We start from the raw sequence: 50,227 nt of genomic DNA, 5'->3' as shown, positions 1-50,227 counted from the left end.
AAGCGGGCACGGCAGTTCGGAGAGGCGTTCACGGCTTGATTGGCTTATGCTGCCATTGAATAAGGAGAATCGACTTCATAACCGTAGGGCTTATGATAGCAATTCGACCGAATCTTGGCCGTACCCCAGCAGTCGCGCAGTCCAACGTCGGAAGCGTCGCCAGGGAAGCCGGCACGCGCGGCACGCTCATGCTGATTCCTGCCTAAGCCAAAACTTACGCGTCGGTTCGTGTTACGAATTGCCGGGCTCCGCGGACGGCACCAATCCGCTTTCCATTCCGTAACGCACCAGGTCCGCGTCTCGCTCGATACTCAGTTTGAGCATTGCCGAGCTTTTTTGCGTACTGATCGTTTTTTTACTGCGACGCAATAGCTCGCCAATTTCCGTAACAGTCATCCCGGAAACAAACAGGCGTACGACCTCCAGTTCACATCGCGTCAATGGGGATCCCGCCGTGTTGCCGCGCCCACCCGGTTTGATCGTGTCCGAGATGGCCGCCATGCGCGGCGACAAATAGCGGCCATTCGCGTAGGCGGCATGTACCGCGATCGTCAGGTTACTGATCGGATCAGCCTTGCTGAAAATACAGCAGTGGCCTCCCTGCATCAGCAGGCGCACAACCGCCGGATTTTCCATCATGCTCAGCACAACCACCCGCACGCTCGGAGAGTGCTGGCGAATGGCAGCGAAAAGCGCCAGTCCGTCGCCATACCGTCCACCGGGCATCACGTAGTCCGAGACGACCACGTCGCAAGGCGAGTTGGTCAGCGCGGCCATCAGTTCGGTCGAATTTATCGCCGTGCCAACCACCGAGATCGTGCTGCTTCTTTCGAGTTCGTATCGCACGCCTTCGAGAATCACTGGATGATCGTCTGCGAGTATTACGCGAATCCTTGATGTGGTCATAATCGACTTCCGTCGCAATGTAATTAGAGGCGTTGGAGGCGCCATAAAACGTGAAGGGATCAAAAAAACAGGTTTCGAGAAGCGCGACGGGCATAAAGGTAAAACATGAGCCCAATCACCCTGTGTTGCTCCGGCATTGACCTTGCTGCAATCGCTAGCGCCAGCGACCAGGTCTGAATCACCCTGTGTCGAGGCTTCAGCGACAGATGTTTCGTGTGCCCGGACCCGATGACCAAAGTGAGCCGCGAAGCACCGAGTCATCGGTCGCACGCAGGTGACGCCGGCCGCGTCGACTACCCTGCCCGGTTCGCTCAGCCATCTGAGCGATGGTTTCCTGCCATCAGCTTCTCTGCGGTACTGCCTTATGACAAATGCCATCAATGAGCACGTATGCAAAACGCGGCCGATCGCAGCGCACATCAAGCCGTGGCGGAATTTCCACGTCGCACTTCTCGTGTCGTGTCCTATTGACAATGAATGGGCTAGACTTTATCCACGCCGCATCGGATCAGTAATAGGCTCAGTCTTATAAATGAGCAATTTCAGAAAATAGGACGGGCGTACGTTCGCGGTCTTGAACAGTCTGCGTGCGGGCGACCGTGTTCCGACGCAGTGACGGCGACTCAATCCAGATGTTTCGTGGTTGAAGCGGGGCGACGGAATCCAGATCCGCGAGAATGCAAGCATCCCGTAAGAGCTTTACATTGTTATTTGCAAGGCTGCATCGCTCCCTGCATTTATTCTGTGGAGGAAGAACTGTCAGACGTCTTCTGCGACGAGGTCACCAGCCCATTTTCCATCGCATACCGAAACAGATCGACTTCTCGTTCAATGCCGAGTTTTTCCATCGCCTTCGATTTCTGCGTGCTGATGGTTTTCTTGCTGCGACTCAATTTCTCGGCAATCTCGTTCACAGTCAGCCCGGATGCAAAAAGACGCACAACTTCGGATTCGCGCTGGCTCAGCACGTCCGATGAGCCCCTGCCCCGACGGTTCCAGTCGATCGACTGGACGATCTGATTGATCGTTGGCGAATAGTATTTGCCGCCGCTATGGACGGCATGAACGGCGGGGATAAGGTGGGCGCCAGCATCGGATTTGCTGACGATGCACGTTACGCCTTGCGTAACGAGCGCACGTATCACCGCCGGGTTGTCCAGCATGGTCAGAACGACGATCTTGATCTCGGGATAGCGACGTTTGATCAGAGAGAACAGCGCGATTCCATCACCGTATTCGCCCGCAGGCATCGCGTAATCGGATACGAGAACGTCGCATTGTGTGCTCGTGAGAAGCGCGATCAGCTCAGTCGAATTCCTCGCTGTACCTACGAGCTGGATTGTCTTCACCTCTGCAAACTCATGCGAGATACCGCTGAGCATGACGGGGTGGTCATCGGCAAGGATGACCCGAATTGCGAACGCATCCATATTGTCAATATCGTCGAGATAGGACCTTTGTATGATAGCCAGCGGCGGGACGTTTGCTCTGCGGGTTTACCTTCACGTTTTGCGATCCCTGGCTTCTTTTAAGCCAAACACCGTCGCAGATCGCCGCAGAGCAGGAAGCTTCCCATTGCAAGGTCGCACGACACGCAACCGCGCGACACGCGATAAAACAGATCGGCGCCCGGGCGGCGACACTCTGCCCGGCCATGTCACACAGCGCTTCGCGGCGCCTCAACCAGCGACCTGCCGCAGCGGCCAGGCAGCGCTTGCTGAATGAACTCCCCCTTGCAAAGTTGGCTTCGGCGATCGTTCGATCACCTACTCTCTTTAACTAACGAGGGGCAGTTCTCGTCCCGTCGACGGGCCGTGTGAAGGCTTGTAACCCGCGCGCGGCAATCGAACTCGCGAAACGCTTGCCGCGCTCATTGCGGCACACGAAGTAGTATTCTCCAGTGCACACGTTCCACCGATCATCTGACTCGAGGAGCCGGGCCCATGGAAAGCACACTCGTCGTGGCGGCATTCGCTTTTGTCGGTAGCCACTTTCTCCTGTCCCATCCGCTGCGGGCCGGTATGGTCCGGGCAATCGGCGAACGGGCCGCCATGGGCGTCTATTCGCTGATCGCGATACTGACGTTCGGCTGGATGGTCATGGCTTACGACCGGACGCCCGTCTCCGAGCCGCTCTGGCCGGCAGGTAACGTGCTGTGGGCGGTTGTGACCGTGGTCATGCTGATCGCATCGATCCTTCTGATGGGTTCGCTGATCCGCAACCCGGCGTTGCCCACCGCGGGCCGCCCCGCTGCTCTTCCCGACGCGGCGCACGGCGTGTACGCGGTGACACGTCACCCGATGATGTGGTCGTTCGCGCTCTGGGGGCTATGCCATATCGCCGTGTTGCCGGTCACCCGAAACATCGTGCTTGCCGGGGCGATCATCATCCTCGCGCTGGTCGGCGCCGCATTACAGGACCGCAAGAAGCGGCGTCTGCAACCCGATCTGTGGCCCGCATGGGAGTCGCAGACGAGCTATCTGCCGTTCGCGGCGATCGCCGCCAGACGCGCGCGGCTGGGCGGCTTCGGCATGCACGCGCTGGTTGGCGGCGTGGTTTTCTGGCTCGTGGCGACATGGGCGCATATCCCGCTCTCCGGTTGGCCCGCGGGGATCTGGCGCTGGCTCTAGCCGGCCGATTCCACGAGATTTGTTCTCGTGGCGCAAGACTCTTTGTCCACGGTGTGTGTTCGAATTCGCGGCTGATGCGCCTACAGTGCGCTGCATCGAGTCCATCGATTCGAACGGCCAGCAGGCCGAATCAATCACACTGTGAGAGAAACCATGAGCACTTCCAGGGTCGTCATCGTCACCGGCGCATCGCAAGGCATCGGCGCTGAACCGTCAAAGCCTTCCGCGCGCAAGATCATCGCGTCGTCGCCACGGCTCGTTCCATCGTACCGGCCGTCGAGGCCGACTATGTCGCCGTGGCCGGCGACCTCGGCGACGCAGCTACCGCCCGCCGCGTCGTCGACGCTGCCATCGAGCACTTTGGACGCGTCGATACGCTCGTCAACAACGCGGGCATTTTCATCGCGAAGCCTTTCACGCAGTACAGCGCCGAAGACTATTCGGCGATTCTCAACGTCAATCTGAACGGCTTCTTTTACATTACCCAGTACGCGATCGAAGCGATGCAGAAGCATGGCAGCGGCCACGTGGTCAGCGTGACCACGACGCTCGCGGAGAAAGCGAACAGCAAGGTGCCGTCGGTGCTCGCGTCGCTGACGAAAGGCGGTCTGAATGCCGCGACGCGTTCGCTCGCCATCGAATATGCGCACGCCGGTATCCGTGCCAACGCGGTGTCGCCCGGCATCATCAAGTCGCCGATGCATCCCGCCGAGTCGCACGCGACGCTCGCCGCAATGCATCCGGTCGGGCGCATGGGCGAGATGAGCGACATCGTGAATGCGATCCTCTATCTCGACTCGGCACCGTTTGTGACTGGCGAAATCCTGCATGTGGACGGCGGGCAGAGCGCAGGCCAGTAAATGGTCTAGCGCCGCCCGCGCTCGACACCACACTTGAGGAGCCCACCATGTCCGTCCAACAGAAACTCGCCGAACTCGGTCTCGAACTGCCCGCTCCGCCGCAACCGCTGGGCAGCTATACCGCTGTCAGTGAAGCCGGCAACCTGCTCTTTATCTCCGGGCAGGTGCCGCTGTCCGCCGGCAAAATAGTCTATACGGGGCGTCTCGGCGAGACCCTGACGCTCGAACAGGGCCGCAAGGCGGCCCAACTCGCCGCGCTCAACGCGCTCGCGCAGATCTCCCGTCATCTCGGCGGCTTCGAGCGCCTGCATCACATCGTTCGCGTCGAGGGGCACGTCAGTTCCGCCGATGGTTTCCACGATCAGCCCGCCGTGGTCGACGGCGCTTCGGATCTGTTCGCCGCCGTGCTCGGTGACAAGGCGGGACATGCGCGCTCGGCGTTCTCGCATAGCCAGGGCCCCGCCAACGCCGCTGTCGTGATTGTCGTCATTGCCGAGATCGTGCCCGCCTGACCGACCCGAGCGACGCACGACGCATGCCCTGCCCGCCGGGCACATCCGCGCGAGCGTCGTTCGTGTCACCAATCCTTGATGGCCACGTCGTAGTCCTCGTCGTAGAACGCGACCAGAAACTCCTCGGGCATCAACCACGAGTCGACGCTCACGCTTTGCGTGCCAACGTCGACCGCGACTTTCGCGTCGGGATCCACCGACTTCATTGCATGCTCGATCGTCGAAACATCGTCTGCGCGGATTTCGGTTTTCATCGAGAACTTCACGTTTCCCCTCTCCAGTCAGCAACGTTGGATACCGAACGGGACGATGCCCGTCCAGCCATGGCGTGTCATCTACCAGCCGCTGACCGTCGCACCGATCGCACCGCCGAATGACGATGCAGATACTAGCGCCGCCTGCCGTTTCGTGCTCTGTCGCCGCAAGCTCTCCCTGAATCGGATCAACCTGCGTTCGCCTTGCGCTGATGCGTCGCCACGCGTTGCGGTTGCGGTTGCGCCGCCATCGCGCGCGAGACCATTTCGTTTTGCTCGATGATCTTGTCGATCTCGGCGTCGGCCTGCGTATCGTATTGTCCGAAAACATCGGTGCTGTAGCGCGTGTTCCGCGCCGCGCCCAGCTGCGAACCGGATTGGTCGCGCGTATCGGCATCGACCGTCATCGACAGGCCGATACGCAGCGGATGCGCGGCCAGCTCGGCCGGATCGAGCGCGATGCGCACCGGCAGACGCTGCACGATCTTGATCCAGTTGCCGGTGGCGTTCTGCGCCGGCAGCGTCGCGAACGCGCTGCCCGTGCCTGCTGAGAAGCCCTCGATACGCCCGTGATACCTGGCGCCTCTGCCGTAGACGTCCGAGCTCAGCGTGACCCGCTGGCCAATCCGCATGTGCTTGAGCTGCACTTCCTTGAAGTTCGCGTCGACCCACACGCCGTCGAGCGGCACGATCGCCATCAGCGGCGTGCCGGGCGCGACGCGCTGGCCAACCTGAACCCGGCGTTGCGCGACATAGCCGGTCACCGGCGCCGGCAAGGTATCGCGCGCATAGGCGAGCCACGCGGTCCGCACTTTCGCGGCGGCGGCCTGCACGTCCGGGTGCTGCTCGACCGTGGTGCGGTCGGTCAGCGCGTGATTGGCTTCGCCCTGCTGGCGCGCGGCGTCGAGCGCGGCCTGCGCGACGCTGACCGCGTCGCGGGCGTGCGCGATGTCTTCGGCGGACACGGCGCCGGTATCGGCGACGGCCTCGCGTCGATGCAGGTCGTCGCGCGCGCGGTTCAGATCGGCTTCGCGCTGCGCGACGTTCGCCGCGTAGAAGTCGTTGTTGACATACAGGCCGCTCACGCGACGCACGGTCTGGCCGAGCTGCGCTTCGGCATCGGCGAGCGCGAGTTTGGCATCGGCCGGATCGAGCGTGACGACGGGGTCGCCTTGCTTCACGATTTGCGTGTCGTCGGTGTTGACGGCGATCACCGTGCCAGTGACCTGCGGCGTCAGTTGCACGAGATTGCCGCTGACGTACGCGTCGTCGGTCTCTTCGTGATAGCGGCCCTCGGTGAAGTAGTAAGCGCCGTAGGCCGCGCTCCCGAGCAGCACCGCGACTCCGAGCAGCGCGATCAGGCGCTTGCGGCGTGCCGGCGGCGTGGCCTTGTTGTCGCCTTCGGGCGTGGCGGGCGCTTGCGCGCCGCTCTTCCGTTCGTCTTCCTGATCCGCCAGTTCGCGGTCGGTCGTGATCGAATCGCTCATTGCAGTTCTCCTGACAGGTTGCCCGACGTGCCGTTCAACGCGCGGCAACCGCGGATTTGACTTGACTGGTGGATACGGCGGCGACATCCGCGTGAGGGTCGGTTTGCGCCGACGTATCGACATAGCCGCCGCCCAACGCCGACGCGAGCTGGATCTGCTGGTCGCGACGGTTCATCTTCAGATTGGCGATCGCCTCGTCGGCGTTCAGCGCGGTGACGTCGGCATTGAGCACGGTCAGCTGATTGGTCAGGCCGGCCTTGTATTGCGTGGTCGCCAGACGATCCGCATCGCTCGCGGCCTGCTGCGCGGCCAGCGCATCGCCGAGCTGCGCGTCGCTCGAGCGGATCTGCGCGATCTGCGTGGCCACGCCGCTCAGCGCGCCGATCAGCGTCTGGTTGTAGGTCGCCACCGCATAGTCGAACTCGGCGTAGCGGCCCTTCAACTGCGCGCGCAGCTCGCCCGCATCGAAGATCGGCAGATGGATCGCCGGGCCCACCGACGCGGTGCGGCTCGCGGCGCTCAGGAAGCGGCCGAAGCCGAACGCGTCGAGGCCGATCGCGGCGCTCAGGTTGATGTCGGGATAGAACTCGGCCTTCGCTTCCTTCACTTCGTGCGTGATCGCGTCGACGCGCCAGCGCGCCGCGACGATGTCGGGCCGCCGGCTCAGCAGATCGGCCGGCAGGTTGTCCGGCAGACGCACATCGTCGCCGACGCCGAGGGTCGGCCGCGTGATCGCGAGTCCGCGGTCGGGACCCTTGCCAAGCAACGTCGCCAGTTGATAGCGGGTGCTCAGGATGCTGCCGTCGAGCGCGCTGACGCGGGCGCGGCTCGTCGACAGATTTGCCTCGGCGGTCTTGCGCTCCACTTCGGTATCGAGTCCGTTTGCGATACGGCCCGCGGTGATGCGCTCGATCTGCTCGCGCCGCGCGACTTCCTGCTGCGCGATGTCGCGCAATGCGTAGAGCCGCGCCAGCTCGTTGTAGGTGCGGGCGATCGAGGTGTCGAGCGTGAGCCGGACGACTTCCGCGTCGGCCTCGCGCGCGGCCGCCTCCGAGACAGCCGCGCGCAGCGCCTCGCGGTTCTTGCCCCACAGGTCGAGATCGTAGGAAGCGGTGAGCAGCCCCTTGTTCTCGGTCTGCCAGGAGCCGGCGTACGGCGGCGGAATCAACGCGGTGCTGCTGAATTGCTGGCGCGTCAGCGTGTACGACGCATCGACGCGCGGCAGCGTGTTCGCCTTCGCCGTTTCGCTATAGGCTTGCGCCTGCGCGACTCGGGCGCGCGCCTGCTCGAGCGTCGGGCTGCCTTGCAGCGCCTCGGCGATCAAAGCCTTCAGTTGCGCGTCGCCGAACTGGTCGACCCAGTCGGCGGATGGCCAATGCCCCTGCTCTTGCGGCAGGCTCCGCGACGTTTCCAGCTGTTGGGGTTGATCGATCTGCTTGTCGCTGTGGATGCCCGCATAGTTTGCACATGCTGCCAGCACCGCGAAAGAGATCACCGAAACACCGAGCTTCAGCGAACGGGCGACGGTGTTTGCCTTCGAAGTCTGCGTTTTCATTTTCTGACAAATCAGATTAATGATTGAAAAAAAGCGCGGCCCACGGCCGCGCCGCTCAATCGCCTGTGAACTTGCGAAGCAGGCGGTCCAGCTCCGCAAACTCGGCCTTCGTGAATTTGCGCAAGCGGGCGTTCAACACATGCGGTGCGACTTCCGGAATCCGCGCGGCGGTTTTCTGCCCTTCCGCGGTCAAGCTCAGATTGACTACGCGGCGATCTTGCGGGTCGCGCGAACGTTCCAGCAGCCCCTTCGATTCCAGCTTGTCCAGCATCCGCGTCATCAGGCCGGTGTCGATTCCGAGCAGCTTCGACAGCTCGAAAGGCGTGGTTGCCACACCCTGCTTCAGCGAAAGCAGGATACCCATCTGCTGGCCGTTGATGTCGAGGTCCTTGAGCGCCGCGTCCATTTCCGCGACGACGACGTTGCGCGCCTTGACGAGCCTGAAGCCAATACTCTCTGTAAGCATGAAGTTCTTCGTCGTGTAGTGGTCCATGGCGGCCTCCTCCTCGTTGATTTGAACAATATCTGCATTATCAGATAAGGTCAAGAAGAGGATGGTGTGTTTCATTTTCCGCTCCAACCGGGTTGCCCAATCGGGTTCAATGTCCGCCGGCGGCTGCCGCGCCCGCGGCACCGCCTTTGGTCGGCTTCGTCACCCAGATCAGCGGGATGATGACGATAAAGATCAGCGCCGAGATCCAGAAGATGTCGTTCAGGCCCAGCATCGTCGCCTGCGCGTTCAGCGAGGCTTCGTAAAACGCCGTGGCCTTGGGAATGCCCGCGTCCAACGCCGCCTGCAGGTGCGCGATCGCGCCGGAAAAACCAGGGTCCTCCACGCTGCTGTGCTCGGCAAGTCGCGCATGGTGCAGGATCGTCCGGTCGCTCCATGCGTTGCTCATCAGCGAAGTGCCCACCGCTCCCGCAAAAATGCGCACGAAGTTGGACAGACCCGCCGCCGCCGGAATCTCCTCCGGCTTCAGCCCCGACAGGATGATCGCGGTGAGCGGCGTGAAGAACAGCGCGGTCGGAATGCCCTGCAGCAACGTGGGCAGCACGAGCGTCCACGCGTCGATGCCGGTCGTGTAGTTCGAGCGCATGAAGAACACCCCGGCGAATCCGACGAACGCGAGCGTGGCGAGCACCCGCATGTCCGAGCGCGGCATGATCTTGCCCATCACCGGCGCGAGGATCACGGCGAAAATGCCGAGCGGCGCGGTCACGAGCCCCGCGTCCACCGCCCGGTAACCGAGGAAGCCCTGAATCCACTGCGGCAGGATCACGAGATTGGCGAAGAAGATCGCGTAGGCGACCGAAATCGCAATCGTGCCGCCGAGGAAGTTGCGTCTGGCGAAAAGCCGCAGGTTGACGATCGGCTTTTCTTCGGTCAATTCCCAGATCAGGAAGAACAGGAAGCTGACCACGGCGACGATCATCAGCGCCCAGATCACCGGCGAGCTGAACCAGTCGAGATCGCGGCCCTTGTCGAGCATGATCTGCAGCGGTGCGACCCATGCGATCAGCGAGATCAGGCCGACCTTGTCGATCGGGAGTTTGCGGGCCGGCGTCTCGCGATCGCGGTAGATCGCCCAGATCGCGCCCGCGGCAAACAGGCCCACCGGCACGTTGATGTAGAAAATCCACGACCAGCTGTAGCTGTCGGTGATCCAGCCGCCGAGCGCCGGACCCGCGATCGGTCCGACGGTCGCCGTCATCGCCCATAGCGCCAGCGCGTTCGAGCTTTTTTCCTTCGGAAACGACGCGAGCAGCATGGCCTGCGACAACGGCACCATCGGCCCCGCCACCGCGCCCTGCACGACGCGGGCAACCAGCAGCACCAGCAGGTTCGGAGCGAGTCCGCACGCCGCCGATGACAGCACGAACAGCAGGATCGCCCAGACGAACAGCTTGACCTGGCCGATGCGCTGCGTGAGCCAACCCGTCAACGGAATCGACACCGCGTTGGCCGCGGCAAACAGCGTGATGACCCATGTGCCTTCGTCGATCGACACGCCGAGGTTGCCGGACAGCGTTGGAATCGCGACGTTGGCGATCGACGAATCGAGCACGTTCATAAAAGTGGCGAGCGCTACGGCAAACGTGCCTAACGCAAACTTCGCGCCGGTCAATTGCGCTGGCGCGCCCGGGTTGGTCGATGGATTCATGTTGCGGCCTCGTCTCGGTTCGAAGCGCCCCTCAGTGCCGGGCGATTATCTGCAATGTCAGATAAATGATTAAAAAAATGCCGCCTTGGCGGTCGAGCAATCTTGAAAGAAGCAGGCTCAACGCGTCGAAGTCCGACTTCGAGAAACGCGAAAGCCGCGCGCTCCATTCGCGAGCCCTGCCCTGAGTTCGCTGGCAATCAGCTGACGCGCCTGCCCCAGCACGGACACCAGCTTCTGCGTCCGCTCGAACTCGTCGTTGATCGAATCGTCCATCGATCGCCTCCTCGATATCTGACTTCAATATATTTGACTTTGCAGATTCAAGCAAGCGGATTTCCTCGCCGTCTGTACTGCATGGTGTAAAACTGAATTGAGCTGTCGGCGACAATCGCTCCGATTTCCTCGGGGCTTTGTTTTCTCCGGCACGGATTCGCGCGCTGCCCGCGCGCTCTGAGGAGGACAGAACGATGGCTGACAAGCCGCTTACCCTGGGTATCGATCACGTCGGACTCACCGTCCGCGATCTGAACCTCACACGCGACTTCTTCGTGAAGTGTCTGGGCTGGAAGCAGGTGGGCGAAAGGCCGGCCTATCCGGCGGCATTTGTATCGGACGGACATGTAGTGTTGACGCTCTGGCAGGTCACTGACCCAGGCCGTCTCGTCGAATTCGATCGCAAGGTCAACGTCGGACTGCATCATCTTGCGTTGCGCGTGGCCAGCGAGGAAGCACTGAAGGATGTGTTCGCGCGCGTGTCCGCATGGCCGGGCGTCAAAGTCGAATTCACGCCCGAAGAACTCGGTGGCGGCCCCAAACGCCACACGATGTTGTACGAGCCGGGTGGCATCAGACTCGAGTTCGATCACGACCCGCGAACCCAGGCATCGTGAACGCGGGCGCGCGCTAGACCGAAGCGCGATCACTCACCGCTTGTTACTGCGGCTCGCAACTGTCACGCGATCGGCGGCGTGCCTTCCGTGCTGGCCTCGCTGACCAAGGGCGGCCTCGCCGCCGCGACCGGCTCGCTCGCACTCGAGTATGCGAAGCGCGGCATTCGCGCCAACGCGGTGTCGCCTAAGCCGGCCATGCGATGAAGGCGCACGCGCCACTCAGTGTGCGCGCGTGCGCGGCGCGGTCACTGGGGGTATCGTGGGTTTGGCCAACTGCTCGATCAGAAATTCGACGAACGCCCGCACGCGCGAAGTCAGATAGCGAGCGTGCGGATACAGCAGGATGAATGGCCGCGTGCGCCCGCCCGCTTCGCGCAACACTTCCACCAGCCGACCTTCGCGCAGGTCGTCCGCCACGACGAAGCGATACGTCTGAAAGAGACCCGCGCCGGCACGCGCGAGCGTCACGCCGGCGAGCGCATCGCCCGAGGTTCCATAGCTTCCCCTCGTCAGCACGTCGCCATTTTCAGCGGAGCCCTCGAAGGTCCACGCGAGATGACGCCCGCTGCTCGGCATTTCGAACTGGATGCACTCGTGGGTCCGCAGGTCCTCGACGGTTTTCGGCACCCCCGCGCGCTTCAGATAGGCCGGCGTCGCCACCACGACCATCTCCGCATCTTCGAGCTTGCGCGCGACCAGGTTCGAATCGGCCGGTGCGCGTCCGCGTATCGCGAGATCGAAACCTTCGTCCGCGAAGTCGATGTTGCGGTTGCTCAGGTGCGTCTCCACCTGAACTTGCGGATAGCGCTCGCGAAACGCCGGCAGCAACGGCAACACGCGATAGTGCCCATACGGCGTCGGCATGCTGATGCGAAGCACGCCGGCCGGCGTGGTCTGTTCGCCCGTCACTTCGCGCTCGGCGTCCGTCAGTTGCGACAACGCCTGACGGCACTGCTCGAAGTAGCGCCGCCCCGCGTCGGTCAGACGGATCTGGCGCGTCGTGCGCACGAACAGGCGCACACCGAGCCGTTCCTCGAGCCGCGCCACAGAGCGGCTCACGGCCGCCGGCGTCACACTCGCGGCGTTGGCCGCGAGCGTAAAGCTTCCGAGCTCCGCCGCGAGACAGAAAAGCTCGATGCTGCCCAGCAGCAGATCGTCGAATTTGCGTTGCATGCCTGTCTCCGTTTGTATTTTTGTTTCGAGGATGCGTGCCGATGTCTTCGATCGATGCGAGGCATGAAAACCAGACTGCTCAGTCCCACACCGATTGCAGCCGCTCGATACTTTCACGCGTTTCGCGTTCGAGTTGCGCGATCAGTTCGCCGGCGGGCATCGAACGCGCAAGCGGCGCGGCCTGGCCCGCCCATTGCGCGCCGTAACCGGACTCACCCCTGGCCTTGGCGGCAGCATTGAGCGCTTTGCCCGCGTCGTAGGTGATCGGATAGGAAGGCGTTTGCGGAGCTTGCGGGTCCTCGCCGAGCGCCGTGAAGCGATTGACGATGCTGCGCGCGAGGCGCCCCGAAATGGCCGACGTCAATGTAGTCGAGCGCGCCGCATCGCTGAGCAACGCGCTGCGATAAGCGTCGTCGATCGAGGTTTCCGGGCACGCGACGAAGGCCGTGCCCATTTGCGCCGCCTGCGCGCCCAGCGCGAGCGCGGCCGCGATGCCGGCGCCGTCCATGATGCCGCCCGCCGCGATCACGGGCAGGTCGAACTCGCTCGCCAGCAGACGCGTCAATGCGAACGTGCCGAGGCGCTCGTCACGCGAGGTCGTGTCGAATATGCCGCGATGACCGCCCGCCTCGATGCCCTGCGCGACGATCGCATCGACGCCTGCTTCGACGGCCGCCGCCGCTTCGTCGAGATTGGTCGCGCTCGCGAGCAAACGGATGCCCGCGTGCTTCAGTTGCGCGATCACCGCATCGGGCGGCAAGCCGAAATGGAAGCTGACGACGGCCGGCTTCTCCGCGAGCAGCATCGCCTGCATCGCGGTGTCGACGACGAAGCTCGTGTAGATCTCGGAGAGCGCTTGCGGCGGCGTCGCGCCGTATTGCCGGAACACCGGTTCGAGCCAGGCGAGCCATGCACGCTCGACGGCCGCATCGGGGGTGGCCGGGCGATGGCAGAACACGTTGATGTTGAACGGTTTCGTCGTTAGCTCGCGGGTCTGGTGGATCGCCCGGCGCGCGTTCTCGACGTTCATCGCGGCAACGCCGAGCGAGCCCAGACCGCCCGCGTTCGACACCGCGGCGGCGAGCGCCGGCGTGGTGACGCCGGCCATCGGCGCCTGAATGATCGGCTTGTGGATGCCAAGCGTGCGCAATAACGCCCGATTGTTCGTTTGAGTGCTCATGTTCCCTTTCCCACCGGATGCGTTAAAAGGTTCAATGTACCTGCCGGCTTGCCAGCTTGCCAGGTTCCAGCGTGGCCGTGCGCCGGCGCGCGAGGCCACCGCGGGCGATCGGACGCAGCGCGACCCGCTCGTCAACATTGTGCGCCACGCCGATCGACGGCATCGCCAGGACCATACCGATCGCCGGTGCAGATGAAACCGTCGCATTCATTTGGCGCTGCGCGCGGCGAACAGATCGACGGCGAGTGCGAACAGAAGCGCCACCGCGCCAATCGCGTAGAGCACCGGATAATTGCCGCCGCTCGAAGAGAACACGAACGAAAGACCGTAGGCCGCCAGCGCCTGCATCACGGCGAAGCTCGTCGTCGCGCGGCTCCAGGCGTCCTTGACGGCGGACGGATGGTGCACGAGCAACTCGTTCACGCGACCGAGCGCCAGCGGCACGATGCCCGGCGTGAACGCACCCACGATAAAGGCGGACACCATCAGCCCCGCCGGCCCGAATAAGCCCGCGGCCGGAATCGCGACCGCAGCGGCCTGCACCAGAAACGCGACACGCAACGCGCGGCCGAACCCCGCGCGATCGGCGAGATGCCCCGCCGCGAGCGGCCCGACGATCGCGCCCAGGCCGTACAGCACCCAGAACTCGGCGCCCGCATCGACGCCCCGGCCGAGCCCGCGCGCGACGAAATCGACGAGGAACAGCATGTGCGGCACGAGTCCCACGGCGTTCAGGCCATATTCGGCATAGAGCGCGCGCAGGCCGGCGCGGGGATACGCAGGCGCTTTTTCGAAGCGCGAATGCGCGGCGGCGTGCGCTGGCGCCGCCTGCTCGGGCCAGCCGTTCCACGCCACGGCGGTCAGCACGAGCGAAACGGCCGCGAGCCCGAGCCACGTCCACGTGAGCCCCTGGTGCAACAGAATCGGCACGATCGTGCCCGAAGCCGCGATGCCGAGTCCGATGCCCGTGAAGATGCCGCCGCTCGCGAAGCCCCGGCGCGCCGCCGGCACGTGCGCAAGGATCGTCGGCGCGGCGAGCACCATCAATGCGCCGCCCGCGACCCCCGAGGCCAGACGCCAGACGAAAAACCACAGGAACGACACGGGCGCCGCGCAGGCGACGAAGGCGATGGTCACGAGCAACATCATCGCGCGCAACACGGTGGCGGGTTTCGCCACTCGCACCATCGAGCCCGCCAGCAGCGCGCCGGCCAGGTAGCCGCCGAGGTTCGCCGCGCCGAGATAAGCGGCGCTCGAGGCGGGAAACCAGTGCGCGCCGATGATGGCCGGCAAAAGCGGCGTGTAGGCAAAACGCGCGAGACCAATGCCGATCAGGCTCGCGCTGGCTCCGGCGAGGGTGCCTCGCCAGACGTTGTAGCCGGCCGAAGCGGCCGGATTCGAGACGGCTTGCTGCATGACGACTCCCATGGATCGGTGTTGTTAAGCACCTGATGAATATGGAAGGCAGTCTAGATCGAGTCGCGTCCCGAGAGAATCACCGCGCTGCGGAAGTCATTCTTCCGCGTAGCGATCGAATCAGCGTCGATCGGCGTCGATGATTTGCTGGGCCCGCTCGAAATACTCGCGCAGCAGTGGCGCGGCGAAATCGACGAAACTGCGCACCTTCGGCACCGCAAGGCGCCCCTGCGGCGTCACCAGATTGACGGGCAGCGGACCATGCTCGTTGTCGCGCAGCACGATTTTCAGCGCACCTGCCTTGACCTGTTCGGCCACGTGATACGAGAAAAGCCGCGTGACGCCGTGCCCGTCCACGGCCGAAGCCCGCGCCGCGCGGATCGTGTTGACGATGAAGCGCGGCGTGAAGCGCACGACCTGCGGCAGCGCCGTTTGACGGGCGGCCGGAAAGCTCCACGAGTCGAGCCCGAAATGCGTCATCGAGATGATCGGATGGCTGGCGAGATCGGCGGGCATCGCGATGGCCGGATGCGTGGCGAGATAGTCGGGCGAAGCGACCACCACCCGCCTCACTTCGCCCACCGGAATGGCGACGAGCGTCGAGTCCTGCAGATGCGCGATGCGCAGCGCGACGTCGATGCCCTCGTCGACGATGCTCACGGGCCGGTCGTGCAGGTGCAGACGGATCGACGCCTGCGGGTGGCGATCGAGAAACGCATCGACGATCGGGCGCAGCACCTCTTCGCCCACCGCCACCGCCGCCGTCACGCCAAGCAGGCCGCGCGGCGCGGAGCGCTCGTCGGCGGCGAGCAGGTCCGCCTCCTCGAGATCCGCGAGGATGCGCCGGCACGCTTGCGCATAGCGCTCGCCCGCTTCGCTGAGCCGGATCGTGCGCGTGGTGCGATGTAGCAGCGGCGTGCCCGTGTGCGCTTCCAGAAACGCGATGGCCCGGCTCACCGCCGCGGGCGAGCGGCCCAGCCGGCGGCCTGCGCCCGCCAGACTTCCCTCGTCGAGCGTGGCGACGAATACCTTCATGGCGTCGATACGGTCCATTGCGTGTTGGTTTTGAGATTGGGCTTTGGGAGCGCCGCGGTCTTTTGGGTCGATGAATTCCGGCACGATCTTAGCGGAATACGGGAAGCGTCAGAGCGGCAGTTTGTTTCGCCACTTCGTCCTCGACCGTTTTCGGGCGAGCGCTGCGCAACCGATGATCCAGATCAAGAGTACGGCGCTTACATCCGTTGAAATGGTCCCATCTGAGAATTGATCCGCGAGCAACGGAGGAATCATGAAGCTGACTTTTCTCGGTGCAAGCGAGACCGTCACCGGTTCGAAGTATCTGCTCGAAGAACCCGGCTTGCGCATCCTCGTCGATTGCGGGCTGTTTCAAGGCCTCAAGAACCTGCGGCTGCGCAACTGGGCTGCACTGCCGGTGCCCGCCGATTCGATCGACGCGGTGCTCCTGACTCACGCGCATCTCGACCACAGCGGCTATCTGCCATTGCTCGTGCGAAACGGCTTTCGCGGTCCCGTGTATTGCACGCCCGGCACCGCCGCGCTGTGCGAGATCATGCTGCGCGACAGCGCGAAGCTACAGGAAGAGGAAGCGGAATTCGCGAACCGCCACGGCTTCTCGAAGCATCGGCCGGCGCTGCCGCTCTACACGCAGGACGACGCACAGCGCGCGCTGCATCTGCTTGCGCCCCACCGCTTCGATACGCCGGTCGACCTGCCGCATGGGCTGTGCTTCCGCTTTCTGCCGTCGGGGCACATCCTCGGGGCGGCGAGCGTCGTCATGTGCCGCAATCACAAGGTGCTGGCGTTTTCCGGCGACGTGGGCCGCCCCGACGACCCGATCATGCGTGCGCCCGCGCCGCTCGCGCATGCCGATTACCTCGTCGTCGAGTCGACCTACGGCGATCGCCTGCATCCGGACTCGAACCCGCGCGACGACCTCGAACGGATCTTCAGCCGGACCTTCGCCAAAGGCGGCGTGGTGGTGATGCCGTGCTTCGCGGTCGGCCGCGCGCAGGAAGTCCTTTACTACATCGCGAAGCTGAAAGAGACAGGGCGCATGGCACACGTGCCCGTCTATCTGGACAGTCCGATGGCGACCAGCGTAACCGACGTGTATCGCAGGCATCTCGCCGAACATCGTTTGACGATCTCCGATGCAAATGCGATCGACAAGGCCGCGATCATGGTCCGAAGCGTCGAGCAATCGAAGGCGATCGCGTCGCATAACGGACCCATGGTGATCATCGCGGGCAGCGGCATGGCGACCGGCGGGCGCGTGCTGCATCACCTGCGTTTATACGCGTCCGATCCGCGCAATACGATCGCGCTGGTCGGCTTCCAGGCGGCCGGCACGCGCGGCGCGGCGCTGGCGGCCCACGAACCGTCGATCAAACTGTTCGGTGAATACGTGCGGGTGCGCGCGAACGTCGAATCGATCCCGTCGCTATCCGCGCATGCCGATTACCGCGAGTTGCTGAACTGGCTGTGGAGTCTGACCGACGCGCCCGCTCGCACCTTCGTCACGCATGGCGAGCCCGCCGCGGCCGATGCGATGCGGCGGCATATCGTCGAGACGCTCGGCTGGTCATGCGAGGTGCCGGTGTATGGGCAAAGCGTCGAGCTCGGGCAGTTTTAGGCCCATGCAACGGTCGAACGGAATCGTCGGTCGCGAGTGGGAACGTGGCTGTTATCGTTCGGCTGCATCACCGATGGGTTCGCGTGGCGGGCTCGCATCGACGACGAGATCGTCGACCACGGCGCAGACGCCGGGCGCGCTCCACGCGACGCCGCGCACGACCTTGCGTTCCGCGTATGAGCCCACCTTGCCCGTCAGCGTGACCGTGCCGTCGTTCACGTCGACGCCGATGTGCCTGACTTCGCGCTCGGCGTGCCGCCGCATCGCTTCTTCGATCTTCTTGCTGATCTCGTCGGTCGCCACCTTGCGGCGCACCTCGATCGCGTTCGTCAGGCCGCGAATGCCGCGCATCTGGCCGACCGCGCGCGCGACGATGTGGCGCTGGTAGGCCCAGTCGACCATACCCGTCAGCGTGACCCAGCCTTTTTCCACCTGGATCTTGATCGCATCGTGGGGTACGGCGACGCTCCAGTACAGAATCGCGTGGACCGCGCCCGCCACGTCCTCGTCGCTGTGTTGGTCCGGCTTCGGCAGCCGGACCTGCATGTCCACCGCAACCGCCTTCACACCCGCCACGCGCTGCGCGGCTTTTTCTGCGGCCAGTTTTTCGGCGAAGCTCGGCGGATGGCCCGACAGCGTGACGACGCCGTTCGTCACCTCCACGCCGATATCCGTCGCGGTGACCGCGGGGTCCCATTCGAGTTCTTCCTCGACTTCCCGCTGCAGTTGTCTGTCGGTTTTCACCAGGTGTCTCCTCGCGACTAGCCCGTGCGACGGCGCGCCAGCCTGCCGTGTCAGTCGATGGTTAGCCGCTTGCGATCACCGGACGTCTTTTTCGGCAAGCTGAGCGACAGCACACCGTCCTTGTACTCGGCTTTCGCGTTCGCCTCATCGACCTCGCCGCCGAGCGAGAACGAGCGGCTGAAGGTCCCGGCGTAACGCTCGCGGCGGATCACGCGCTCGCCTTCCTTTTCCTCCGTGTTGCGCTCGACCTTCGCGTTGATCGACACGACGCTCCCGTCGATCTGCACGTCAATGTCTTTCTTGTCCACGCCGGGCAGCTCAGCTTTCACCGAGTAAGCCGCGTCGCTTTCCGTCACGTCGATCTTCATCGACGCGAGTTCCGTCTCCTGGGTCGACAGCATCGACCGCATCGGCCGGAAGAAACCCTGGAACAGTTCCGACACAGGGTCCAGCGAAAGCGGATCAAAACGCGTCAGATTGCTCATTGCACTCTCCTTGGGATAAGCAGGCCACGACCGGGCCCAGTCGACCGAGCCGAGCTGGGCTCACCATGCCTTCAGCGTAGCGGGGCGCGCGGGCGCGTCGTTGATCCACGTCAAGCGCGTCCGCTCGACGGGTCACGCGGAGAACCTGAAGAACCCGCTATGCAGCAGCACGGGCTTGGCGCCAACCTCCTCGAGCAGTTGTCTGGCGGCCTGTTCGATCTGATAGCGGTGCGCGAGGAACGCCTGGACCAGATCGTCTTCCCGCAGCGAGCGTGCGCCGAAATGATCTTCGAGCGCCTCGGCCGTGATCGCGCATTGCACGGGCCGATCGTCGACGAGCGCCGGAAACGCCAGCACCAGATCCCGGGCGCAGTATTCGGGCATGCAGGATGGAAAGGAAATGTGCATGGTGAGGCCCCCACGGGCATGAAGTGCCGCGACGTCTCCAGCTTAAACACGCAATTCACGGCGGATTTGACGTACGTCAAGGCGGCCGCGGCGGTGTCGGCACGAGGAGTCATTCGCCCGTGCGCGTCACGGAGTCCGCATCGGTGTCGCTGCGTCGCGCGGCGGCGTCGAGCGTCTGCCGCAACGCCTTCAGTTCGGCGTGCAGGCGTACGATTTCATCGTTCAGATGCTTGATATCCCGATGCATCTCACGCCGCAACGCCCTCTCTTCCTTGCCGATGAATGCGGCGGCGATGCTCGCGAAGACCAGAGACAACATGCCGTAGCCAAGCAGCACGACAAATGCAGCGAACACACGCGATGCGGGCGTCGTCGGCGCGATGTCGCCATAGCCGACCGTCGCGCTGCTTTCGAACGCAAGCCACAGCCCTTCGGAGTAGGAATGCACGTGCGGTTCGAGCCAGTAAAAGCCGGCACCGGCCATCGCGAGCACGAGCGCGCCGGCGAGTAGCAGCCACATCAGACGGTTCGGCGTGACGAACTCGCGCAATGACAGCACGATGCGCAACGCGACGACGCCCATGAACGACAGCCGCAGCAGCCATTCGACCGGCTGCCACGGCGGCGTGCCGAAACCGGTGCTGAGCGCCGCGCCCAACGCGATGAGCAGATCGAGCCAGTTATTTGCGAGCAGCGTCTTTGGCCGTCTGCTCAGATGGGCCAGCCAGGTGAACGACAATGCAAAGCCAGCGAACATGCCCAGGTACAGCGTACGCGACAGGATCAGTGCAAACGGAGTGGGCACCGTCAGTTCGATGTAGAACGCGGGGATCGCGCAGAAGCTCAGCGCGCACAGCCCCCAGCGCAGGCGGCGCCATGCCCGCACGGCGCGCGGGCCGTCGTGCGCGCTTGCACCGCCCAATCCGTAGCCGCCGGGGCCGTGGTCGATCATGTGGTCCGTCATCGCGCGAATGGCTTGCGGCCTGTCGGGTTTCGCGCGATACCGTCGTGGTGCGGCAAACGCACAGAGGCCGCGCGATCATCGTTGCAGGCTAACCGACGCGTGGCTGTCAGCCTTGATGCAGATCAGTGCTTGTGAAAAAGCCGTGCGCGTTTAGCGCTGTCAAAGCGGGTGCCATACGGTTTGAGCAACGCCGGCCGCGACACACAGCACGACGACCGCAAGCGGCGGCACCTTCCAGCGCAGCAACAGCAAAAAGCCGATGCACGCGACGGCGAAATCCGTCGCCGACAACACCGCGCTAGTCCATACCGGCGAATAGAGCGCGGCGGCCAGCAGGCCGACCACCGCGGCATTGACGCCTGCAAGCGCCGCCGCCATCGCCGCGCGCGCGCGCAGCGCCTGCCACCACGGCAATGCGGCGAGCACGAGCAGCAGACCCGGCAGAAAGATGCCCACTGTCGCGAGCAGTGCGCCGCTCCAGTGTCTGGGTGGCAGCGCCATCATCCAGCCGAGAAACGCCGCGAACGTGAACAGCGGTCCGGGTACCGCCTGGGCCGCGCCATAGCCAGCCAGGAAGTCGTTGGGCGCGACCCATCCGGTCGCGACGGTTTCGCGCTGCAACAGCGGCAGCACCACGTGCCCGCCGCCGAACACGAGCGCGCCCGAGCGATAGAACGCGTCAAATACGCGCAAGCCTTGCGAGGTTCCGCTTGCCGCCCACAGCGGCAACGCGAACAGCAATGCGAAGAACACCACCAGCGCGGCGATGCCTGCCGTGCGCGACACCTGGAAATCGGCGGTCCGCAGCGCAATGGCGTGCGGCGCTTGCGTCCCCGTGGTCCGGCACAGCGCGACACCGAGCACGGCTCCGGCGCCGATCACGATCAGTTGGGCGTAGACGGTGCCAAGCACACTCAGCAATGCGAGCGATGCGAGCGCGATCGCCGCGCGGCGGCGGTCGGGACACAGACGCCGCGCCATGTCCCAAACGGCCTGCGCGACGACGGCCACCGCGACGAGTTTCAGCCCGTGGATCACACCCGTGCCGAACGCGCCGCCGAGGTCCGGCGCGATCGCGGCAAAGGCCAGCATCACGAGCACCGACGGCAGCGTGAAGCCGCACCAGGCGGCTAGGCCCCCGGCCCACCCGGCGCGCAGCAATCCGATCGAAAATCCCGCCTGGCTGCTCGCGGGGCCCGGCAGAAACTGGCATAGGCCGATCAGGTCGGTGAAGGCTTCGTCGTCGAGCCAGCGGCGCCGCTCGACGAACTCGCGCCGGAAGTAGCCGATATGAGCGATCGGGCCGCCGAAACTGGTCAGCCCGAGCTTCAGAAATGCGCTGAAAACCTCGATAACGCGGGTGAGCCGCGAGCGGCGCGGCGACGACAAATCAGTATCCATGGATGGGCGGGTCGAGCGATGCCGATTTAGCGAGGTGACGGAACCTCGGGTCGGCGACAGGGCCTCGTGTTTTGACGACGCACAGTATAGAGGTCTGCGGCGCGGCGCACGCGTGCCACGCACCATCGCCCCGGCTCGCCGCGCCCCGCCTACGACGCTTCGATCAACACCTTCAGCGCGCGCGTGCTCGACGCGCTGGAGAACGTGTCGTAAGCCGCAAGAATATCGTCGAGCCTGAACCGATGCGTGATCAGACGGGTCGGATCGATCCGCCCCGCCTTGACCGTCTTCATCAGCATCGGGGTACTGACGGTATCGACGAGACGCGTCGTGATCGCGATGTTGCGATCCCACAGCTGTTCCAGATGCAGATCGCACTTCACGCCGTGCACGCCGACGTTCGCGATCGTTCCGCCCGGCGCGACCAGTTGCTGGCAAAGCTCGAACGTCGGCGGAATGCCGACCGCTTCGATCACGCAGTCGGCGCCGACCGATTCGGTCAGCTTCAGCACTTGCGCGACCGCATCGGTATGCGCGTTGTCGACGCAAGCGGTCGCGCCGAAGCGGTGCGCGACCTCGAGCCGGTTGACATCGGGATCGATCATGATGATCTGCGCCGGCGAGTAGAACTGCGCGGTCAACAACGCCGCGAGCCCGATCGGCCCGGCGCCGACGATCGCCACCGTGCAGCCCGGCTGAACTTTGCCGTTGAGCACGCCGCATTCGAAGCCGGTCGGCAGAATGTCGGACAGCATCACGAGCGCCTCTTCGTCGAGGCCGGCCGGAATGCGGTACAAACTGCTTTGCGCATGCGGAATGCGTACGTATTCGGCCTGCGTGCCGTCGATCCGGTTACCGAGAATCCAGCCGCCCGTCGTGCAATGCGAATACATGCCGCGCCGGCAGTAGTCGCAGCGGCCGCACGAGGTGATGCACGAGATCAGCACGTGATCGCCCGCTGCGAGCCCGCTCACCGCGTCGCCGACCTGATGCACGACACCGACGCCTTCGTGGCCGAGAATGCGGCCCGGCTCGCAGGTCGGCACGTCGCCTTTGAGAATGTGCAGATCGGTGCCGCAGATCGTCGTGCGGGTGACTTTGACGATTGCATCGGTGGGCGCCGCGAGTTCGGGGATCGGCCGTTCGTCGAGCGACTTTTTGCCCGGACCGTGATAGACGAGTGCTTTCATGACGGACTTCTCCTGTGGCCGGAATGAAACACGATGCGTGGCGGCAAAGGGGTTCTCGCGTCAAACCGGTCGAGTCATGCGTCGGCTAGCGGCGGCGGGTACGCCATGCGTCACGCGCTTACATCATGCGCCCCGGCGTCGCGGGCGGCTTGATCTGCGTCAAGCACCCGGGTTCGACTGATTGCGGGCTGCTGCGTCCGAACTACGAAAACAACGCCGACACGTCGATGTCGGCCATTTTTTCGAGTTCGTCGCGGCGCGTATCGCACGCTCGCCTGATCGTCGCGCCTGGGATGATCCACACGGCCAGCGAGATGAACGCGAGACTACCGAGCGCAATGAAGGCCGTCGGGTAACCGAAGCGGCTGGCGAGCCATCCGCCGAGCAATGGACTCAGGCAGCCGCCCGCCGCTTCCACGCTTTTCACTGCGCCTTGACCGAGGTTCACCCGCCCGCTGCCATGCAACAGGTGCACGACGAGAGCCGGTATCGCGACGCTTTGCAGCCCGGAGCCCAGACCGTCGAAGATCTGCACCGGCACGATCCCCCACTCGGCCGTGATCCACGCCGCGGTCAAGCCACGCAGCGGCAGCGTGACCAGCGTCGCGAGGATGACCCACCAGAAACCCCAGCGACGGATCGCGCGGCTCGCGTAGACAGCGGCGCACAGCATCACGAGCTGGGAAATGATGATATTGGCCGCCGTGATCGCGCTGGCGTCGCTGTGGTGGGCCGCCGCCTGCGCAAGGCTGTAAAGCGGCAGCAGCGTGGAATTGCCGAGGCTGAAGGCGGCCAGCGCGAGCGCGAGCAACAGCAACGGGCGGCAGCGGATCAGCGCGCGTACGCTGTCCGCGCGCACCTCCGAGCGATCCTTGTCGTCCTCGTGCGCGAGGCCGCGCGCATAGTGCCGATGCACCGCGCGCGCGGGAATCAGCAGCACGGAGACAATGCACGCGACGCCGAACGCCGCCCCGAGCGCGAACACCCAGACGATGCCGAGCCACCAGCCGATCGCGCCGGACAAAGCCGCCGCCACGATGTTGCCGGCGTGGTTCGCCACCTGGTTGCGGCCGTACTGCCGGTCGAAGTTTCTGCGGCCGCTCATGCCGAGCGTCAGTCCCATCAGCGCGGTGCCCATGACCGAGCCCGCTACTGCCGTTGCGATCTGCGAGAGCGCGATCGGCCAGTAGCCGCGCGAGAGCCAGATCACGCACGCGGCGGCGACCGTCAGCGCGCTTGCGGCAACCACCACCGCGCGCCGATGGTAAATGGCATCGACCAGCGCGCCAGCCGGAGCCGTCACGAGCACGCTGACGATGGCCCCCAACGTCAGCACGGTGCCGATCATGTCGGGGCTCCATCCATGCGCTTGCAGATAGATGCCGAGAAAGGGTCCCGCGCCTGCCTGCACGTCGGCCGCGAAGAAGCTGACTGCCAGTAAGGGGGTGGTCGGTTTCGTGTTGTGTTCTTCCAGTTTTTGACGGGCGCGAACGATGGACTTCCATCGATCAGTCGTCCGTCCGGACATTGCGCAAGGCGATCAGCGCATATCTCGCCGGAGCATCGAGCGTGCCTGGGACTCAGTAGAAGCCCGTTGTCCATGGAGAGTGAGTGGCGTCGGATTGCTCAAGCTGACCGGCTCGGATGATCGCGCAAAAACTGAAGGCACTGCTATATCACGGCGCACGGTTTGCCGATATTGGAGGTTGCGGCAACGCATGCTTCGCAAGCAACTGCTGATGGCGCGCTTCGGTGGCCTCGTCGGCGGGGAACATGCATTCGATGCGAAGCTCCTGCGCGGCCACGTTTTGCGGTGTGCCCACGGTCGTGACCATCGAGAAATAGCGCAGCACCACGCCTTCGCTGATGAAGCCGAGTGGAATCATTGGCAGCGTCGCGGGCGTCGTGGAAGAGCCATGATGCGTCTTCCAGTCGCGCGGCACATCGGGATACGCAAGCAGTTTATCGAGTAGACGTTTCGTGTGGGTACCGACGACATGACCCACCGATTCACGATACACGCGTTGCAGCAGGCTTCGCGCGACCTGCTCCCAATCGGCCACGAACGGACGCATGCCGAGCGGATCGAAGATCAGATGCAGCATGTTGCGCGGGCCTTCGCGAGCGGCCATGTCGATGAAGCAGTCGAAAAAGCGCGGCGCCGCGTCGTTGCTCATCAGCACGTTCCAGTCGCGGTCCATCACGAGCGCCGGAAACGGTTCATGCTGACGCACGACCCGTTCTAGCGCGCGAACCACGCCGTTCATCTCCTGCGCATTCCACGGTGCTTCCGAATAGACCGGTGCGTAACCGGCGGCAAGCAGCAGCGCATTGCGTTCGCGCAGTGGCACGTCGAGAGTTTGCGCAAGCGTCAGCAGCGTGTCGCGGCCCGGCACGCTGCGCCCGCTTTCGATGAAGCTGATCTGCCGCTGCGAGAAGCCGGCCTCGAGCGACAGATCGAGCTGACTCACGCCGCGAACGTCACGCCAATAGCGCAACAGGCTACCGAGATCGCCCGGCTGCACTTTCGGATCGTGACTCGTGACGTTCATCGTATTGCCCTCCTGTTAATGGGGTGAAAAGAACTGCTTCAGCGCGTGGACGCGTGCCACGCGAATCCCGCCAACTGCGGTTCGAGCGGCGCGCCGTAGTGAAAGACTAGTGACGGCCGCGCGGCGCGCCAATTACATCGGATGTCATCGTCATCGGCCAATTGACGGCGGCTTCTTTGTGGCGACCCGCCTGGGCGCGGACTATGATGTTTGAGTTTGTTCCCCTCTTGTCCCGTTCACCACTGGAAAGGAAGAACATCATGCCCACGATGAAAGCAGTCGAAGTAAAGCAGGCCGGCGGCCCGCTCGAACTGGTCGAACGTGAAGTGCCCGAGGCGGGCGCCGGTCATGTGCGTATCAGGATTCAGGCTTGCGGCATCTGTCATAGCGATGTGATGACCAAGGACGGGCTGTGGCCGGGCCTCAATTATCCGCGCGTGCCCGGTCACGAGATCGCGGGCGTGATCGATTCGCTCGGTGCGGGTGTCGAGGGCTGGCAGCTCGGGCAGCGTGTCGGGGTCGGCTGGCACGGCGGCCATTGCGGCAAATGCGAACACTGCCGCCGCGGCGACTTCGTGCTGTGCAAGTTCGCGCTGATCCCCGGCATCAGCTACGACGGCGGCTACGCCGAATACATGGTAGCCCCGGTCGAAGCGCTCGCGCGCATTCCCGACGATCTGTCCGATGTCGATGCCGCGCCGCTGCTGTGCGCGGGCATCACGACCTTCAACGCGATACGCAATAGCGGCGCGCGCGCCGGCGACGTGGTAGCGATTCTCGGTATCGGCGGTCTCGGTCATCTCGGCGTGCAGTTCGCGCGCAAGATGGGCTTTCGCACGGTGGCGATCGCGCGCGGTCAGGACAAGGCCCCGCTCGCGCAGCAACTGGGCGCGCATCACTACATCGACAGCAAAACGGAAAACGTCGCCGAGAAGCTGCAGGCACTGGGCGGCGCGAAGCTGATCCTCGCCACGGTGACGAGCGGCAAAGCGATGACCGCCACGCTCGGCGGTCTCGGCCTGAACGGCAAGCTCGTGATGGTCGGCGTTTCCGAGGAGCCGATCGAAGTACCGATCGTGCAGTTCATCATGGGACGCAACTCGGTGCAAGGCTGGCCCTCCGGCACCTCGGCCGATTCGCAGGACACGCTCGCGTTCAGCGCGCTCACCGGCGTCAAGCCGATGATCGAGGAGTATCCGCTCGCCGAGGCGGCGCAGGCCTACGACCGGATGCTGAGCGGTCACGCGCGTTTCAGGGTGGTGTTGAAGATGGTCTGAGTGGATACCTGGGACGCAGACGAAGAAAAAACGCGATTGCCGGCATCCCGGCAATCGCGCTCGATGACTACTCAAAGCTACCTTCGAACACTGCGTCGGCGTGGCAATGAACCACGCGCCGCAGTGGCTGGATCAAGCGAGATCGAAACGATCCAGATTCATCACCTTGACCCACGCGGCAATGAAGTCGCGCACGAACTTCTCCTTACCGTCCTCGCTCGCGTAGACCTCGCTCAAGGCGCGCAGCACCGAGTTCGAGCCGAACACCAGATCGACACGGGTACCCGTCCACTTGACCTCGCCGGTCTTCGCGTCGGCGCCTTCGAACGTTTCCGCGGCCTCCGACACCGGCGTCCATTCCGTACCCATATCGAGCAGGTTACGGAAGAAGTCGTTGGTCAGCGTTTCCGGTTTGTCCGTCAGCACGCCTTCCTTGCCACCGCCCACCTTCAGCACGCGCAGGCCGCCGATCAGCGCCGTCATCTCGGGTGCCGTCAACGTCAGCAGTTGCGCCTTGTCGATCAGCAGCTTCTCCGCCTCCACCGGGAACTTGCCGCCCAGATAGTTGCGGAAGCCGTCGTGGACCGGCTCGAGCGCGCCGACCGATTGGACGTCGGTCTGATCCTGCGACGCATCCATGCGACCCGGCGAGAACGGCACCGTCACCTGCTGCCCGGCGTTCTTCGCAGCCTGCTCGATGCCGGCACTCCCCGCCAGCACGATCAGGTCGGCGAGCGAAATCTTCTTGCCGCCGGACTGCGCACCGTTGAACTCGCTCTGGATGCCTTCGAGCACCTTCAGCACCTTCGCGAGCTCGGCAGGCTGGTTGACTGCCCAGTCCTTCTGCGGCGCGAGCCGGATGCGCGCGCCGTTGGCGCCGCCGCGCTTGTCCGAGCCGCGGAACGTCGAGGCCGAGGCCCACGCGGTCGTGACCAGTTGCGACACCGATAGTCCGGACGCGAGGATCTTCTGCTTCAGCGCCGCGACGTCCTTGTCATCGACGAGCGGGTGATCGACGGCCGGGATCGGGTCCTGCCACAGCAGTTCCTCGGCCGGCACTTCCGGGCCCAGATAGCGGGCGCGCGGACCCATGTCGCGGTGCGTGAGCTTGAACCATGCGCGCGCGAACGCGTCAGCGAACTCGTCCGGGTTGTTCATGAAGCGCCGCGAGATCTTTTCGTAGATCGGGTCGAGGCGGAGCGACAGGTCGGTCGTCAGCATCGTCGGCAGCAGTTTTTTCGACGGGTCGTGCGCGTGCGGGATCGTGGGCTCTGCGCCCTTCGCAACCCACTGATTCGCGCCGGCCGGGCTCTTGGTCAGCTCCCATTCGTGGCCGAACAGGTTTTGGAAATAGCCCATGCCCCACTGCGTCGGCGTCGAGGTCCACGTGACTTCGATACCGCTCGTGATCGTGTCGCCACCCTTGCCGGTGCCGAAGCTGTTGCGCCAGCCGAGCCCCATCTCTTCGAGACCGGCACCTTCCGGTTCCGGACCGACGTTCTCGGCGGGTCCCGCGCCGTGCGTCTTGCCGAATGTGTGGCCACCGGCGATCAGCGCGACCGTTTCCTCGTCGTTCATCGCCATGCGGGCGAACGTTTCGCGGATGTCGACCGCCGCCGCGAGCGGATCGGGATTGCCGTCCGGGCCTTCCGGGTTCACGTAGATCAGGCCCATCTGCACCGCGCCGAGCGGGTTTTCGAGGTTGCGTCCGGGCGGATCGGTACGGCTCTTTTCGGTGCCGTGCAGTTCTTCGTCGGCGACCAGCACGCCTTCGTCGTCTTCCCTGCCGGCCGCGCCCTTGCCATAGCGCACATCGCCGCCGAGCCAGGTCTTTTCATTGCCCCAATAAACGTCCTGATCCGGTTCCCACGTGTCCTCGCGCCCGCCGCCGAAACCGAATGTCTTGAAACCCATCGTTTCGAGCGCGACGTTGCCGGTCAGGATCAGCAGATCGGCCCACGAAATTTTCTGGCCGTATTTCTGCTTGATCGGCCATAGCAGCCGGCGCGCCTTGTCGAGGCTCACGTTGTCCGGCCAGCTGTTGATCGGCGCGAAACGCTGCTGGCCGCGCCCTGCGCCGCCGCGGCCGTCGCCGATGCGGTAGGTGCCGGCGCTGTGCCATGCCATACGGATAAACAGCGGTCCGTAGTGGCCAAAGTCAGCGGGCCACCACGGCTGCGAATCGGTCATCAGCGCGGCGAGGTCTTTCTTGATCGCGTCGTAGTCGAGGCTCTTGAATGCCTCGGCATAGTTGAAGTCCTTGTCTAGCGGATTGGAGCGGTTCGAATGCTGGTTCAGCAGGTCGACGCGCAATTGCTTCGGCCACCAGTCTCGAATGGTTGTCCCGCCGCCGGCGGTGTGGATGAACGGGCACTTTGCTTCGTTTGACATGCGTTCTCTCCTTTGGAGGATGTCTCCGTTGTCGATCGGAGTCGGTGCAAAGCACTTTCTCCAATCCCATGCAAGGTACTTGTTATGCGTTTGTCATCCTGTCAGGCTTCCGTGGCAACTTGACGATCGAGGAACCCGACAGTCAGCCGAACGATTCGGCAGTGCACTCACGAAATCCAGGGTTGAAGGAAACGCAGCCGGAGTCCCTGACGGATAACTCCGCGGATGACTCCGGCCGACGCGCCACTCCTATTCGAATATAGGCGAGGGCAAACTTCAATAGAATTCGAATCCGGCAATGCCGGTAATAGATGGCGACTATAGCGGGCAACAATCGCGCGGCGCGCTCCATTACTGTATGCCGATCGATCGTCGCTGCGTCGAAGCTTGAGCGCGCCCCGCTGTTTTGCGCCAGGCGCGGCCGACTGTGTGATAGGGTTTCGCGTTTCGTCCGCAACAAGATGGGCGCTGTTTTCTTTTCAGGCAAACGCTTCGGACAACGCCTGAGCGGAGCAGAATGACGCCAACCGGCGTGCGCCCGAGGAGTCTCCCGCATCGTGTCCAAAGCCGTGCCGAAAGCTGCCCCGAACGCTGAGCTCGCCACCGTCCAGCCCGTCGAATCGCTCGTCGTGCCGGAACTGCTCGATGGCCGCGACGGCACCAACCGCGGCGCGGCGGAAAACTCCCAGCTATCGGCGCGCAACGACCTCGACGCCGTGCGCGCGTGGCTCTCCAATTACGCCGATACCAAGACCACCTTCGACAACTACCGCAAGGAAGCCGAGCGGCTGCTGCTATGGGCCGTCGTGCAGCTCGGCAAGCCGCTGTCGTCGCTGACGCACGAGGATCTGCTGCTGTTCAAGGCGTTCATCGCCGATCCGCAGCCGGCCGCGCGCTGGGTGTCGGCGAACGGCGGCAAGTACGCGCGCGGCGACGCGCGCTGGCGACCGTTCAACGGGCCGCTGTCGCCAGCCAGCCAGCGCCAGGCGCTGATCATCCTGAACGCGATGTTCACGTGGCTCGTCAACGCCGGCTATCTGCGCGGCAATCCGATGGCGCTGTTGCGACAGCGCGCGAAGCGCTCGGCGCCGCGCGTCACGCGCTATCTGTCGACGTCGCTGTGGGACGAAGTGAAGCTGTTCGTCGAGCAGCTGCCGCAAGATACCGATGCGCAGCGCGCGTACTACGCGCGCTGCCGCTGGCTGACCACGCTGTTCTATCTGCAAGGCATGCGCATTTCGGAGGTCGCCGGCGGGCAGATGGGCCAGTTCTTCAGAAGGCTCGGCGCCGACGGTCAGGACCAGTGGTGGCTCGAAACGCTCGGCAAGGGCGACAAGGAGCGGATCGTACCCGTGTCGGCCGAACTGGTTCAGGAACTGCGCAGCTACCGGACGCGAAATGGCCTCGCCGCGCTGCCGACCCGCGCCGAGGAAACCCCGCTCGTGCTGCCGTTCAAGGGTCGCAATCGCTGCCTGTCGCGCTCGGCGATTCACGACGCGATCAAAGGCATCTTCGCGGGCGCGGCGATGTGGTTACGCGCGCGCGGTCCCGAATTCGCCGATCGCGCCGACGAACTCGAGCGCGCGTCGGCGCACTGGCTGCGGCATACGGCGGGTTCGCATCAGGCGGACGGCGGCGTCGATCTGCGCACGATCCGCGACAATCTCGGCCACGTGTCGCTGAATACGACCAGCCTTTATCTGCACACCGAGGACGACGCGCGGCATACCGAGACCGTCAATCGGCACCGGATGAACTGGCACGACGCGAAGTCTGAAGAAGGCAATCCGGACGGCCATTAAGCGCGGATCGGGACCCCGGCTGCGCACGCGCAATGGCGCATGCGTTTTCGCCTGCGCGGTTCTCGCCTGCGCAATGACCAACGAATTTCCCCGATCGGCGATTCGTATCTCAAGATGCAAAATGCCCGGCCGTTAAAAGGGCGTCGCTCGACAAATAAACAAGACAAACCGGGGAATGAAGTTGAAAAAGATCACCGAGGCGCTGATGGCGTCGGCTGCGTGCGCGAGCTTTCTCGCGGGCTGCGTGACCAGTGGGCAAGGCCAGCTCGTCAGCGCCCCGAACCGCCCTACCGAAGTGACCGCGACTGCGTATCAGCCGTTGCCCACCGATGTGTACGTCGCCAATGTGGTCGACCGCGACGTGGTATTTGTCGGCGGCGATACGTATATATGGGTCGCCGGACGGGACGGCGTCCGGCAGCGCCAGTTCTATGCGCATGGCGATCGTCGCGCGGAGGTTTTCCATCGCCGTGAGGAACTGCGTCGTGTGATGGCGAGCCATGACGGTCATCTGCCGGGGTATCCGGGTGACGCGCGTGCGCCGCTCGTGCGCCCAGCCGGTCCCGCGCCGGCGATGGCCGCGCACGGACAGCCGCCGCGCGCCCACAGGCACGCTCCCGGGCCGGTCAGGCCCCCGCACGTAACAGCCGCGCACCGACCGCCGCACCACGCCGACATACACACCGCCGGGCCGGTCAGGCCTGCGCGCTCGATGGCCGCGCACCAACCGCCGCGCCGAGCCGACATGAAAGTCGCTGCTCCGGTCAGGCCCGCGCCGGCACCATCGGGCAAGCGGGTGCCGAAAGAGCCGAGAAAGTCGTAACGTCGCCGCCATGCGCATGATCGCGTAAGCGGCAACACTGCGCGGGGAGAGACCGGCAGGCTGGCCTGCCTCCGCCCCGCGTCAGCGCCGCCAAGCCAAAAGCCGCTCCCAAAGCACCTCCGCACACCGCCCGGCCCCCCCAACTCCCCGCCATTCCCACCCCATTGCCCGCTAGAATTGCCGGCTTTGCCCGCGTCGGGCGCGCCGCAAGGCAAAATACGGGTTTTGCGCGCGCCGCACGCGCGGCCGGCCCGGTCGCGAAGCGTCCCGGACCGTCTGGCGGCCCGGCGGTTGCATCATCATCGCCCAGGGCTCGCGCCCCGGGCCGCGCGCCGACCCGCAACATCACAGCCCCGCCCGGCCCGTCAGCTTCGCTGCCCGGCGCACGCGGCGCGGCGAGGACCGCTCGTCCTCAACAGAGCAGATCAGGAGCCTTTATGAGCGATTCGAACCCATCCTTCCTCGGCCGGATTTCGCTGGCCGTGGGCACGTTTTTCCGCATTCTCGGCAATGGCGAGTTCGCCGCCGACGTGCTGCGCCTGCGCAACGGCGAAAAATTCGGCGCGGCCCCGGCGCCCGCCCCCGCCACCGCGGCAACCCCTGCACCCGCCCCCACCCCGCAACCGAAGCCGCAACCCGCGCCGGTGCTGAAGGAGGCCACCCCCGACGCCGCGCTGCAACTGCTCGGCCTGCTGCAACGCGACGCGCGCTTCATCGATTTCGTCGAGGAAGACATCAAGGCCTATAGCGACGCCGACATCGGCGCAGCCGCGCGCCTCGTGCACGAAGGCTGCCGCGCGACGCTGCGCGAGCACTTCACGATCCGCCCGGTGCGCGACGAAGCCGAAGGCAGCCGCGTGACGCTGCCCGCGGGCTTCGACGCGAGCTCGGTGCGTCTGACCGGCAACGTGGTCGGCAGCGCGCCGTTTAGCGGCAGCATCAGCCATCGCGGCTGGCGCGTCGACGAGGTGCGTCTGCCGAAGCTCGCGGACGGCCATAACGCGAAGGTCATCGCACCGGCGGAGGTGGAGCTATGAGCGACGCACGCTATTCCATCGGCATCGACCTCGGCACCACGCACTGCGCGCTGTCCTACGTGGACACGCACGCGAGCGACGGCGAGAAAACCACCCAGGAGGTGCTGTCGATCGCCCAGCTGACGGGCCCCGGCGCAATCGACAGCCTGCCGCTGCTGCCGTCGTTCCTGTACCTGCCGCATCCCGACGAGTTGGCCTCCGGCGACCTGTACCTGCCGTGGACCGGTCAGCGCGAATTCGCAGTCGGCGAATTCGCGCGCAATCGCGGCGCCGGCACGCCGATCCGGCTCGTGTCGAGCGCGAAAAGCTGGCTGTGCCATCCGGGCGTCGACCGTCGCGCGGGCATTCTGCCGAATGACGCGCCGCCCGAAGTCACACGCGTGTCGCCGCTCGAAAGCTCGGTGCGCTATCTGACGCACCTGCGCGAAGCATGGGACCACGCGCATCCGGACGCGCCGTTCGGCGAGCAGGACGTCACGGTGACGATCCCCGCGTCGTTCGACCCGGCCGCGCGCGAACTGACCGCGGAGGCGGCCGAGGCCGCCGGCTTCAAACGCATGACGCTGCTCGAAGAGCCGCAGGCCGCGCTCTATAGCTGGATCCAGAAGAGCAGCGGCCAGTGGCGCAAGCAGGTCAAGGTCGGCGACATCATTCTCGTCGTCGACGTCGGCGGCGGCACCACCGACCTGTCGCTGATCGCGGTGATCGAGCGCGACGGCAATCTCGAACTGCATCGCGTCGCGGTCGGCGATCACATCCTGCTCGGCGGCGACAACATGGACCTCGCACTTGCGCACGTGGTCGCGCGCAAGCTCGCCGCCCAGGGCACCCAGGCCGACGCGTGGCAGCTGCGCGCGCTGACCTACGCGTGCCGCGCGGCGAAGGAAACCCTGCTCAGCGACCCCGCCACCGACACCGTGCCGCTCGTCGTGCCGAGCCGCGGCTCTAAGCTGATCGGCGGCTCGATCCGCACCGAGCTGACGCGCGCCGAACTCACGCAGACGATCCTCGATGGCTTCTTCCCGCAGGTCGACAGCGCCGCGCGTCCGGTGAGCCGCGCGCGGGTGGGTCTGACGCAGCTCGGCCTGCCCTATGCGCAGGACGCGGGCATCACGCGGCATCTGGCGGCGTTTCTCGGCCGTCAGGTCGGCGCGCTCGCCGAACTCGAAGGGCTCGGTGAAGCCGCAGCGAACGCGGCCGCGCAGAATGCGAGCTTCCTGCATCCGACCGCGGTGCTGTTCAACGGCGGCGTGTTCAAGTCGACGCTGCTGGTCGAGCGCATCATGAGCACGCTGAATGGCTGGCTCGCGGCCGAAGGCGCGGCGAGCGCGCGTCTGCTCGAAGGCGCTGACCTCGATCTGGCGGTCGCGCGTGGCGCGGCTTACTACGGCTACGTGCGTCGCGGGCGCGGTGTGCGGATTCGCGGCGGCACCGCGCGCGCGTACTACATCGCGATCGAATCGGCGATGCCGGCCGTACCCGGCCTCGAGCCGCCGGTGCAGGCGCTGTGCGTCGCGCCGTTCGGCATGGAAGAAGGCACCGACGCCGAGCTGCCCGCGCAGGAGTTCGGGCTGGTCGTCGGCGAGCCCGTGCATTTCCGCTTCTTCGGCTCGTCGGTGCGTCGTCAGGATCAGGTCGGCACGCTGCTCGAATACTGGAGCCCCGAGGAGTTGCAGGAGCTCGAGGAAATCCAGGCGACGCTGCCGGCGGCCGGCCGTACCGCCGGTGAAGTCGTGCCGGTGAAGCTGCACGCGCGCGTGACCGAAGCGGGCACGCTCGAACTCGAGGCGATCCCGCGCGGCTCCGACGAGCGCTGGAAAGTCGAATTCGACGTGCGCGGCAACCCGAATGCGTGATTGACATGAAGCGGTACAGCGTCGGCATCGATCTCGGCACCAGCAACACGGTGCTCGCGTACGCGGAAGCCGGATCGCAGCAGATCCGCGTGTTCGAGATCGAGCAGCTGGTGAGCCCCGGCGAGGTCGCCGCGCGGCCGCTGTTGCCGTCGGTGCGCTATCAGGCGGCCGACGGCGAGCTGAGCGCGGCCGATCTGCAGTTGCCGTGGTCCGCCGGTGCTCGGGCAGCGTCGGGCCAGGGCAAGGACACCGGGCAACCGGCCGTGGTCGGCCGGCTCGCGCGGCTGCTCGGCGCGCAGGTGCCGGGGCGGCTCGTCGCGAGCGCGAAAAGCTGGCTGTCGCACGCGTCGGTCGATCGCGTCGCGCCGATCCTGCCGTGGGGCGCGCCCGACGACGTGCGCAAAATCTCCCCGCTCGATGCGAGCGCGAGCTACCTCGCGCACGTGCGCGCCGCGTGGAACCAGCACTTTCCGAAGGCGCCGCTCGAACAGCAGGACGTCGTGCTGACGGTGCCCGCATCGTTCGACGAAGGCGCGCGTGCGCTGACCGTCGAAGCGGCGCGGCTCGCGGGACTGCCGTCGCTGCGGCTGCTGGAAGAGCCCCAGGCCGCGTTCTACGACTGGCTGTTCCGGCATCGCGACACGCTTGCCGATGAGTTGTCCCAGACCCGGCTCGTGCTGATTTGCGACGTCGGCGGCGGCACCACGGACCTGACGCTGATCGAAGTCGGCCTGACCGACGACGGCGAGCCGCGCCTGACACGCGTCGGTGTCGGCAATCACCTGATGCTCGGCGGCGACAACATGGACCTCGCGCTCGCGCATCTGGTCGAGGCGCGGCTGTTGGGTGGTACCGGTGGCGCTGCGCAGGCGCCACAGCGGCTGTCGGCGGCGAGCCTGTCGCAGCTGGTCGAACGATGCCGCGTCGCGAAGGAGCAGTTGCTCGGCGCGCAGGCGCCCGAGTCGGCGCCGGTCACGTTGCTCGGCGCGGGCTCGAAGCTGATCGGCGGCGCGCGCACCGCGCAGGTCACGCGCGCCGAGGTCGAGCAGATCATCGTCGATGGATTCTTTCCGCGCGTGGCCGCCGATCAGCGACCGGGCCGCCCGCGCGGCGCGATCGTCGAATTCGGCCTGCCGTACGCGACCGATGCGGCGGTCACACGGCATATCGCGGCCTTTCTCGAGCGTTTCGCCGCGCAGTCGCGCAAGGCCCTGGGCGCGGATTCCGGCGCGCCGGACGCATCCGGCACAGCCGCCCTGCCCGTTCCCGACACGCTGCTGCTCAACGGCGGCGTGTTCCGCGCCGACGCGCTGTCGCGACGTCTCGCCGACACGCTCGGCGGCTGGCGCGGCGCGCCGCTCCATGTGCTGCACAACGACAACCCCGACGTCGCGGTCGCGCGCGGCGCGGTCGCCTATACGCTCGCGCGCGCGGGATTCGCGCCGAAAATCGGCGGCGGTTCGCCGCGCAGCTATTTTCTGTTGCTCGACGAAACGCCTGCCGGCAAAGACGTCACCGAGCCGGACGCAGCGCCCGCGCAACGCGGCATCTGTCTGCTGCCGCGCGGCACCGAGGAAGGTCACGAGATTCTGATCGAGGATCGCACGTTCGCGCTGCGGCTCGGGCATCCGGTGCGCTTTCACCTGGTGTCGTCGAGCGCGGACACCGCGTATCAGCCTGGCGAGCTGGTCGACCTCGCGGGCGGCGACTTCGTGCGCCTGCCGCCGATCGCGACGATCGTCCAGCCACGCGACGGCCAGCGCGCCCGCGAAACCGCGGTGCGCATCGCGACGTCGCTGACCGAGGTCGGCACGCTCGACGTCCATTGCATCGAGCTGGACGATCCGTCGCAACGCTGGCTGCTCGAGTTCCAGCTGCGCCATGGCGACGCGCAAGTTGACCTGTCCGCCGATGGCGCGCCGCAACGCCACCCCGCGCTCGATCGCGCGATCGAACTGATCGATCGTTGCTTCGGCGCCCGCGCGCATAACGTCGACCCGAAGGAAATCAAACGCCTGCGCGCGCAGCTCGAACATCTGCTCGGCCCGCGCGATGGCTGGAATAGCGCATTGCTGCGCGAACTGTTCGGCGCGCTGTGGGAACGCGCGCGGCGCCGGCGCCGCTCGGCCGATCACGAGCGGCTGTGGCTGAATCTGGCCGGCTATTGCGTGCGGCCCGGCTTCGGCTATCCGCTCGACGAATGGCGCGTCGAGCAACTGTGGACGCTGTTCGACGACGGCATTCAATACGTGACCGACAGCCAGGTGTGGTCCGAATGGTGGACGTTGTGGCGCCGCGCGGCCGGCGGTCTCGGCGAAGACGCGCAACTGCGTGTGCTCGACGCGATGGACTATCTGCAGAAGGCCGCGCAATCGCGTCACAAGCTGCCGTTCGATGTCGCGAAGACCGGCTTTGCCGATATGGTGCGTCTGTCCGCATCGCTCGAACGGATTCCGGCGGGACGCAAGATCGAACTCGGCGAGGCGGTGCTCACGCGCCTGAAAAAGCCCGCGGAAAACCATCAAAGCTGGTGGGCGGTCGGACGGATCGGCGCGCGCCAGCCGTTCTACGGCAGCGCGCACAGCGTCGTGCCGCCCGACGTCGCCGCGCAATGGCTCGACGCAATCCTCGCGCTCGACTGGAAGAAGGTCGACCCGGCCGCGTTCGCGGCCGTGCAGATCGCTCGCATGACCGGCGATCGCTCGCGCGACCTGGCCGACGAATTGCGCGCGAGCGTCGTGCGACGCCTCGAAGCGGCGAGCGCGCCGCGCGCCTGGATCACGATGGTCAGCGAAGTCGTCGCGCTCGATAACGCCGACGAAGGTCGCGTGTTCGGCGAATCGCTGCCGGTGGGGTTGAAGCTGATCGGCGGCTAGAGAGCGGCTAGAGCGTTTGGCATGACGCGAAGCTCAGCACCGCTCGCGCCGCGTCCGGATTGCCACGATCCTCGAGGCTTTCCGCGAGCAGCGCGCGAAAGACCGGCAGTTCGTCCTTGCCGTATTTGAGGCCAAAATCGCACAGTACTTCGGCGATCGCCGCTTGCTGGCTGTCGGCGCCCAGCGTGCTCGAAATGTGCGAGCTGCCGCGCGCCAATTCGAGCAGGTAGGTCGAGCGGTAACGGTTCTTTTCGGCCTGTCGGCCGGATCTGGGTCCACGGGGCATCGTAATTTTTGTCTGCCATTGTCGAACCCGCTATCTATCAGCCGAAGCTTAAGGAAATCTTACGGACGAATGGCGCATGGCTTACTTGCCACCCGTCACATCGAGCCAGGTGCCGGTGATGAACGACCCGCATCCTCTGTCCGGTCAAAGCCCCAGACATGCCGCTCCAGCCGCAACGACGAGGCACGCGAGCCAGCGCCCGCCATTGACCGCTTCTCCAAGAAACACCCGCCCGATCAGCACCGCGAACACCACGCTGGTCTCGCGCAACGCCGACACCGCACCCATCGCGCCCGACTGCAGCGCCCAGATCACGATGCCATACGCCGCGATCGACACCAGGCCGCCGACGAGCGACGAGCCCACCGACAGCGGCTCGGCTCGTACCGGTGTCCATAGCGGCGTGAGGCCGCGCATCGCGACGAACAGCAACGGCATCAGCCAATAGAACATGAACATCCACGCGGTGTAGATCAGCGGCTGACCGTCGGACATTCTGACGCCGATGCCGTCGATCACGGTATAGAGCGCAATCGTCGCACCGGTCGTCAGCGCGCTCAGCACACCCGCGCGCGACACGTGCCGCCCCTGCAACGCGATCGCGATGATGCCGCCCGAGATCATCGCGATCCCGAGCGCGTGCAACGGGCCGATCGCTTCACGCGCGAACAGCGCCGCGCCGAGCGTGACGAGCAGCGGCGACGAGCCACGCGCGATCGGATACGCGAGCGCCAGGTCGTTGCGTCGATACGACCGCACGAGGCTCACGTTGTAGAAGATATGCACGAGCCCCGACGCGACGAGGTAGGGCCAGCAGGCGCTGGCTGGCAATGGGTTGACCAGCACGACGAGCGTGGAGACCGCCGCGATGGCGATGCTCATCCACGTCATGGACAGGAACCGGTCGCGGTTGCCGTGCAGCATCGCGTTCCAGCTCGCGTGAAGCATCGCGGCAAAAAGCACGATGCCACCGGTGTAACTAAGCATGGGGTTTTGGGGCCGAGAGTGAGCGGGAATGGCATTAGCGGTACAACAGGAAGGATATCTATCTTGTCGTGGCCCCTCAAACCAGATAAATTGGCCGCCTGCGTTAGAAAAACTCTTGCAAATGAAACGGGTATTGCCTCCGCTCAATGCGTTACGGGCCTTCGAGGCTGCGGGCCGGCTCGGCAGCTTCAAGGAAGCCGCCGCGGAGCTGCACGTGACTCACGGCGCGGTGAGCCAGCAGGTGCGTCTGCTCGAGGAATGGCTCGGCGCCTCGTTGTTCAAACGGCATCATCGGCGGGTGACGCTGACGGCGGCGGCGAAAGCCTATCTGGAGGAAATCGGCCCGCTGTTCGAACAGCTGTCGCAGGCAACCGCGCGATACGGTGTGCCCGAAACGCTGTCGCGGACGCTGTCCGTCAACGCGCCCGCCACATTCACGTTGCGCTGGCTGGTGCCGAGACTGGCGACATTCCGCGCCGGGCATCCCGACGTCGAAGTGAAGGTGGAAACGTCGAACGGACCGCTGGAGAGTCTGAAAGAGAGTTACGACATCGTCATCCGGGGCGGCCCGGACACGTTCTATGGCTATTCGATGCGGCCATTCCTGTCGGAGGAGAGGCTGCCAGTCTGCAGTCCGGCGCTGTTGCAGCGAGTGCCGCTTCGATCGCCGGGCGACTTGCGGCAACACACGTTGCTGCACACCTCGAGTCTTCCGCGGCTTTGGCCCGACTGGCTGGCGAGCACGCAGCTTGCCGCGCTGAGGCCGGCCGCCACGTTGACCTTCGATCACTTCTATCTGACCTTGCAGGCCGCCATCGACGGCATCGGCGTCGCGATGGGACCGACCGCGCTGGTCTCCGACGATCTCGCCGCTGGCCGGCTCGTCGCACCGTTCGACGGTCCGCGTCTGCGGTCGCGCAGCTACTGCACTTACATTGCGGATGAGAAATCTGGCGATGAACTGGTCGTGCAGTTCCGTTCGTGGCTCGAGCGCGAGGGGATGAGTTCTTGAGCGTAGACGCAGGTCGTCTCACGGCAATGCGTGCACACAGGCGCTCGCCTGTGTGCACGCATTGCTTCAGCACGCGCCGCTCAATCCGGCACGTTCACCGCACCGTTCGTTGCGGAAATCGCATTGGCGCCCGGGCTCGCCGCGATCGCCGGCAGGTTGGCCGTGGTCAGCGCCGGTGCGGCTCCCGGCGTACCGCCGCGCGGTATCGTGTGAATCACCTGCGACGGCGGCAGCGGCGTGCCGCTCTTCAGATGAGCCCACATCAGGTTGAGCGCCTGAAGATTGTAGTAGTGCAACGGCACGAAACGCGTGTCGAAACCGGCGACGCCGAGGAACGCGTCAAAGTGCTGACCGTTCGTGACTTCGTAAAGCGCCAGCTTGCTCGCGCCGCCCTCGGCCACCTGGTTCAAGCCCAGATACGGCCGCGACGCGTGGTTGATCGGCACCAGCGCATCCGCGCGTCCTTGCACGATGATGGTCGGCTTGCCATGCAGGTTCGCATTTACGCGGATCGCATCGACGCTGGCATTCAGGAAACCATCGATCCACCGCGCGCGCAGGCATGCGGCGCCCGCGTAGCTCGCATCGGCGGTCGCAAGCCGATGATCGGCCGCGCCCGAGGTGCCCGCGTTGTAGACGAGGTTGATGCCGTTGGTCGGCGGCACGCCATTGCCGTTGCCGAACACCGTCAGCATCGGCGAGACCGCCGGCGTCACGCCGGCTGCGCCCGTCGGGCTGGTGGTGCCGAAGCTGAAGTCGCACAGGTTGTCGGACACACTGGCGCGGCCATACGCATTCACATAGGTCACCGCGACGGCCGGCACTGCCTGCGAGTCCCACATCGGCGCTTGCAGCAGGTCCGAGTCGGTCTGATAGCCGTGCTGATGCAGCAGCGCGAGCGCATTGGTGGCCTGCGTCACCGTATCCGCTCCCGCGATCACGCCAGCTGCCGCGAGCGACGCGCAACGCGCGGTGCGCAGCGCGGTAGTGGTTGCGGTCGGCAGCGCGGTCAGATACGGCGCGCCGGCCGCGGCCGGCGCGAGCGCGGCGCACGGCTGCAGCAGGTTCGCGAGCGTCATGTAATCGGCGAGCGGTTCGCCGAACGCGCCGACCGGCACGCCGCCCTGCGCGACCGACACCTGCGGCGTAAGCCGCATGTTGATCTGCGGCTCGCCGACCACCACTGCCGTGATCAGCCCCGACGTGTCCTGCTCGGCTGCCGCGAGCGACGCGCCGCCGCCGTTGCTGACCGACGCGGCGATCGTCGTGATGCTGCCGCTCGCATAGCGCACCGTGCGCGTCGTGCCATTCAACGCGCCGAACGAATCGTTGAGCGCCCAATATGCGAACTGGATCGCCTGCAACGTGTTCTTGCCCCAGTCCTGCTCAGGGTTCTGTTGCGAGTGCGCATGCTTGAACGCATAGCGGTTCGGGAACTGCCCGTTGAACGTTGCCAGCGTGGTGCCGCCGAATTTCGCGGTGAAGAGGCTCGCCTTGCCCGCTGAGCTCGCATCCTGCAACGTGCCGTCGATCAGCGTCACGCGATTCGTCGACAGTTCATGCGCGCCGTTGCCGCTGCCCTTGTCGGTGTAGGCCACGGCGCAGCCGCGCTTCAAGCCCCACTCGCCGGCCGCCGAAATCGCGCCGTACACGCCGCGCGAACCGGACGACGTCGCGGTGACGATGCACGGCTGGTCCGGATTGAAGCTGGTGGGAATCTGCACGAGCAGGCTCACGTTCTGCGCACCGCTGCCGTCATCGGCATAGGCGAGGTATTCCTTGCCCGCGATCTTGCCTTCGCCCAACGTGTCGTTGCCGTTCAGGTCGACGTTGGGACCCCAGAAGCGTCCATAGCCGCCGTTCGCCGTCATGTCGACGAGCGCCCGGTAGTTCGACCAGATCGCGAGACGCCGCAATTCGGCGGCCGTAGGTTGTGCGGCATTCGCGATGGCCGGCGCGCTCGCCGACGCGAGGCCGGTCTTGCCGAGGCCCGCGGTCAGCAGATCGTCGCTGTTGCCGTCATAAGATTTCGTCGTTACCGCGCTTTTGATGAAGCCTGGCAGAACGTTGCTCGGCGGCGGTGGTTGCAGCCCGTCGTCGTTGCTGCTGCCGCAGCCGGCCAGTACGATCGCGGAGGCCATCAGGGTCGCCGCGGTAGTGAGCCTCCAAGGGTTGTGCATGGCCGCCGGGATCTTTTTCGGTGTTGTCATCTTTTCTGTCTCCGTCATTTATACGACGTTGTATTGGCAACGGCACCGAACTTATTACCGACCCCGCTTCATCAGGTTCGCTAGAAAGAGATGCTTCGGATGCCGATGCATCGCTAGCGTGCATTGAGCTTTCGCCGGAGTCAATACACGCTCCTACCGACACATAACGAGCATCAGGATTCGCGCGAAACAGCCGGCCGGCTAGTCGGAATCGGCCATGCGGGTGAACCCGTCGTCGCTCCAGTCTTCGGAGCCCACACCGTGACGAACGAAGAAAACTCCGTGCGGATCGTAACGTTTCTTGATCGAAAGCAGACGCGCATAGTTGGCCCCCCAATACGCGGCTTGCCAGTTTTGCTGAAAATAGCTGCTCTCAGCGACATATGCGCCGTCTGCAGGTGCAAGCTTCCTGAGTTCGTCGATGGCCAGAGCGATCAGCTTCGTATCTCGCTGTGCCTTCGCAACGTCGGGCTCGTGACCGGTCAGTCCGTCGAATGCCGGTGGCCCCTCGCTCGCGAGGATGGCCAAGGCGAACGATTCCGCCACGACTGGATTGACGGGCGTTTGCAGGCCGGCGGCAATCACGTCGACAGGCGCGCCGGCGAGCCCTTTCTGAAAATGAAGTTCGACAGGCCAATGGCGCGTAGCGCCCATCAGCGCATCGACGAGTTCGGGTTGGCGCTCGCGCGTCAGCATTGCGGCGGGCAACCACAGCGAGTCGAAGCCGTGGATCACATGACCGGCCTCGGCGAGATTCTGGGTCCAGAAGAAATTGGCGTCTGGCGCGCCGGGCCGGTCATCGAAGCGGACCAGGCCGGGCACGTACCGCGCGAGCGCCTTGCCGTCCCAGCGTATCCTCCCCGGACCGGCGACGATCGATGGCGCCGCCGTCATGGTCAGGTCGTCCTGCAATGCAATCCAGTCCCAGAACGGCTGCCACAGCGCGGCGACCTCTTCTTTGCCGAGTCCCTGAAAGCTCATGGCGATGCGCAGACGCTTGCCCGGCAGCAGCGTGACGAGTTCACCCCAGTGGCGATTGCATAGGCGATCGGCGTAAAGCGCGACGAAGCGGCCTAGCAAGCGTTGGTACGCGATATCGGAGCGGGCCACGACTGCGCACGATACGAGGCCGAACACCTCCGGCAATTCGTGCGTGCGCAACGTCAAACGGCTGACCACGCCGAAGGTGCCGCCGCCCCCGCCTTTCAAGGCCCAGAAAAGATCCGGTTCTCTTCGCGCGTTGACGACCCTGACCACACCGTCCGCGGTGACGACCTCCGCTTCGAGCAGTGAAGACGATGCAATGCCGAATTGTTTGGAGTGCGTTCCAAAACCTCCGCCTTGAATCAGTCCTGCGACGCCCACTGTTCCACAACCGCCGCCCTGTACATATCGACCCACACCGCCGGTAACGGCTTCGTAGGTATGCATCCAGATCGCCCCTGCCCCGACGCTTACCGCGGGTCCGGGTGGAATGATCCCGTCACAACCGCTCGGAACGAAAGCATCGTGATTCCTGATCTCGTTCATCGCGCGTGTCCATATCATCAAGGAATCCGGTGCGTTCGAAGTGCCAAGATAGGAATGTCCTGCGCCGCGCACAACGACGCGAAGCTTGCGTTCACGCGCGAAGTTGACGGCCGCCGCCACATGTTCGACCTTTGTCGCCGCGACGACGTAGGCACTCGGTTCGGCTTTCCACGCGCCAACCCACTCGCAGGTCTGCGTCAAGACGGGACTGTCGCCGATGAAGTACGGATTCTTGAGTTCACGGAAGAGCGCAAGGCACTCGGCGTTGTCGGGCGATTCACGACAGGGCTCGAGTGGTGACTCCGGTCGGATCAGGTAGCCATCCACCTGCTGTTTCAGTCGCGCCCAGTCCGAAGGCGTGGGCCATCCCGGTTCACCCGGACGTACGCGTCGCGGGTTCTGCGCGGCGTGAGCGGCATCGAGCCGAAGCAACGGCCAGACAGAGGGAAACAGCGGGACAGCCGCAAGCCACCGGATCAGATCACGCCGCTTCACCGTGGCGCTCCTTCACCGCCTCGCTCGATGCAAGCGCTCAGGCGTCTCGTGGAAGCAGTTCGATTTCACCCTCGATCTCCACGGGAATGTTGAAGGGAAGCTCGGCCATCCCCACCGCGCTGCGAGCGTGAGCGCCGCGCTCCTCGCCAAAGACAGCCAGTATCAGTTCCGAGAAGCCGTTGATCACGGCAGGCTGCCGGTTGAACCCGGGTGCCGAATTGACCATCCCGAACACTCGCGTCCAACACGCGATGCGCTCCAGACTTCCGAGCTCGCGCTTCAGGCTGCCAAGAATAGCGAGCGCGCTGAGGCGAGCCGCCACGAACGCTTGCTCCTGCGAGACCTGACTACCCACCTTGCCAAGTGGCTCGGCCAGCGAGCCGTCCGCGTTGGTCGGTCCATGGCCCGAGATGCAAGCCCTGTTGCCGACTACCCGCACCCATGGAAAAGGAAGCGCCAATCCCGGAGGAAGCTGCAATGGCTCCGGTAGGACGTAGCCAAGCGCGTGCAAGCGATCTTCAATGGTCGACATGTTCAGACTCCGCGTGAATGCCCAACGGCCTTATTCGGGCGCGCGCCTCGATGATCACGCAGCAGCGTCGCTGCGGTGACAGCGCTTTCAGACGAGTACTTCCCTTACGTTCCGCCCTGCTTGCGCATCTGCCCGATAGCGCGAGCACGTGCCGCCTCGGCCTCCCGGACGAGCCGGTACGCAACGTAATATTTGAAGACATTGCGCACGTACGTGGTGGGCTCGATGCCGATTTTCTCGGCGACCACGATTTCGACATTGTTGAACCACTTGTTCGGATCGAGACCGCGCGCCGCCGCCTCCTTGCGCATTTTGGCGATGTTTGCGGGTCCTGCGTTGTAGCTCGCGAATGCGAACAGCGAGCGGTCTCTTTCCGAGAAGTGGGCATCGGGAAAGTAACGGGCCATCAGCACGTCGAGATATTTTGCTCCCGCATGGACGTTGGACTCCGCCACCCTGATGTCGCCAACCGCAAGTTCCTTCCCCGTGGCTGGCATCAGCTGCATGATGCCGATGGCTCCCACGTGACTGCGCGCACTCTGGTTCAACTGCGATTCCTGATAGCCCTGAGCCGCAAGCAAGAGCGGATCGAAGCCGTATTGCGCGCCGTATTTTTCGAAGAGGCCAACCGTCTGTTTGAATCGCTTCAGCTCCGCTGACTCCGTATTGTTGGAGATCTGCTTGATGCGCTTCATTTCCTGCTGCAGACGGACTTCCGCGACACTCTGCTTTTTCACGTAATTCAGGTAGAAGTCGTTGATCGCGTCCTGCAGTTTGGGGCTTTTGAAGCGGACCGCCCAGCCGATGTAGCCTGCGTCGCGCACCGCCATGTCGTTGTGCACGACGATTCCCGGCAGTATCGGCGCCCATACCTTCGCCTTCCAGTCGTCCACGACGAGGATCTGGACCAGCCGGGCATTGAGCATCTCCATCGCGTCCTCGTCTTCGAGCGCGTCGGGCAGCGGTACGAGCTTCACGGGGGCTTTGCGTTCCCTGGCGAACCGTGCGTTCAACGCGTTCAGGCTCTCGTAATAGCTGCTGCTCGGTCGCACGTGGACCGTCTTGCCGCTCAGGTCGTCGAGCTTCGCGAGGGCTGGCGACTTCGGCCCGGTCACGACCACTTCGCGTACTGCTGTCCGGTCACGCGGCGACACGAAGTCGACCTGCTTCAGGCGGGCCTCCGTGACCGTCAGATTGCCTGCGGCGATGTCGCCCCGGCCCGCTATCAGCCCTGGGAGCAACTGGTCACGCGTCGTCGGAATGATCACCAGCGTGAGTGGACGTTTGCCGAGCGTCGCCTGGTACTTCCTGTTCAGATAACGCTCGAAGTCCCGCATCAGGCCGGCGGTCAGCCCACGCTCGTGGCCTTGCTCATTCACATAGAGCGTTCGACTGTAGGGAACCAGTACGCGGATCAGACGCCGGTCGAGCATGGCGTCGAAATCGCCGGTGAACGGTTGATTGCCGAGATCGATACGACGCGCGGCGGGAGTCGAGGCCGGGGCAACCGGGGCTGCCGGAACGGGAACGGCCGACGAGGCGGCCGGCTGCGCGGCTGCAGTTTGGGCGGCGACGCACGTCGCAGCGCCGACGGTCATGCCTGAGCAGAACGCCGCGATGAACAGCAACGTTTGAATGATGCGCATCGTAAAAAGCCCTGCTGCCGCACCCGGCGACTGCGTCGACGTTCACTACGCGCTTCGATATTGCCACGATGGCAACGGTTGGAAATGGGACGTTGGTCCTATAAGCCGTGCCGCCGCCACGACTGAAGATAGAGCTACGCCATCGTCACACGATTTCGCCCATTATGCTTCGAGCGATACAACGCCCGGTCCGCGCTCGCGAAACCGTCCCGGTGCGCGGGCCGCGACAGCTCGCTGATGCGCGTAAGCGACGCGCCAATGCTGACCGTCACCACCCCGAGCGGCGACGCGCGATGTTCGATCGCGAGATCCGCCACGCCCTGGCGCAGCGTTTCGAGCGTGTCTTCGAGCTTCGAGCTCTGCGCTTCGAGCACCAGCAGTCCGAACTCCTCGCCGCCCATGCGCCCGACCACGAACTGCTCGCTGTCGGCGGCGGCCTGCATCACCGAGGCGACCAGCCGCAGACAATGATCGCCGGCCTGATGGCCGTAGGTGTCGTTGTACTGCTTGAACCAGTCGACGTCGACGACCACCGAGCCCATCACGTCGCCGTCGCGCGCCTCCTTCCAGCGTCGCGCGATGGTTTCGAGCAGAAAGCGCCGGTTGTACAACTGCGTGAGCGGATCGATCGCGGTGGCTGTGCGCATTTTCAGATCGTTTTCGATCATCGCGCGCAGGTGGTGGAACACGCCGCGCTGGCCCGCATCGAGCTGGCCCGGTGCCGGGTCCATCGCGCACAGCGCGCCGACGATCTCGCCGTTCGGCGCGCGTAGCGCGATCGCTGCGTAAAAGCGCACGAACGGATGACGCTTGACCAGCATGCATTCGCCAAAGCGGCTGTCGTTGTGCGCATCCTCGATCACGAACAGATCGGCGTCGCGCACCGCGTAGTCGGCGAGCGAACGCGCGCGCGTGACGAGCGGCATCGCCATGCCGACCTCGGCGCGATAGTGCTGATACTCCTCGTCGAGCAGCACGATCGCGGTAATCGCCGCGCCGGTCACGCTCTTCAGAATCTCCGCCGCGTGCGTGAAGCACTCGCGCATCACCTGGTCGTCGTGCAACAGCCACTCGATGACCGAAGACTCCACCTCGGGTTCGCCGCCGGCGGTCGAGTCGACTGGCATCCGGCTGGCGAGGCGGTCGATACTGTGAGCGAGTTGCACGGAAGGGTTCCAGAATGGGCTTAGCTTATGTCAACGGCATAGGCAGGCCAAACTTGAGCACAGAATGTGGGACCGCGCGCACGCGCCGGGGCGCATCCGGCGGCCCCAAAGAAAATGGGCCGGCTCTCGCGAGCCGGCCCATCGATCGATGCGACGTTCAGGTAGTCAGATGCGCCGCTTTATTCCTTGTCGCCCTTCACCTGCGGCAGCGCCGACGTCTCGCTCGACGACAGCAGACCCGCCTGCGAGTAAATGCGCAGCTTGTCGCGCGTGTCCTTGATGTCGAGGTTGCGCATCGTCAGCTGGCCGATGCGGTCGCGCGGCGAGAACGTCGAAGCGACCTTCTCCATCGACAGACGCTCGGGCTGATAAGTGAGGTTCGGCGACTTCGTGCTGAGGATCGAGTAGTCGTTGCCGCGGCGCAGCTCGACGGTCACTTCGCCGGTGATCGCGCGCGCGACCCAGCGCTGCGCGGTTTCACGCAGCATGATCGCCTGCGGATCGAACCAGCGGCCCTGGTACAGCAGACGGCCGAGGCGGCGGCCGTTCTCGCGGAATTGCTCGATCGTGTCTTCGTTGTGGATACCGGTGACGAGACGCTCGTAAGCGATATTGAGCAGCGCGAGGCCCGGAGCTTCGTAGATGCCGCGGCTCTTCGCCTCGATGATGCGGTTCTCGATCTGGTCGCTCATGCCGAGACCATGACGGCCGCCGATACGGTTCGCTTCGAGCAGCAGTTCGACTGCGTTCGGGAACGTCTGGCCGTTCAGCGCGACCGGCTGGCCTTCCTCGAAGCGGATCGTCACTTCTTCCCTGGCGATCTGCACGTCGTCGCGCCAGAACGCGACGCCCATGATCGGGTTGACGATCTTGATGCCGGACTCGAGGCTTTCGAGATCTTTTGCTTCGTGCGTCGCGCCGAGCAGGTTCGAGTCGGTCGAATAGGCCTTTTCAGCGGACATCTTGTAGTCGAAGCCCGACTGGCGCATGAACTCGGACATTTCCGCGCGGCCGCCGAGTTCGTCGATGAACAGCTGGTCGAGCCACGGCTTGTAGATCTGCAGGTTCGGATTGACGAGCAGACCGTAGCGGTAGAAACGCTCGATGTCGTTGCCCTTGTACGTGCTGCCGTCACCCCAGATGTTGACGCCGTCTTCCTTCATCGCGGCAACCAGCATAGTGCCGGTCACGGCGCGGCCGATCGGCGTGGTGTTGAAGTAGGTGACGCCCGCCGTCGAGATATGGAACGCGCCGCACTGCAGCGCCGCGATGCCTTCCGCGACCAGTTGCGCGCGGCAGTCGATCAGGCGCGCGCCTTCGGCGCCATATTGCGTGGCGCGACGCGGGATCGAATCGTAATCGTCTTCGTCGGGCTGACCGAGGTTGGCCGTGTAGGCATACGGCACCGCGCCCTTCTTGCGCATCCAGTGCAGCGCGGCGCTGGTGTCGAGGCCGCCGGAAAACGCGATACCGACCTTCTGGCCGATCGGAAGACTTTCAAGGATTGTACTCATAAGCAGTAGCGTTAAACTCGACGTACGGGGAGATTTGGGGGTAACAGCTAGGTATCGGGCAAGCCTGGCGATCAGGCAAGTTACGCGGGAGTATACCGCGAACCGCCGTCCGGCCTTGGATTTTGCCGGTCGGCGCGGCCCTCCGCCGCGATCTCGGCGCGTCGAATTCCCGGATCAATTCACGCGTTATCAGCCGTAACGGGGAGCGATTTATGATCGTCTCGGGGTAGCATCGCGGGTTGCGTCAACGCACCGGCCGCGTCTCCCTTGCACCCCGTGCACCCCGTTCACTCCCCTTGCCTACCGCTCATGACCACGACCACTCCACGCCCCACGACGAACGCCTCGCTGATCACCAACGTGCGTCTCGCCGACGGCAAGCGCGTCGAGGTGTCGATGGTCGATGGCCGGATCGCCGCGCTCGGCGCCGCTCTGCCGCGCGAGCCCGGTGTGCCCGTCGAGGACGGCGGCGACGCGCTGCTGCTGCCAGGTTTCGTCGAAGGGCATACGCATCTGGACAAGACCAACTGGGGCTTGCGCTGGTATCGCAACGAAGTCGGACCGAAGCTGACCGACCGGATCGAAAACGAGCGCCGCTGGCGCGCCGAAAGCGGCCACGACGCGGGCGCGCAATCGCTCGCGCTCGCTCGCGCGTTCCTGGCGGCCGGCACGACGCGGGTGCGCACGCACGTCGATATCGACACCGACGCGGGCCTGCGCCATCTCGACGGCGTGCTGGCCACGCGCGACACGCTGCGCGACGTGCTCGACCTGCAGATCGTCGCGTTTCCGCAATCGGGTCTGCTCGGCCGGCCCGGCACCGACGCGCTGCTCGATCGCGCGCTCGCCGCGGGCGCCGACGTGCTCGGCGCGCTCGATCCCGCGCTGATCGACGGCGATCCGGTGAAGTCGCTCGATCTGACGTTCGCGCTCGCCGAGCGTCACCGCAAGCCGATCGACATTCATCTGCACGAGCCCGGCGAAATCGGCGCGTTCACGTTCAGTTTGCTGCTCGATCGCGTCGCCGCGCACGGCATGCAGGGGCAAGTAGTGGTCAGTCACGCGTTCTGTCTCGGCGCGCTGCCCGAGCGCGAACGCGATGCGCTGCTCGCGCGTATCGCCGAGCTGCGCGTCGCGCTGTTGACCACCGCGCCGCCGTCGGTGCCGGTGCCGCCGCTCACCGCTTGCCGCGCGCACGGCGTCGCGCTGTTCGGCGGCAACGACGGGATTCGCGACACGTGGACGCCGTACGGCTCGCCCGACATGCTGGAACGGGCGATGCTGATCGCGATGCGCTACGGCCTGCGCCGCGACGTCGATCTCGCGCTCGCGTTCGATTGCGTCAGCGGCGTCGCCGCGCGCGCC

Annotated in this window: 42 protein-coding genes and 2 pseudogenes; 14 read left to right on the top strand and 30 right to left on the bottom strand. The window is 65.0% G+C overall.

Annotated features, from left to right (window positions below):
• Positions 1-231: 231 nt before the first annotated feature.
• Positions 232-906, bottom strand: a complete 675-nt coding sequence (locus AB3X89_RS32705; RefSeq protein WP_368586955.1) for a response regulator — start codon at positions 904-906, stop codon at positions 232-234.
• Between the two features lie 737 nt (positions 907-1,643).
• Positions 1,644-2,336 (bottom strand): response regulator, encoded by a 693-nt coding sequence (locus tag AB3X89_RS32700; RefSeq protein WP_368586954.1) that lies wholly within the window; start codon positions 2,334-2,336, stop codon positions 1,644-1,646.
• A gap of 513 nt (positions 2,337-2,849) precedes the next feature.
• Between AB3X89_RS32700 and AB3X89_RS32695 the strand changes: the two genes are divergently transcribed.
• The 3 genes and pseudogenes from AB3X89_RS32695 (at position 2,850) to AB3X89_RS32685 (ending at position 4,908) form a co-directional block, all read left to right on the top strand.
• Positions 2,850-3,536 carry an NnrU family protein gene (locus AB3X89_RS32695; protein WP_368586953.1) on the top strand — a complete coding sequence of 229 codons (687 nt, stop codon included), beginning with the start codon at positions 2,850-2,852 and terminating at the stop codon, positions 3,534-3,536.
• 153 nt (positions 3,537-3,689) lie between these two features.
• Positions 3,690-4,396 (top strand): annotated as a pseudogene (locus AB3X89_RS32690) (SDR family NAD(P)-dependent oxidoreductase).
• A gap of 47 nt (positions 4,397-4,443) precedes the next feature.
• Positions 4,444-4,908, top strand: a complete 465-nt coding sequence (locus AB3X89_RS32685; protein WP_368586952.1) for a RidA family protein — start codon at positions 4,444-4,446, stop codon at positions 4,906-4,908.
• A 65-nt stretch (positions 4,909-4,973) separates the two neighbouring features.
• On the opposite strand, the gene AB3X89_RS32680 is transcribed toward AB3X89_RS32685, so the two are convergent.
• The 6 genes from AB3X89_RS32680 to AB3X89_RS32655 all read right to left on the bottom strand — a co-directional run bounded on the left by AB3X89_RS32680 (position 4,974) and on the right by AB3X89_RS32655 (position 10,639).
• A complete protein-coding gene (locus AB3X89_RS32680; RefSeq protein ID WP_368586951.1) occupies positions 4,974-5,162 on the bottom strand; it encodes a copper chaperone in 189 nt (62 codons plus the stop codon).
• 188 nt (positions 5,163-5,350) lie between these two features.
• Positions 5,351-6,649 carry an HlyD family efflux transporter periplasmic adaptor subunit gene (locus tag AB3X89_RS32675; protein ID WP_368586950.1) on the bottom strand — a complete coding sequence of 433 codons (1,299 nt, stop codon included), beginning with the start codon at positions 6,647-6,649 and terminating at the stop codon, positions 5,351-5,353.
• 34 nt (positions 6,650-6,683) lie between these two features.
• Positions 6,684-8,204, bottom strand: a complete 1,521-nt coding sequence (locus AB3X89_RS32670) for an efflux transporter outer membrane subunit (RefSeq protein ID WP_368586949.1) — start codon at positions 8,202-8,204, stop codon at positions 6,684-6,686.
• A gap of 55 nt (positions 8,205-8,259) precedes the next feature.
• Entirely contained in the window at positions 8,260-8,697 is a 438-nt protein-coding gene (locus tag AB3X89_RS32665; RefSeq protein ID WP_368586957.1) for a MarR family winged helix-turn-helix transcriptional regulator, read from the bottom strand.
• 106 nt (positions 8,698-8,803) lie between these two features.
• On the bottom strand, positions 8,804-10,366 hold the full coding sequence (locus AB3X89_RS32660; RefSeq protein ID WP_368586948.1) for a DHA2 family efflux MFS transporter permease subunit: 1,563 nt from the start codon (positions 10,364-10,366) through the stop codon (positions 8,804-8,806).
• A 117-nt stretch (positions 10,367-10,483) separates the two neighbouring features.
• The gene (locus tag AB3X89_RS32655) at positions 10,484-10,639 is read right to left on the bottom strand and encodes a hypothetical protein (protein ID WP_368586947.1); all 156 of its coding nucleotides are present in this window, start codon (positions 10,637-10,639) and stop codon (positions 10,484-10,486) included.
• 194 nt (positions 10,640-10,833) lie between these two features.
• Here AB3X89_RS32655 and AB3X89_RS32650 point away from each other — a divergent pair, with 194 nt between their 5' ends.
• Both AB3X89_RS32650 and AB3X89_RS32645 read left to right on the top strand, forming a co-directional pair.
• Complete coding sequence (locus tag AB3X89_RS32650) at positions 10,834-11,256, top strand: VOC family protein (RefSeq protein WP_368586946.1); 423 nt, start codon at positions 10,834-10,836, stop codon at positions 11,254-11,256.
• 63 nt (positions 11,257-11,319) lie between these two features.
• Positions 11,320-11,442: pseudogene (locus AB3X89_RS32645) on the top strand (SDR family oxidoreductase); the annotation flags it as partial.
• A 33-nt stretch (positions 11,443-11,475) separates the two neighbouring features.
• Here the strand turns inward: AB3X89_RS32645 and AB3X89_RS32640 are convergent.
• The 5 genes from AB3X89_RS32640 to AB3X89_RS32620 form a co-directional block, all read right to left on the bottom strand.
• Positions 11,476-12,429, bottom strand: a complete 954-nt coding sequence (locus AB3X89_RS32640) for a LysR substrate-binding domain-containing protein (protein ID WP_368586945.1) — start codon at positions 12,427-12,429, stop codon at positions 11,476-11,478.
• A 79-nt stretch (positions 12,430-12,508) separates the two neighbouring features.
• The gene (locus tag AB3X89_RS32635; protein WP_368586944.1) at positions 12,509-13,609 is read right to left on the bottom strand and encodes an NAD(P)H-dependent flavin oxidoreductase; all 1,101 of its coding nucleotides are present in this window, start codon (positions 13,607-13,609) and stop codon (positions 12,509-12,511) included.
• Positions 13,610-13,640: 31 nt separating this feature from the next.
• Positions 13,641-13,820 carry a hypothetical protein gene (locus AB3X89_RS32630; RefSeq protein WP_368586943.1) on the bottom strand — a complete coding sequence of 60 codons (180 nt, stop codon included), beginning with the start codon at positions 13,818-13,820 and terminating at the stop codon, positions 13,641-13,643.
• On the bottom strand, positions 13,817-15,025 hold the full coding sequence (locus tag AB3X89_RS32625) for a YbfB/YjiJ family MFS transporter (RefSeq protein WP_368586942.1): 1,209 nt from the start codon (positions 15,023-15,025) through the stop codon (positions 13,817-13,819). Before AB3X89_RS32625 ends, AB3X89_RS32630 begins: the two co-directional genes overlap by 4 nt.
• Before the next feature lie 120 nt (positions 15,026-15,145).
• The gene (locus AB3X89_RS32620; protein ID WP_368586941.1) at positions 15,146-16,078 is read right to left on the bottom strand and encodes a LysR family transcriptional regulator; all 933 of its coding nucleotides are present in this window, start codon (positions 16,076-16,078) and stop codon (positions 15,146-15,148) included.
• Positions 16,079-16,313: 235 nt separating this feature from the next.
• Between AB3X89_RS32620 and AB3X89_RS32615 the strand changes: the two genes are divergently transcribed.
• Positions 16,314-17,678 carry an MBL fold metallo-hydrolase RNA specificity domain-containing protein gene (locus AB3X89_RS32615; RefSeq protein WP_368586940.1) on the top strand — a complete coding sequence of 455 codons (1,365 nt, stop codon included), beginning with the start codon at positions 16,314-16,316 and terminating at the stop codon, positions 17,676-17,678.
• Positions 17,679-17,729: 51 nt separating this feature from the next.
• Here the strand turns inward: AB3X89_RS32615 and AB3X89_RS32610 are convergent, their stop codons facing one another.
• The 8 genes from AB3X89_RS32610 to AB3X89_RS32575 form a co-directional block, all read right to left on the bottom strand.
• Positions 17,730-18,422 carry a BON domain-containing protein gene (locus AB3X89_RS32610; protein ID WP_368586939.1) on the bottom strand — a complete coding sequence of 231 codons (693 nt, stop codon included), beginning with the start codon at positions 18,420-18,422 and terminating at the stop codon, positions 17,730-17,732.
• A 50-nt stretch (positions 18,423-18,472) separates the two neighbouring features.
• Entirely contained in the window at positions 18,473-18,907 is a 435-nt protein-coding gene (locus AB3X89_RS32605; protein WP_368586938.1) for an Hsp20/alpha crystallin family protein, read from the bottom strand.
• A 132-nt stretch (positions 18,908-19,039) separates the two neighbouring features.
• Positions 19,040-19,315, bottom strand: coding sequence for a DUF1488 domain-containing protein (locus AB3X89_RS32600; protein ID WP_368586937.1), 276 nt, complete (start codon positions 19,313-19,315; stop codon positions 19,040-19,042).
• Between the two features lie 109 nt (positions 19,316-19,424).
• On the bottom strand, positions 19,425-20,279 hold the full coding sequence (locus AB3X89_RS32595) for a potassium channel family protein (RefSeq protein ID WP_368586936.1): 855 nt from the start codon (positions 20,277-20,279) through the stop codon (positions 19,425-19,427).
• A 159-nt stretch (positions 20,280-20,438) separates the two neighbouring features.
• Positions 20,439-21,680 carry a chromate efflux transporter gene (gene chrA / locus AB3X89_RS32590; RefSeq protein ID WP_368586935.1) on the bottom strand — a complete coding sequence of 414 codons (1,242 nt, stop codon included), beginning with the start codon at positions 21,678-21,680 and terminating at the stop codon, positions 20,439-20,441.
• 149 nt (positions 21,681-21,829) lie between these two features.
• Complete coding sequence (locus AB3X89_RS32585; protein ID WP_368586934.1) at positions 21,830-22,870, bottom strand: zinc-dependent alcohol dehydrogenase family protein; 1,041 nt, start codon at positions 22,868-22,870, stop codon at positions 21,830-21,832.
• A 202-nt stretch (positions 22,871-23,072) separates the two neighbouring features.
• On the bottom strand, positions 23,073-24,398 hold the full coding sequence (locus AB3X89_RS32580; protein WP_368586933.1) for an MFS transporter: 1,326 nt from the start codon (positions 24,396-24,398) through the stop codon (positions 23,073-23,075).
• 148 nt (positions 24,399-24,546) lie between these two features.
• On the bottom strand, positions 24,547-25,422 hold the full coding sequence (locus AB3X89_RS32575) for a helix-turn-helix domain-containing protein (protein WP_368586932.1): 876 nt from the start codon (positions 25,420-25,422) through the stop codon (positions 24,547-24,549).
• A 260-nt stretch (positions 25,423-25,682) separates the two neighbouring features.
• Between AB3X89_RS32575 and AB3X89_RS32570 the strand changes: the two genes are divergently transcribed.
• A complete protein-coding gene (locus AB3X89_RS32570; protein ID WP_368586931.1) occupies positions 25,683-26,699 on the top strand; it encodes an alcohol dehydrogenase in 1,017 nt (338 codons plus the stop codon).
• Between the two features lie 132 nt (positions 26,700-26,831).
• On the opposite strand, the gene katG is transcribed toward AB3X89_RS32570, so the two are convergent.
• On the bottom strand, positions 26,832-29,090 hold the full coding sequence (gene katG / locus AB3X89_RS32565; RefSeq protein ID WP_368586930.1) for a catalase/peroxidase HPI: 2,259 nt from the start codon (positions 29,088-29,090) through the stop codon (positions 26,832-26,834).
• Positions 29,091-29,647: 557 nt separating this feature from the next.
• Between katG and AB3X89_RS32560 the strand changes: the two genes are divergently transcribed.
• The 5 genes from AB3X89_RS32560 to AB3X89_RS32540 all read left to right on the top strand — a co-directional run bounded on the left by AB3X89_RS32560 (position 29,648) and on the right by AB3X89_RS32540 (position 37,484).
• Positions 29,648-30,892, top strand: coding sequence for a tyrosine-type recombinase/integrase (locus AB3X89_RS32560; RefSeq protein ID WP_368586929.1), 1,245 nt, complete (start codon positions 29,648-29,650; stop codon positions 30,890-30,892).
• 175 nt (positions 30,893-31,067) lie between these two features.
• Complete coding sequence (locus AB3X89_RS32555; RefSeq protein WP_368586928.1) at positions 31,068-31,715, top strand: hypothetical protein; 648 nt, start codon at positions 31,068-31,070, stop codon at positions 31,713-31,715.
• A gap of 437 nt (positions 31,716-32,152) precedes the next feature.
• A complete protein-coding gene (locus tag AB3X89_RS32550; RefSeq protein ID WP_368586927.1) occupies positions 32,153-32,752 on the top strand; it encodes a DUF2760 domain-containing protein in 600 nt (199 codons plus the stop codon).
• A complete protein-coding gene (locus AB3X89_RS32545) occupies positions 32,749-34,608 on the top strand; it encodes an Hsp70 family protein (RefSeq protein ID WP_368586926.1) in 1,860 nt (619 codons plus the stop codon). The genes AB3X89_RS32550 and AB3X89_RS32545 overlap by 4 nt, the downstream gene beginning before the upstream one ends.
• The gene (locus AB3X89_RS32540) at positions 34,605-37,484 is read left to right on the top strand and encodes an Hsp70 family protein (protein ID WP_368586925.1); all 2,880 of its coding nucleotides are present in this window, start codon (positions 34,605-34,607) and stop codon (positions 37,482-37,484) included. The genes AB3X89_RS32545 and AB3X89_RS32540 overlap by 4 nt, the downstream gene beginning before the upstream one ends.
• 7 nt (positions 37,485-37,491) lie before the next feature.
• Here the strand turns inward: AB3X89_RS32540 and AB3X89_RS32535 are convergent, their stop codons facing one another.
• Both AB3X89_RS32535 and AB3X89_RS32530 read right to left on the bottom strand, forming a co-directional pair.
• Positions 37,492-37,770 carry a hypothetical protein gene (locus AB3X89_RS32535; protein ID WP_368586924.1) on the bottom strand — a complete coding sequence of 93 codons (279 nt, stop codon included), beginning with the start codon at positions 37,768-37,770 and terminating at the stop codon, positions 37,492-37,494.
• A 144-nt stretch (positions 37,771-37,914) separates the two neighbouring features.
• Positions 37,915-38,757, bottom strand: a complete 843-nt coding sequence (locus AB3X89_RS32530; RefSeq protein ID WP_368586923.1) for an EamA family transporter — start codon at positions 38,755-38,757, stop codon at positions 37,915-37,917.
• Between the two features lie 121 nt (positions 38,758-38,878).
• Here AB3X89_RS32530 and gcvA point away from each other — a divergent pair, with 121 nt between their 5' ends.
• On the top strand, positions 38,879-39,769 hold the full coding sequence (gene gcvA, locus AB3X89_RS32525; protein WP_368586922.1) for a transcriptional regulator GcvA: 891 nt from the start codon (positions 38,879-38,881) through the stop codon (positions 39,767-39,769).
• A gap of 80 nt (positions 39,770-39,849) precedes the next feature.
• Here gcvA and AB3X89_RS32520 read toward each other — a convergent pair whose 3' ends face one another.
• The 6 genes from AB3X89_RS32520 to argG form a co-directional block, all read right to left on the bottom strand.
• Positions 39,850-41,949 carry a D-(-)-3-hydroxybutyrate oligomer hydrolase gene (locus AB3X89_RS32520; RefSeq protein ID WP_368586956.1) on the bottom strand — a complete coding sequence of 700 codons (2,100 nt, stop codon included), beginning with the start codon at positions 41,947-41,949 and terminating at the stop codon, positions 39,850-39,852.
• Positions 41,950-42,180: 231 nt separating this feature from the next.
• Complete coding sequence (locus AB3X89_RS32515) at positions 42,181-44,004, bottom strand: FAD-dependent oxidoreductase (protein ID WP_368586921.1); 1,824 nt, start codon at positions 44,002-44,004, stop codon at positions 42,181-42,183.
• Positions 44,005-44,041: 37 nt separating this feature from the next.
• Complete coding sequence (locus tag AB3X89_RS32510; protein ID WP_368586920.1) at positions 44,042-44,536, bottom strand: RidA family protein; 495 nt, start codon at positions 44,534-44,536, stop codon at positions 44,042-44,044.
• Between the two features lie 104 nt (positions 44,537-44,640).
• Positions 44,641-46,182 (bottom strand): transporter substrate-binding domain-containing protein, encoded by a 1,542-nt coding sequence (locus tag AB3X89_RS32505; RefSeq protein ID WP_368586919.1) that lies wholly within the window; start codon positions 46,180-46,182, stop codon positions 44,641-44,643.
• A gap of 134 nt (positions 46,183-46,316) precedes the next feature.
• Positions 46,317-47,348, bottom strand: a complete 1,032-nt coding sequence (locus AB3X89_RS32500; RefSeq protein WP_368586918.1) for a diguanylate cyclase — start codon at positions 47,346-47,348, stop codon at positions 46,317-46,319.
• 179 nt (positions 47,349-47,527) lie between these two features.
• Positions 47,528-48,862: an argininosuccinate synthase gene (gene argG / locus AB3X89_RS32495; RefSeq protein ID WP_368586917.1), complete on the bottom strand. Its 1,335-nt coding sequence runs from the start codon at positions 48,860-48,862 to the stop codon at positions 47,528-47,530.
• A 309-nt stretch (positions 48,863-49,171) separates the two neighbouring features.
• On the opposite strand from argG, the gene AB3X89_RS32490 reads away from it, so the two are divergent.
• The coding region (locus tag AB3X89_RS32490) for an amidohydrolase family protein (RefSeq protein ID WP_368586916.1) at positions 49,172-50,227 on the top strand (1,056 nt) is incomplete at its 3' end.

Origin of the sequence: Paraburkholderia sp. BR14320, assembly GCF_040948665.1 — a bacterium.
Classification (GTDB): domain Bacteria; phylum Pseudomonadota; class Gammaproteobacteria; order Burkholderiales; family Burkholderiaceae; genus Paraburkholderia; species Paraburkholderia youngii.
This window is presented reverse-complemented; position numbering and strand designations above follow the sequence as displayed.

Bases quoted from the DNA above. Each gene is read 5' to 3' on its own strand.
- AB3X89_RS32625 (WP_368586942.1), bottom strand. From the start codon at position 15,025: ATGCAGCAAGCCGTCTCGAATCCGGCCGCTTCGGCCGGCTACAACGTC.
- AB3X89_RS32620 (WP_368586941.1), bottom strand. From the start codon at position 16,078: ATGGACCGTATCGACGCCATGAAGGTATTCGTCGCCACGCTCGACGAG.
- AB3X89_RS32520 (WP_368586956.1), bottom strand. From the start codon at position 41,949: ATGCACAACCCTTGGAGGCTCACTACCGCGGCGACCCTGATGGCCTCC.
- AB3X89_RS32510 (WP_368586920.1), bottom strand. From the start codon at position 44,536: ATGTCGACCATTGAAGATCGCTTGCACGCGCTTGGCTACGTCCTACCG.
- AB3X89_RS32655 (WP_368586947.1), bottom strand. From the start codon at position 10,639: ATGGACGATTCGATCAACGACGAGTTCGAGCGGACGCAGAAGCTGGTG.
- AB3X89_RS32555 (WP_368586928.1), top strand. From the start codon at position 31,068: ATGAAGTTGAAAAAGATCACCGAGGCGCTGATGGCGTCGGCTGCGTGC.
- AB3X89_RS32570 (WP_368586931.1), top strand. From the start codon at position 25,683: ATGCCCACGATGAAAGCAGTCGAAGTAAAGCAGGCCGGCGGCCCGCTC.
- AB3X89_RS32700 (WP_368586954.1), bottom strand. From the start codon at position 2,336: ATGGATGCGTTCGCAATTCGGGTCATCCTTGCCGATGACCACCCCGTC.
- AB3X89_RS32675 (WP_368586950.1), bottom strand. From the start codon at position 6,649: ATGAGCGATTCGATCACGACCGACCGCGAACTGGCGGATCAGGAAGAC.
- AB3X89_RS32660 (WP_368586948.1), bottom strand. From the start codon at position 10,366: ATGAATCCATCGACCAACCCGGGCGCGCCAGCGCAATTGACCGGCGCG.
- AB3X89_RS32670 (WP_368586949.1), bottom strand. From the start codon at position 8,204: ATGAAAACGCAGACTTCGAAGGCAAACACCGTCGCCCGTTCGCTGAAG.
- AB3X89_RS32585 (WP_368586934.1), bottom strand. From the start codon at position 22,870: ATGAAAGCACTCGTCTATCACGGTCCGGGCAAAAAGTCGCTCGACGAA.
- AB3X89_RS32665 (WP_368586957.1), bottom strand. From the start codon at position 8,697: ATGGACCACTACACGACGAAGAACTTCATGCTTACAGAGAGTATTGGC.
- AB3X89_RS32685 (WP_368586952.1), top strand. From the start codon at position 4,444: ATGTCCGTCCAACAGAAACTCGCCGAACTCGGTCTCGAACTGCCCGCT.
- argG (WP_368586917.1), bottom strand. From the start codon at position 48,862: ATGAGTACAATCCTTGAAAGTCTTCCGATCGGCCAGAAGGTCGGTATC.
- AB3X89_RS32595 (WP_368586936.1), bottom strand. From the start codon at position 20,279: ATGACGGACCACATGATCGACCACGGCCCCGGCGGCTACGGATTGGGC.
- AB3X89_RS32535 (WP_368586924.1), bottom strand. From the start codon at position 37,770: ATGCCCCGTGGACCCAGATCCGGCCGACAGGCCGAAAAGAACCGTTAC.
- katG (WP_368586930.1), bottom strand. From the start codon at position 29,090: ATGTCAAACGAAGCAAAGTGCCCGTTCATCCACACCGCCGGCGGCGGG.
- AB3X89_RS32505 (WP_368586919.1), bottom strand. From the start codon at position 46,182: ATGCGCATCATTCAAACGTTGCTGTTCATCGCGGCGTTCTGCTCAGGC.
- AB3X89_RS32630 (WP_368586943.1), bottom strand. From the start codon at position 13,820: ATGAATGCGACGGTTTCATCTGCACCGGCGATCGGTATGGTCCTGGCG.
- AB3X89_RS32580 (WP_368586933.1), bottom strand. From the start codon at position 24,398: ATGTCCGGACGGACGACTGATCGATGGAAGTCCATCGTTCGCGCCCGT.
- AB3X89_RS32530 (WP_368586923.1), bottom strand. From the start codon at position 38,757: ATGCTTAGTTACACCGGTGGCATCGTGCTTTTTGCCGCGATGCTTCAC.
- AB3X89_RS32550 (WP_368586927.1), top strand. From the start codon at position 32,153: ATGAGCGATTCGAACCCATCCTTCCTCGGCCGGATTTCGCTGGCCGTG.
- AB3X89_RS32600 (WP_368586937.1), bottom strand. From the start codon at position 19,315: ATGCACATTTCCTTTCCATCCTGCATGCCCGAATACTGCGCCCGGGAT.
- AB3X89_RS32615 (WP_368586940.1), top strand. From the start codon at position 16,314: ATGAAGCTGACTTTTCTCGGTGCAAGCGAGACCGTCACCGGTTCGAAG.
- AB3X89_RS32545 (WP_368586926.1), top strand. From the start codon at position 32,749: ATGAGCGACGCACGCTATTCCATCGGCATCGACCTCGGCACCACGCAC.
- AB3X89_RS32640 (WP_368586945.1), bottom strand. From the start codon at position 12,429: ATGCAACGCAAATTCGACGATCTGCTGCTGGGCAGCATCGAGCTTTTC.
- AB3X89_RS32650 (WP_368586946.1), top strand. From the start codon at position 10,834: ATGGCTGACAAGCCGCTTACCCTGGGTATCGATCACGTCGGACTCACC.
- AB3X89_RS32605 (WP_368586938.1), bottom strand. From the start codon at position 18,907: ATGAGCAATCTGACGCGTTTTGATCCGCTTTCGCTGGACCCTGTGTCG.
- AB3X89_RS32680 (WP_368586951.1), bottom strand. From the start codon at position 5,162: ATGAAAACCGAAATCCGCGCAGACGATGTTTCGACGATCGAGCATGCA.
- gcvA (WP_368586922.1), top strand. From the start codon at position 38,879: ATGAAACGGGTATTGCCTCCGCTCAATGCGTTACGGGCCTTCGAGGCT.
- AB3X89_RS32635 (WP_368586944.1), bottom strand. From the start codon at position 13,609: ATGAGCACTCAAACGAACAATCGGGCGTTATTGCGCACGCTTGGCATC.
- AB3X89_RS32575 (WP_368586932.1), bottom strand. From the start codon at position 25,422: ATGAACGTCACGAGTCACGATCCGAAAGTGCAGCCGGGCGATCTCGGT.
- AB3X89_RS32695 (WP_368586953.1), top strand. From the start codon at position 2,850: ATGGAAAGCACACTCGTCGTGGCGGCATTCGCTTTTGTCGGTAGCCAC.
- AB3X89_RS32705 (WP_368586955.1), bottom strand. From the start codon at position 906: ATGACCACATCAAGGATTCGCGTAATACTCGCAGACGATCATCCAGTG.
- chrA (WP_368586935.1), bottom strand. From the start codon at position 21,680: ATGGATACTGATTTGTCGTCGCCGCGCCGCTCGCGGCTCACCCGCGTT.